44 protein-coding genes, 2 tRNA genes and 1 rRNA gene (1 of these 47 running past the window's edge) are annotated in these 57,671 nt (G+C 36.6%); 5 read left to right on the top strand and 42 right to left on the bottom strand.

Annotated features, from left to right (window positions below; all coding sequences use genetic code 11):
* The 7 genes from BLQ56_RS19690 to BLQ56_RS19660 form a co-directional block, all read right to left on the bottom strand.
* A protein-coding gene (locus tag BLQ56_RS19690; RefSeq protein WP_090858586.1) for a calcium-translocating P-type ATPase, PMCA-type crosses the window boundary here: on the bottom strand, positions 1-567 show its 5' portion. It extends 2,037 nt beyond the left edge of the window; 567 of the gene's 2,604 nt are visible here — the first part of the coding sequence; it begins with the start codon at positions 565-567; the stop codon falls past the left edge of the window.
* Positions 568-851: 284 nt separating this feature from the next.
* Positions 852-2,291 carry a glycoside hydrolase family 1 protein gene (locus BLQ56_RS19685; protein ID WP_090858583.1) on the bottom strand — a complete coding sequence of 480 codons (1,440 nt, stop codon included), beginning with the start codon at positions 2,289-2,291 and terminating at the stop codon, positions 852-854.
* Between the two features lie 287 nt (positions 2,292-2,578).
* The gene (locus tag BLQ56_RS19680; protein WP_175490395.1) at positions 2,579-3,547 is read right to left on the bottom strand and encodes a Gfo/Idh/MocA family protein; all 969 of its coding nucleotides are present in this window, start codon (positions 3,545-3,547) and stop codon (positions 2,579-2,581) included.
* A gap of 125 nt (positions 3,548-3,672) precedes the next feature.
* A complete protein-coding gene (locus BLQ56_RS19675) occupies positions 3,673-4,713 on the bottom strand; it encodes a FecCD family ABC transporter permease (protein ID WP_090858577.1) in 1,041 nt (346 codons plus the stop codon).
* Positions 4,706-5,722, bottom strand: coding sequence for a FecCD family ABC transporter permease (locus tag BLQ56_RS19670; protein WP_090858574.1), 1,017 nt, complete (start codon positions 5,720-5,722; stop codon positions 4,706-4,708). Before BLQ56_RS19670 ends, BLQ56_RS19675 begins: the two co-directional genes overlap by 8 nt.
* A gap of 103 nt (positions 5,723-5,825) precedes the next feature.
* Positions 5,826-6,842, bottom strand: coding sequence for an ABC transporter substrate-binding protein (locus BLQ56_RS19665; RefSeq protein WP_090858572.1), 1,017 nt, complete (start codon positions 6,840-6,842; stop codon positions 5,826-5,828).
* Positions 6,843-7,053: 211 nt separating this feature from the next.
* Positions 7,054-7,806, bottom strand: a complete 753-nt coding sequence (locus BLQ56_RS19660) for an AraC family transcriptional regulator (protein ID WP_238457330.1) — start codon at positions 7,804-7,806, stop codon at positions 7,054-7,056.
* A 281-nt stretch (positions 7,807-8,087) separates the two neighbouring features.
* On the opposite strand from BLQ56_RS19660, the gene BLQ56_RS19655 reads away from it, so the two are divergent.
* The gene (locus BLQ56_RS19655) at positions 8,088-10,055 is read left to right on the top strand and encodes a right-handed parallel beta-helix repeat-containing protein (protein WP_090858566.1); all 1,968 of its coding nucleotides are present in this window, start codon (positions 8,088-8,090) and stop codon (positions 10,053-10,055) included.
* Positions 10,056-10,162: 107 nt separating this feature from the next.
* Here the strand turns inward: BLQ56_RS19655 and BLQ56_RS19650 are convergent, their stop codons facing one another.
* The 10 genes from BLQ56_RS19650 to BLQ56_RS19605 all read right to left on the bottom strand — a co-directional run bounded on the left by BLQ56_RS19650 (position 10,163) and on the right by BLQ56_RS19605 (position 22,197).
* Positions 10,163-10,732, bottom strand: a complete 570-nt coding sequence (locus tag BLQ56_RS19650) for an SF0329 family protein (protein WP_090858564.1) — start codon at positions 10,730-10,732, stop codon at positions 10,163-10,165.
* A gap of 35 nt (positions 10,733-10,767) precedes the next feature.
* Positions 10,768-11,334, bottom strand: coding sequence for a Uma2 family endonuclease (locus BLQ56_RS19645; RefSeq protein ID WP_090858561.1), 567 nt, complete (start codon positions 11,332-11,334; stop codon positions 10,768-10,770).
* 367 nt (positions 11,335-11,701) lie between these two features.
* Positions 11,702-12,985, bottom strand: coding sequence for an SLC13 family permease (locus BLQ56_RS19640; RefSeq protein WP_090858558.1), 1,284 nt, complete (start codon positions 12,983-12,985; stop codon positions 11,702-11,704).
* A gap of 104 nt (positions 12,986-13,089) precedes the next feature.
* A complete protein-coding gene (locus BLQ56_RS19635) occupies positions 13,090-14,262 on the bottom strand; it encodes a sialidase family protein (RefSeq protein ID WP_090858555.1) in 1,173 nt (390 codons plus the stop codon).
* 300 nt (positions 14,263-14,562) lie between these two features.
* Entirely contained in the window at positions 14,563-15,567 is a 1,005-nt protein-coding gene (gene pdxA, locus BLQ56_RS19630; protein ID WP_090858553.1) for a 4-hydroxythreonine-4-phosphate dehydrogenase PdxA, read from the bottom strand.
* On the bottom strand, positions 15,515-16,849 hold the full coding sequence (locus BLQ56_RS19625; RefSeq protein ID WP_090858550.1) for a four-carbon acid sugar kinase family protein: 1,335 nt from the start codon (positions 16,847-16,849) through the stop codon (positions 15,515-15,517). The genes pdxA and BLQ56_RS19625 overlap by 53 nt, the downstream gene beginning before the upstream one ends.
* 10 nt (positions 16,850-16,859) lie before the next feature.
* Positions 16,860-18,023: an iron-containing alcohol dehydrogenase gene (locus BLQ56_RS19620; RefSeq protein WP_090858547.1), complete on the bottom strand. Its 1,164-nt coding sequence runs from the start codon at positions 18,021-18,023 to the stop codon at positions 16,860-16,862.
* 46 nt (positions 18,024-18,069) lie between these two features.
* Positions 18,070-18,969, bottom strand: coding sequence for a 4-hydroxy-tetrahydrodipicolinate synthase (gene dapA / locus BLQ56_RS19615; RefSeq protein WP_090858543.1), 900 nt, complete (start codon positions 18,967-18,969; stop codon positions 18,070-18,072).
* Positions 18,970-19,132: 163 nt separating this feature from the next.
* Positions 19,133-20,893, bottom strand: a complete 1,761-nt coding sequence (locus tag BLQ56_RS19610) for a sigma-54-dependent Fis family transcriptional regulator (RefSeq protein WP_090858539.1) — start codon at positions 20,891-20,893, stop codon at positions 19,133-19,135.
* Positions 20,894-21,387: 494 nt separating this feature from the next.
* Complete coding sequence (locus tag BLQ56_RS19605; RefSeq protein WP_090858534.1) at positions 21,388-22,197, bottom strand: ion transporter; 810 nt, start codon at positions 22,195-22,197, stop codon at positions 21,388-21,390.
* A gap of 730 nt (positions 22,198-22,927) precedes the next feature.
* Between BLQ56_RS19605 and BLQ56_RS19600 the strand changes: the two genes are divergently transcribed.
* A complete protein-coding gene (locus BLQ56_RS19600; protein WP_090858531.1) occupies positions 22,928-23,482 on the top strand; it encodes a class I SAM-dependent methyltransferase in 555 nt (184 codons plus the stop codon).
* 376 nt (positions 23,483-23,858) lie between these two features.
* Here BLQ56_RS19600 and BLQ56_RS19595 read toward each other — a convergent pair whose 3' ends face one another.
* The 13 genes from BLQ56_RS19595 to groES form a co-directional block, all read right to left on the bottom strand.
* The gene (locus BLQ56_RS19595; RefSeq protein ID WP_090858528.1) at positions 23,859-25,415 is read right to left on the bottom strand and encodes an ABC-F family ATP-binding cassette domain-containing protein; all 1,557 of its coding nucleotides are present in this window, start codon (positions 25,413-25,415) and stop codon (positions 23,859-23,861) included.
* 1,892 nt (positions 25,416-27,307) lie between these two features.
* Entirely contained in the window at positions 27,308-28,318 is a 1,011-nt protein-coding gene (locus tag BLQ56_RS24160; protein ID WP_090858522.1) for a glycoside hydrolase family 32 protein, read from the bottom strand.
* Entirely contained in the window at positions 28,318-29,688 is a 1,371-nt protein-coding gene (locus BLQ56_RS24155; protein WP_139163125.1) for a glycoside hydrolase family protein, read from the bottom strand. The genes BLQ56_RS24160 and BLQ56_RS24155 overlap by 1 nt, the downstream gene beginning before the upstream one ends.
* Entirely contained in the window at positions 29,685-33,299 is a 3,615-nt protein-coding gene (locus BLQ56_RS19575; protein WP_090858519.1) for a GH32 C-terminal domain-containing protein, read from the bottom strand. Before BLQ56_RS19575 ends, BLQ56_RS24155 begins: the two co-directional genes overlap by 4 nt.
* A gap of 159 nt (positions 33,300-33,458) precedes the next feature.
* Positions 33,459-34,907 carry a glycoside hydrolase family 32 protein gene (locus BLQ56_RS19570; protein ID WP_090858516.1) on the bottom strand — a complete coding sequence of 483 codons (1,449 nt, stop codon included), beginning with the start codon at positions 34,905-34,907 and terminating at the stop codon, positions 33,459-33,461.
* Between the two features lie 3 nt (positions 34,908-34,910).
* Positions 34,911-35,888 carry a PfkB family carbohydrate kinase gene (locus BLQ56_RS19565; protein ID WP_090858513.1) on the bottom strand — a complete coding sequence of 326 codons (978 nt, stop codon included), beginning with the start codon at positions 35,886-35,888 and terminating at the stop codon, positions 34,911-34,913.
* A gap of 93 nt (positions 35,889-35,981) precedes the next feature.
* Positions 35,982-38,213, bottom strand: coding sequence for a LamG-like jellyroll fold domain-containing protein (locus BLQ56_RS19560; protein WP_090858511.1), 2,232 nt, complete (start codon positions 38,211-38,213; stop codon positions 35,982-35,984).
* A 74-nt stretch (positions 38,214-38,287) separates the two neighbouring features.
* Positions 38,288-39,910 carry an ABC transporter substrate-binding protein gene (locus BLQ56_RS19555; RefSeq protein WP_238457327.1) on the bottom strand — a complete coding sequence of 541 codons (1,623 nt, stop codon included), beginning with the start codon at positions 39,908-39,910 and terminating at the stop codon, positions 38,288-38,290.
* A gap of 102 nt (positions 39,911-40,012) precedes the next feature.
* Positions 40,013-40,930: a carbohydrate ABC transporter permease gene (locus tag BLQ56_RS19550; RefSeq protein ID WP_090858509.1), complete on the bottom strand. Its 918-nt coding sequence runs from the start codon at positions 40,928-40,930 to the stop codon at positions 40,013-40,015.
* Between the two features lie 20 nt (positions 40,931-40,950).
* Positions 40,951-41,913, bottom strand: a complete 963-nt coding sequence (locus tag BLQ56_RS19545) for an ABC transporter permease (protein ID WP_090858507.1) — start codon at positions 41,911-41,913, stop codon at positions 40,951-40,953.
* A gap of 206 nt (positions 41,914-42,119) precedes the next feature.
* Positions 42,120-43,103: a LacI family DNA-binding transcriptional regulator gene (locus BLQ56_RS19540; protein ID WP_090858505.1), complete on the bottom strand. Its 984-nt coding sequence runs from the start codon at positions 43,101-43,103 to the stop codon at positions 42,120-42,122.
* Between the two features lie 997 nt (positions 43,104-44,100).
* Entirely contained in the window at positions 44,101-45,732 is a 1,632-nt protein-coding gene (groL, locus tag BLQ56_RS19530; RefSeq protein WP_090858499.1) for a chaperonin GroEL, read from the bottom strand.
* 55 nt (positions 45,733-45,787) lie between these two features.
* Positions 45,788-46,069, bottom strand: coding sequence for a co-chaperone GroES (groES, locus tag BLQ56_RS19525; RefSeq protein ID WP_090858496.1), 282 nt, complete (start codon positions 46,067-46,069; stop codon positions 45,788-45,790).
* Between the two features lie 407 nt (positions 46,070-46,476).
* Between groES and BLQ56_RS19520 the strand changes: the two genes are divergently transcribed.
* Together BLQ56_RS19520 and BLQ56_RS19515 are read left to right on the top strand one after the other, a co-directional pair.
* On the top strand, positions 46,477-47,214 hold the full coding sequence (locus BLQ56_RS19520; protein WP_090858493.1) for a CPBP family intramembrane glutamic endopeptidase: 738 nt from the start codon (positions 46,477-46,479) through the stop codon (positions 47,212-47,214).
* A gap of 18 nt (positions 47,215-47,232) precedes the next feature.
* The gene (locus BLQ56_RS19515; RefSeq protein WP_090858490.1) at positions 47,233-47,436 is read left to right on the top strand and encodes a YdiK family protein; all 204 of its coding nucleotides are present in this window, start codon (positions 47,233-47,235) and stop codon (positions 47,434-47,436) included.
* A gap of 875 nt (positions 47,437-48,311) precedes the next feature.
* On the opposite strand, the gene tatC is transcribed toward BLQ56_RS19515, so the two are convergent.
* The 4 genes from tatC to moaC all read right to left on the bottom strand — a co-directional run bounded on the left by tatC (position 48,312) and on the right by moaC (position 50,534).
* Positions 48,312-49,067, bottom strand: coding sequence for a twin-arginine translocase subunit TatC (gene tatC, locus BLQ56_RS19510; RefSeq protein ID WP_090858487.1), 756 nt, complete (start codon positions 49,065-49,067; stop codon positions 48,312-48,314).
* An 18-nt stretch (positions 49,068-49,085) separates the two neighbouring features.
* The gene (locus tag BLQ56_RS19505) at positions 49,086-49,265 is read right to left on the bottom strand and encodes a twin-arginine translocase TatA/TatE family subunit (protein ID WP_090858484.1); all 180 of its coding nucleotides are present in this window, start codon (positions 49,263-49,265) and stop codon (positions 49,086-49,088) included.
* 112 nt (positions 49,266-49,377) lie between these two features.
* A complete protein-coding gene (locus BLQ56_RS19500; RefSeq protein WP_090858481.1) occupies positions 49,378-50,016 on the bottom strand; it encodes a redox-sensing transcriptional repressor Rex in 639 nt (212 codons plus the stop codon).
* A 32-nt stretch (positions 50,017-50,048) separates the two neighbouring features.
* Positions 50,049-50,534 carry a cyclic pyranopterin monophosphate synthase MoaC gene (moaC, locus tag BLQ56_RS19495; RefSeq protein WP_090858479.1) on the bottom strand — a complete coding sequence of 162 codons (486 nt, stop codon included), beginning with the start codon at positions 50,532-50,534 and terminating at the stop codon, positions 50,049-50,051.
* A 135-nt stretch (positions 50,535-50,669) separates the two neighbouring features.
* On the opposite strand from moaC, the gene BLQ56_RS19490 reads away from it, so the two are divergent.
* The gene (locus BLQ56_RS19490; RefSeq protein WP_090858476.1) at positions 50,670-52,607 is read left to right on the top strand and encodes an ABC-F family ATP-binding cassette domain-containing protein; all 1,938 of its coding nucleotides are present in this window, start codon (positions 50,670-50,672) and stop codon (positions 52,605-52,607) included.
* A gap of 760 nt (positions 52,608-53,367) precedes the next feature.
* Here the strand turns inward: BLQ56_RS19490 and tsaD are convergent.
* The 8 genes from tsaD to rrf form a co-directional block, all read right to left on the bottom strand.
* The gene (gene tsaD / locus BLQ56_RS19485) at positions 53,368-54,378 is read right to left on the bottom strand and encodes a tRNA (adenosine(37)-N6)-threonylcarbamoyltransferase complex transferase subunit TsaD (RefSeq protein WP_090858473.1); all 1,011 of its coding nucleotides are present in this window, start codon (positions 54,376-54,378) and stop codon (positions 53,368-53,370) included.
* Positions 54,368-54,826: a ribosomal protein S18-alanine N-acetyltransferase gene (gene rimI, locus BLQ56_RS19480; protein WP_090858470.1), complete on the bottom strand. Its 459-nt coding sequence runs from the start codon at positions 54,824-54,826 to the stop codon at positions 54,368-54,370. Before rimI ends, tsaD begins: the two co-directional genes overlap by 11 nt.
* Positions 54,827-54,838: 12 nt before the next feature.
* Positions 54,839-55,531 carry a tRNA (adenosine(37)-N6)-threonylcarbamoyltransferase complex dimerization subunit type 1 TsaB gene (gene tsaB, locus BLQ56_RS19475; RefSeq protein ID WP_090858467.1) on the bottom strand — a complete coding sequence of 231 codons (693 nt, stop codon included), beginning with the start codon at positions 55,529-55,531 and terminating at the stop codon, positions 54,839-54,841.
* Positions 55,531-55,986: a tRNA (adenosine(37)-N6)-threonylcarbamoyltransferase complex ATPase subunit type 1 TsaE gene (gene tsaE, locus BLQ56_RS19470; RefSeq protein ID WP_090858464.1), complete on the bottom strand. Its 456-nt coding sequence runs from the start codon at positions 55,984-55,986 to the stop codon at positions 55,531-55,533. Before tsaE ends, tsaB begins: the two co-directional genes overlap by 1 nt.
* 13 nt (positions 55,987-55,999) lie before the next feature.
* Positions 56,000-56,986 carry a thiamine-phosphate kinase gene (thiL, locus tag BLQ56_RS19465; protein ID WP_090858461.1) on the bottom strand — a complete coding sequence of 329 codons (987 nt, stop codon included), beginning with the start codon at positions 56,984-56,986 and terminating at the stop codon, positions 56,000-56,002.
* 132 nt (positions 56,987-57,118) lie between these two features.
* Positions 57,119-57,194: transfer RNA gene (locus BLQ56_RS19460), tRNA-Asp, on the bottom strand.
* A 39-nt stretch (positions 57,195-57,233) separates the two neighbouring features.
* Positions 57,234-57,310 (bottom strand) — tRNA-Met (locus BLQ56_RS19455).
* 17 nt (positions 57,311-57,327) lie between these two features.
* A 5S ribosomal RNA gene (rrf, locus tag BLQ56_RS19450) occupies positions 57,328-57,443 on the bottom strand.
* Between the last annotated feature and the right edge of the window lie 228 nt (positions 57,444-57,671).

The raw sequence follows: 57,671 nt of genomic DNA, 5'->3' as shown, positions 1-57,671 counted from the left end.
CTTATCACCAATTGAGACATCCTTCTCAGCTATTGGATCAACACTTTTCTCGACACTTAATGACTCACCCGTTAATGAGCTTTCATTTATTTGCAAACTATGGTTTTCAATAATTCTCCCATCCGCACTTATAAAATCTCCTGCATCAAGAAAAAGAATATCACCAACTAGTACTTCCCTAGAAGGAATTTCAACCTTTTGTCCATTTCTTAGAACCTTAGCGGTTGGCGAGGAAAGAGCCTTTAAACTATTTAAACTTTGCTCTGCCTTTAGATGCTGAACCGTTCCTAAGATGGCATTTATGATAACCACTACCAAGATCACAATTGTACTTTCAAATTTCCCTAAAAAAGCTGAAATGACCGCAGCAGCAATTAAAATAATGACTAAGAAGTCCTTAAATTGTTCAAAGAAAACTTCTGTTGCGGTTTTTCTTTTCCCTTCAGCCAATTCATTATATCCATATTGTTCACGGCGTTTTTCAACCTCTTCGGATACCAGACCCTTTTCATTAACATTAAGTTCATCTAACACTTCTTTTGATGTTTTCATAAAAAAGTCGCTCATTAGGTAATCCCTCCTTTAGAAATATGCTTACACACAATAAATGGTAAATTTAACTAATTATATCACTGTATTACATGAATAAATGTGTCATTCCTTTGTGATTTTTAGCATCCTCTTTTGTTATACCCGTTATAGCAGTGTAATATCCTTCATAGATATGCGTTAATCCCTAGAGTAGCTCACTTTAAAGTATAGTTTTAGAATCAATTTGATTTATAATAAATAGGAAACACAAAAACCTCTCGGAGATTCCGAGAGGCTACCCTAAAACAGTGTTTTATCGATTAGAGATTATCTCCATTAGAGCTGATTACATCTTTGTACCAATAAAAAGATTTCTTTCTCTTTCTTTCTAACGTTCCACTTCCATCATCATGCTTATCAACATAGATGAAGCCATATCGCTTTGAATATTCTCCTGTTGAGGCACTCACTAAGTCAATACAACCCCATGATGTATATCCGATTAGGTTAACACCATCTTCAATTGCTTCACCCATCGCTTTAATATGGTCACGCAAATAGTCAATACGATAATCATCGTTAATACTTCCATCTTCTTCAACCTTATCGTAAGCACCTAGACCATTTTCAACAACCATTAGAGGTTTTTGATATCGACCGTGCAACTCATTTAGTCCAATGCGAAGACCTGTTGGATCAATCTCCCAACCCCAATCACTTGCTTTAAGAAATGGGTTTTTCACACCGCCAATAAGATTTCCTGCACCAGCTTCTTCTGGTGTTTTTTCTTTCTTTTCTGTTCTCGACATATAGTAACTAATTGAAATAAAATCAACTGTTCCTTCTTTGATTGTTTCTAAATCACCTTGTTGTATATCAATTTCAATGTTATTTTCTTTAAAGTATCTGTTAATGAAGGTTGGATACTCTCCTCTAACCTGCACATCTCCACAGAAGAAATTAAATAAATTTCCTTCCTCTAAAGCGTACATCACGTTTTCTGGATTTGCGTCATAGGAATATGTCGGTGCGTAAAGTAACATACACCCGATTTGGGATTCAGGAATGATTTTATGTCCAAGCTTTACAGCAATTGCACTTGCCACAAACTGATGGTGAAGTCCTTGGAAGCTTTCCTGTAATCGTGTTTCTTCACTTGTTGCTGAAAACCCAAGCCCAAACAGCGGGAAGTGTGTAGCACCATTAATTTCATTAAACGTTAACCAGTATTTTACTTTGTCTTTATAACGATCGAAGATCACTGTTACATAACGCTCAAAGAATTCAATCAGCTTTCTGTTTTTCCATCCGCCATATTCTTTAATCAAATGTAATGGTGTTTCATAGTGTGCGATGGTTACTAAAGGCTCAATTCCATATTTATGTAATTCATCAAAAACATTCTCATAAAATGCTAAACCTTCTTCATTCGGTTCAAGTTCATCTCCATTTGGAAAAATACGACTCCAAGCAATACTCATACGATATACTTTGAAGCCCATTTCTGCAAACAAAGCAATATCCTCTTTATAACGATGATAAAAATCAATCGCTTCATGATTTGGATAAGAATATTTATCTGTATCCATTTCAAAATCAAATCCAGGCTGTGATAATACACTTAATCGTACTTTCCCACCAGGTAAAACGTCAGCAAGGTTAAGACCTTTGCCTCCTTCAAGAGATGCTCCCTCTAATTGATTGGCAGCTGTTGCGCCTCCCCACAGAAAATCCTTCGGAAATTTGGTTTCTTTCGTCATATTATTACCTCCACTATATTTGCTTAAGATCTCTCTTTCAGAAATCTGTATTAGTTTGTAGACTTTTTCAAAAATTAATTACAAATCTTATTATATAGATAAAAAGCGCATTCGAGATAATCCAGAGATCGATAGATTTGTGTTTCACTGAAAGACATTTGTTTCTTACATGTTACACTGCGTTTCTCTTTTGTAGTCTACCCTCAGCGCTAGCAAGAAAAGAAAAGAAGCTTCTCATAAGTTTGATTCAACTTATGACAAGCTTCCAAAAATTTTACCAAGATTTCTTAGACTCTATCATTTTCATAATAGACATCAAATTGCTTTCGACACTCGTCCATGATTTCCATGATTTCTAGACTATCTTTATGCTGTACCTCTTCACTTTCTAATTTTCCTTGCCTAATATCCAGGGCTACCTTATTAAATTGATAGGTATAACTACTACGTTCTGTTTTATGAACAAACTTTTTTCCATTTGATGTTATAACTGCTTTGTTACCTGAAAAGAAATTAGGCACCTTGATTTTCCCCTTAGTTCCTATTATATTTGCCTGGATACTTCTATATTTAAAGATGGAAGTTGAGATACTACTTACTGAACCATTTTGATTCATTAGTTTAATTTTATCATCACCATCCACACCAAATTTATTTAATTTCGTTTTGGCATCTATAGCTGATGGCTTTCCTAACAACATATGACTATAGGTTATAGGATAAACTCCTAAATCAAGTAAGGCTCCTCCTCCTAACTCAGGTCTATTAACTCTTTTTCTTATTGGAGACCAAACAGAAAAATCAGCATCCATCTCTAAAATATCACCTATATGACCCTCTTTTACATAATCGTTTATATATTTAGCTAATGGATTGAATTTCGTCCACATAGCTTCCCCTATATACAAGTTGTGTTTTGTTCCATATTCTAATAGCATCTTTAATTCTGTTGCATTTACTGTTATTGTTTTTTCTATTAAGACTGGCTTTTTGCATTTTAATGCTAGCAATGCATTGTTAAAATGCGCAGTGTGTGGTGTCGCTATGTAAACTCCTTCTACCCCTTGAGCTTGTATCGCATCTTCCATCTTTTCAAATGCTAAACAATTATATTTTTTAGCAAATTTATCTGCGTTTTCTTTTCGATTAGACCAGACTGATATGATCTTATGGTCACCTGTGGAAAGTATTTGATTAGCGGTTTTTTGTGCGATACTTCCACTTCCAACATATGCCCATCCAAATCGTTTAGCCAAGTTATATCGCCCCCTTTTTTCCGTAACACACTTTCTTAACTCCTGTGATATAACTAAAGTATAGCCCACCTCCTTGAATACAAGAAGTAGACTATACTTTAGATAGAGATTTTCACATGATCACTTTACATATTTCTATTTCTATATAGTAAGTAAATAAAGAACGGTGCTCCAATCCCAGCAGTAAATACGCCAGCTGGAATATCAAGTGGTAAAAAGACGGTCCGTGCGATAATATCCGCGATTGAAACAATCATTCCTCCAATTAAGGTTGAAAGTAAAACAAGTGCTGCAAAGGAACGGCCAATTAGCATTCTTGCAATGTGTGGGGCTACTAACCCAACGAAGCCGATCCCTCCTGCAAAAGCCACAGCTGAACCTGCTAGAGCTACACTAATTAAAAGTAAAAGAAATCGATAATACTGAACTCTAATTCCTAATCCAATCCCAACGTCGTCCCCTAATTCCTTCGCATTTACCACCCTTGAAAATAATAGAGTCAATGGTATGAAGATCAAAATCCAAGGTAACATGGAATATACATTCTGCCAATTCGCGCCATAGACACTCCCTGTTAACCATAGATACGCCTTTGTAGTAACAGTCGTTTCACTAATAACGAGCATCATAGTTATAAACGCATTCATTGCTGCTGAAATTCCGATTCCAATTAAAACAAGACGAATCGGTGTAACCCCTTTTTTCCAAGACAACAAGTAGATTAAGATGGATACGATGCCAGCTCCTAAAATAGCTGCTAAAGGTAGCCATTGTAAACTCATTGCTCCCATAAAATAGACAATAAAGATAATCGCCCCAACAGATGCACCACCGGTAATCCCAATAATGTCTGGAGAGGCCAAAGGGTTTCGAATGATTCCTTGTAAGATTAGCCCAGAAACTCCAAGTGCAGCTCCTACCATAAAAGCGAGCAATGTTCTCGGTAGTCTCAGCGTATGAAGAATAAATGCATGCTCCTCACTTCCATAGCCAACTAAGTATTTGATCACAGATAGTGGATGGATGAAACTGCTCCCTACCGATAAGCTCAGCAGGACAACGGAAAAGGATAGCAAAAGCAAAAGGGAAAAAACAAACAATGTTTTGTTATAAATTTGAAAGGAAATAGAGCCAGATTTATTTCGTATCGTGATAAATTTACTCATCTTTTGTAAGCCCCTTACGTGCAATATAGATAAAGAAAGGTGTTCCTAAAAGAGCAGTCATTACACCGATTGGCATTTCTTGCGGCATAATTACAAACCTTGCAGCAATATCTGCAAGCAGTAAAAGACTTGCTCCACCTAATGCACTAAAAGGAAGAACCCATCTATAATCTGTTCCAACAATTCCGCGAATCATATGAGGAACAATTAAACCAATAAATCCGATCGACCCTGCAACCGCCACCGCCCCTCCAGCCAAGAAAACAATGGCAATCCCCATCATGAATTTGAGAAGTAAGGTGCGTTGCCCTAAGCTTTTTGCCACATCCTCACCAGACATCAAAATGTTGATTTGCCTTCCTAAGAATAAAGTCATAACAGCAGCACCAATCATAAAGGGAAGCACGGGCAGTAACATATCCATACTTCGTCCTGCAACTGAACCTGCCAACCAAAATAGTACACTTTGAATATTTTGCTCATCTATTACCAACATTCCTTGTGTAAAAGAAACAAATAAAGCGGTAATGGCTGCACCCGCTAATACTATTTTGATTGGCGAGAGCCCGTCCCTCCCAAACGACCCTAAGAAATAGACGAGAACACCTGCAATACTTGCACCTAAAAAAGCAATCCACATATAACTAACTAACGAATCCACATTGAAAAAAGTAGCAGCTGCAACGATAAAAAACAATGCACCCGCATTGATCCCAAAAATATCTGGTGCTGCAAGTGGATTTTTTGTTAAGGCTTGCATTAGTGCACCTGCAATAGCCAAACCCGCACCTATTACAGCAGCAATCACCGCTCTGGATAGTCTTGATGTTGTAATAATCACGTGCTCCGTTACCGCCTCATCATATGAAAAAAATGCATCAATGACAGTTTGAAAGGGGATTGGCGTTTTACCGAGCGAAATACTAAGGATAAAGGATAGTCCTACGATGAAAAAGCCTATTAACAGGCCTGCTATTTTATATGGTGTTCGCCTTAATAGATGATTCATTGAGATTTCCTCTTTCGTATGTATTTCTCTTTAAAAGCTATAATCCTATTGTCGCATAAACAAACAAAATAGGGGAAGATATATCTACCCCTATCATGCTATCTTATTTTTCTAATTCAAATCTATCATAAACATCATCTAGCATTAGGTTTGCTGCGATAATTCCTCCAGCCATGTTCCAAGTGACTTCATCAACCATGTGAACCTGTTCTGCTTTTACCGCATCAAGATTTTTCCATAGTGGATGAGCTGTCCACTCCTCGAACGTTTTTTGTACGGCTGGATCATCTTCATTAAAGATGTAAAACACATCTGCATTCATTTCTGTAATGCTTTCTTTATCCGTTAATTGGACTCCCCACTCTTCACTTTGTTGGTTCTCAGGACGAGTGAATCCAAGCTCTGCTAAAATAGAACCAGCAAACCCAGTAAAGTAAATACGTGCATGATCTGCTCTAAAGTTTAAGATCGACACATTAACAGGCCACTTATCACCAAGCTTATCAGCAACCTTTGTTTGGAAATCAGCAACTCGGTTATCCCAAGCAGCAAGAAGCTCATCAGCTTTTTCTTGTTGATTCATTGCTTCTCCCATTAACTCCACTGTACCTTTGAAATCAAACACAGTCTCATGTGCAACTGTTGGTGCAATCTCACTTAATTGTGCATAAACTTCTTCATGACGAAGCTTTGAAGCAATGATTAAATCTGGTTTTAGCGCTGCAATTTCTTCTAAGTTTGGCTGAGTTTCAAGACCAACAATCTTAACTCCTTCTAAATCAGCACGAAGATATTCATAATTTGGTTGTTGAACCCAAGATTCCACCACACCTACTGGCTTTACTTCAAATGCAACAATTGCATCTGTCGCACCTTGGTATAATGTAACAATTTTTTGTGGTGTTCCTTCTATCTTTGTCGTTCCTAATGCATGTGTAATTTCACGAACATCTGCTTCTGCTTGTTCTTCTTCAGCACCTGTATCCTCTGTTTGTTCTGATTTATTCTCAGTAGCCGGTGCTTCCTCAGCCCCCTGGTTTCCACAAGCTGCTAGAAACATCGTAAAGACCAAGATAATAGCAAGTAAAGAAAATTTTCTATTTAAGAAATATGTATTCATTGTTCCTACTCCCCTTTTTTTCACTTTATTTATCTATTAATGATAATGATAATTGTTATCACTACAATAATGAATTATACACACACAATTTTGAAAAATCAATAGTTTTTTAATAATGATTTTCATTCTCAATGATAAAGTTAGGCTCTAGATTCAACATTCTTTCTACTAACTTCCCCACCAGGCAAACGATCAATTTGTCTAAATAATCCTAAGGTAATTCTCTAAATTCTCTAGGTGAATGACTAGTGATTCTTTTGAAATTACGATGAAATGACCTAAGGTTATTATACCCGCTATTTATAGCTATCTCCCCAATCGGTTGCTGACTATTTTTTAACAGATAACAAGCTTGTGAAATTCTATAGTGATTCAAGTATTCAGTAAATCCCATATTCGTCATTTGGACAAAAAGTTTGGACAGGTAGGGATAATCATATTGTAATTCTTTTGCGATTGCTTTCAGCGTGCAATCCTCTTTATAATTCCTATCCACATACAGTAGAATTTTATGTAATACTTTCGTCTTGGTTGAGTGTTCCACAGGAACAAATTCAGTGTTCTCGACCAATGCACTGCAAATATCATACAGAAAGCTTTTCTGTCTATAAATGGAATCTAGTTTATTCAAATCAGGGATCTTACTTAAGTGAATCACATTATTTTCTGGGACATATCCCCTATAATTCATGAAAAAATGGCCAATGAGTTCAGGTGAAAAGATAACGATGGAAATGTCGGAATGGTCCATGGTTTTAAATTCATGCATTTGGTTATTAAAAATAAATGCGATATCATTTTGATTCATTACATACTCTTTTTGATTAATTTTTACTAGTAATTCCCCTTCATTGACAATGATGAGTTCGTAAGCTCTATGAAAGTGAAGAGGAAAGGTATTATTAACTGGTTTAAAAGATTGAAAGAATTCTTTCTCTTCAATTCCGTGATCTTCAAAAAACACCAAAAGCTTCTCCCCCTAAGAAAAGCGCAAGCGCCTTGCTCAGCCCCGACAGGCATAAGACGAATCACGCAGGAAATCTTGATTTCTGAAGTGATTTGACTTATGACCCCGAGGGGCTAGGCGCTGGAGCTAGACACTAAAACTGAGTGTGAATTTTTATACTTCTTAACATTTAAAATAAACACTAATATTGTCTTAAATTATACTATATTTTGAATAGAAACCTGCATTGCTTTGCTCCTATAATGAGCTTAGGTTTGATATATAAAGGGGGAAGGAAAATGACGTTTGAATATCATGTAGCAAAAAACGGCTCTAATCATGCGGAAGGATCGAAACAAAACCCGTTTTTAACCATTAATAAGGCAGCCTCTGTTGCTCAAGCAGGGGATACTGTTATTGTCCATGAAGGGGAATATCGGGAATGGGTAAAACCGAAGTATGGCGGCTTAAGTGAATATCGAAGAATTACTTATCAAGCAGCTAAAGGTGAGAAAGTTGTCATTAAAGGCTCTGAGCAAATTCAAGATTGGGAACAGGTTGAAGGAACTGTCTGGAAAATTGTTCTACACAATGAATTCTTCGGAGATTATAATCCATACAAAGAAAAGATTTTCGGTGACTGGATTGTGTATGGTTCAGAAAAACACCTTGGTGACGTTTATTTAAATGGCCAATCCTTTTATGAGGTAGAAACTTTTGAACAGTTAAAAGATCCAGAAGTGAAAACAGAAGTGTTAGACCACTGGACAAAGACAGTTGTTCCCGTACATAACCAAGAACAAACAAAATTTGTTTGGTATACAGAAGTTGATGATGACCATACAACAATCTATGCTAATTTCCATGGAGAAAATCCTAATGAAGAATTAGTAGAAATTAATGTGCGCAAAGCTTGTTTCTATCCAGAAGAAATTGGCGTCAATTATATTACCGTGAGAGGTTTTGAAATGGCCCAGGCGGCTACACCATGGACTCCGCCAACAGCTGATCAACCAGGATTAATCGGTCCTCACTGGAGTAAGGGATGGATCATCGAAGATAATGTTATCCATGACGCAAAATGTAGTGCGATTAGTATCGGTAAAGAAATTTCTACAGGTCATAACTATCGTACGATCCGCAAAGATAAATCAGGATATCAATATCAGTTAGAATCAGTCTTTTCTGCGATTAAAATTGGCTGGAATAAAGAAAAAATCGGTTCCCATATCATCCGAAATAACACAATCTATGATTGTGGTCAAAATGGTATAGTAGGTCATTTAGGCTGTGTATTCAGTGAGATTTATAACAATCATATTTACAATATTGCATTAAAGCGCGAGTTTTATGGACATGAAATTGCTGGAATTAAGTTACACGCAGCAATTGACGTTCAAATCCATGACAATCGTATTCACGACTGTTCTTTAGGAACATGGTTAGATTGGCAGACACAAGGTACAAGAGTGAGCAGAAATCTATTTTACAGAAATAACCGCGACTTGTTTGTCGAAGTTAGTAGTGGCCCTTATATTGTTGATCACAATATTTTAACAGCAGATTATGCTTTAGATAACCATGCCCAAGGTGGAGCTTATATTAATAATCTAATTCGCGGGAAAATGGTCCAACGCAAAATGCTTGATCGTCCAACACCATATCATGTACCACATAGTACAGAGGTAGCTGGCTTTGCTCCTGTATATGGTGGAGATGATCGATTCTACAATAATATCATTATTGGTGACAAGTCTCTGAAAGTAGCTGGTACGTATGGAACATCCTCTCCAGAGCTAACAAATGAATATGTTGGTACTGTTCACTATAATGGTTATACAACATCACTTGAGGAATACATCAAGACAGTGGATCAAGAGGGTGGTGACCACCGTACATTCCATAATGTTGCACAACCTGTTTATATTAATCACAATGCATACTATAATGGGGCTGAATCGTTTGAAAACGAGAATGAAAGAGTTGTAGCAGATCAATTTAATCCCTACATTAAAATGATCGAAGATGGAGATGAAGTTTATCTTTCTATAAACCTTCCAGAAGACTTTGAGTCATTCCTTGGAGAAATTCAATCTACCAAAACTCTAGAAAGAACACTTATTGTTGATGCAGAATTTGAAAATCCAGATGGTAGCGAAATAATCGTGGATAAGGATTTATTAGGAAAACAACGTGCAGAAAAGAGTGTATTAGGACCCATTGCAAATTTACAAGCAGGGAAGAATTATATAAAAGTTTGGGGCTAAAGGTTAAGATTTTACTAGTCTTGATAAGATAACAAAATACTAAAAAACGCCATTCATGAGAATGGTGTTTTTTAGTATTTTAACATTTTTTGTTAAAAATTAGAATATCATAACGTTCTAAGCCGTAGTTCATAAAAATACTGCACAACTGGATGCTTTAACTTCATTTCTTCATTCATGTTTAAGATTCGTTTTTTTCCAACCCGTCTATCCACCAAAGCTAGTATATTTAATAGGATATCATCGCTCTTTAAGCTTTCCTCTATAGGAGTGGATAAGAACTTAGTAGCTACAACGGTAAAATTTGATTTACTTAATGATGACTGCGCTGTCACAATCTCCTTTGCATATTGTGATAATTTTCTACTCCTTGCAATAACTTGTAGTCGATCCTCCGGTACTTTCCCCTTGGTTTCTTTTCTTACCACTTCAATTTCCTCATTATTGATAGGGAGTTGGATATCTGAATCATTCTTAATTTCTAACTCTGTCTGATACCATCTGATTAAGGTAGTTCTATCACTCATATTGAATACATTCTTTTTATCAACTGAAATATAACAATTTCCTGCTTTATCCGGTAAATAACGGTAGCTGGTTGCACGATATTCAACCCTTCCATATAGTGCAGGACAGAGAAAACTCTCCAGATTTTGCTTCAATTTGCTCCAGGCCATGTAATTCTCCTTCATTTTTATATATTAAAAATAGGTTAGCTCTTAAAAATATCCTCTATATCAATTCCAAAACCTTCAAACAATCTAGATGTAACTTCACCTTTGCTTTTTTGCATATCATGTTGTTCATACATATTTTCATCATTAAGGGCATATACCGTCACCGCATTCAACATTGGGTTAACAATCCAATACTCTTTGACACCAAAATTCATATAGAGATTTAACTTTGTAATGAGATCATATGACTGATTGGAGGGGCTTAAGATTTCAACGATTAGGCTTGGAACACCAACATATCTAGCATCTGTAAAACCATCTTTATTACATATGATGCTGATATCTGGGATGACAATTTTGGTTCCATTCACTTTTTCATCTTTTAATTCAATGTCATATGGCGCATGAAATAACTCACATGGGTTTCCTTCAATAAAATCCTCAAATTTGTTCTCAAGCTTTCTGGATATACGTTGATGTTTTGTTGATGGTGATGGTGACATATAAACAAATCCATCTATATATTCTAGTAACGCATCAGAGTTTTCACGGATTTGAAAATATTCATCAATTGACATGGTCTCAGTACGGTATTGATTCATTTCACCTGTCCCCTTTTCTCTACTATTACTAGTTTTATTTTACCATGTTTTGTTTACAGCTACTTACCTATAAACAAAGTTGGGAGAGAAAATGATTCTACTGAGGAATCCTATGTTGAGCGTGTGTTGTGCTTTTTCATTGTTCGCTGTTTCTATACAAAGCGAGGGGCATGATTATATCATGCCCCTCGTAAGGTTGTAAAAAGCCACATCCATTCCTACTATATTCTCATGTATTATTCTATTTTTCAGTATTTTCTGTTTATAAAGGTTGTGAAGCTTACCTGTTTAAAATCAAAAACGATTCTCTTAGATGATCATTACTGCAACTCTTCCCACTTAATCCTACGTTCCTTCTTTTCCTTTATCAGTTTACAGGGAATAGAAGCATAGCTCCTACACATAGCGCAAGAATACGGAATAGGTACATAGGTACTGAGAATAACCAGAACTGTGGAAGCTTATATTTACCCATGCCTAAGATCATAGCAGGCATACCATCGACTGGCATGTATCCTCCGTTCCACCCTGATATTACAACTGCAGTGGCTGCAGCAACAGGATTGAGTCCTAAACTCATACTAGTAGCAATAGCGATTGGAGCAAATATGAATACAGAACCCATATTAGAACCAGTAAAAGTAGCACAAGTACTAGTTAGAAGTGCAAAGATGAAGATAAGAATGAATGGGCTTACATTAGTACCTAATGAATTCGCCACAACATCACCAATCATAACTGTAAATCCAGAGTTTGCTAGAGCGTCAGCAACTCCTATAACACCAGCCATCATAATGATTACAGGCGCACCCATATTATCCCGAACTTCCTTAAAGTCAAGTACGTTAATGATTAGCAAGAAGGCACCTGCAAGGCCAGGGATTACAAAGGCAGCATTGCCCAAAACGCTCATGAGCATCATACCAACAACACTGATAATAAAAACAGCGATGGTAGCGTATTCTTTCCATGCAGGCAAAGCCTCAATCTCAATCGTAGCCGCCACCTCATTATATTCAGATGCTTCCGTAATTGGATGATCTGGTAGAAGGCGATAAGCAATCAAACTCCATGCCAAGAAACCTAGAGCAAGGATGAAATTCACTACAGCAAACTTAGACATAGATAGCCCGCCGGTATAACCTGCCGTTTCCAGTACGCTAACAGTAACACCATAGAATAGTGCGACATTGAAAGGAATCAAAGGGTGATTAGTAGCAAACCCCAAAGGCATCATCAGTTTTGACGTAGGCATCTTTTTATTGTAAGGGATAGTAGATATTAAGGATAGAATCAGTACATAATAACCAGTGGACCCGGAACCTACTAAACTAGCACCAAGCATAACTACCACTAGCAATAGAGCATAGCTCTTATAACCGCCCTTATTTACCAAAGCAAGCATAGAGGACTGAACCCTACCAATCAAGGTAGTCTTCATTAGTCCCGCCATAACAACCATAAAGCCAGCGACCATGACAACGCTTGAGTTTACGAAGCCTGCGAAAGCCTCCGGAACAGTTGATAGACCGGTGACTACTAGGAGGAGGCATGCCATAATTGGTGGTGCACCGAAAGCGAATTTATCTGACATGATCATTACAATCATCAAGGTCAAGATACCAAGGGCAAGAATCATTTCGATTGTCATATTTATTTCTCCTCTCTTTACACAACCAAGTTAACTGGAATTTTGTTAACTTGGTTTTATCCCAATTTGACTATCAAAAAAACAATTATGTGATAAATTAATATCTAACTTATTTCTCCAGATGTAGGATTGTAAACCCCTTCATTTTCACGTTTCTCACCATATATATCCTTAACTGAAAAGCTGTTATATTTTACAGAAATTCTATTCTTATATGCGTATACTAAATGTATACGTCCTTCCGCATCTTGATAAATAGTAGGGTATTCAAATTGAGAATTATTCGTTTTATTCTCCGCTCCAATGAAACCTTCTGCGTGTTCAATTATTCGACCGATTGGCCAAGTATTTCCGCCATCTTCAGACACTGAAACCACCACTGGATTTCTTAATCCAGGCCATGCTACCTTACCTTTTTCAGGATTATTAGCAGAGTTTGCATTATATGCAATAGCAATAGCACCATTATCCAGTTTGATTGCACTTATACTTGAATTATTATTTGGCAAGGTTGTTGGCTCAGGCACTGTCCAAGAATCTCCATAATCCGTTGACTCACTTCTATAAATGTAATCTGCAAATCTACTTCTCATAAATGCTACTAAATGACCATCTTCTAATTCTATAACATTGGCATGTACTCGCCCGTTACTTTCAGGCATACGCACTTCTTTCCAAGTTAGTCCTTCATCATCTGATACTTGAAATACTGTAGGATCATTTGTAAGACCAAATTCTGAATCTTCACATACCCATGTGCTAAATATCCATCTACCATTACTTAATACTTGAATAGTTTGTCGCGCAAAAGTACCAGGCTGGCTAAATAATACTTCTGGTTCAGTCCAACTTTCACCATTGTCGTATGTTTTCTGATATTTAATAATTGACGTAAACTGCATATTATCTTTATCTGGTCGTCGACCTTCCTGAGAAGTATATATTACCCATACTGAGTTATCTGGTGCGCGGAAAAATGATGGGTTTTGCTCACTACGTGCATCATCCTGAGAGATAATTTTCGGCTCATTCCATACCCCTGATTCTTTATTAAATTTTGATAATACAATTGAAATATCGGGACTACCTTCAAATGAACCTGCAAACCATGCACATAATAGATCCCCATCATCTAACTTAATAATTGTTGGTGCATGTGCGGTTGGGAAAGGACCAGATGGTATTAAAGCAAAATCAATATTTGTATAAGCATCATAATATAGTTTACCGTTAAGAATTGACTCGTTAACTACTAATTTATTACTACTACTAATCACCCTAATCACCTTATCTTTCCTATTAAATTTCCAGCCTAATTATCGACTTTAATCTATCTATTACATTTGTTCCGATGGGATATGCCCTTAGTACTACTATCCCACAAAGTAAGGGGTTACATTTTCTAAAAGCATATATTGAGATTTTAGATCTGATACCCCTGTTCTTTGTTTTATGGGGGAACTTAAGTTGATTCCTCGCCGTAAATGCCCGAACGATTCCAAATCAATTCACATTATACGAGAAAATTTTTCTTTAAGCCCCCTTAAAACTCTTTTTACATAATGTTATCCTAATTCTTAATTAAAAATTTCCTTTGGAGTCAAATCTGCAGCAGATTGGATGGCTGCAAGCATACTTCTTTCATCAGCTATATTTTTTCCGGCAATATCAAATGCAGTACCATGGTCTACAGAGGTTCGTATAACACCACCATTTAAACCAACCGTGATATTAACCCCCTCTTCCAAACCTAATACCTTTATTGGTACATGTCCTTGATCATGATAACAGGCAACAACTAAATCAAAATCACCACGAACTGCTCGGAAAAATACGGTGTCTGCAGGGTGTGGACCACTTACATCTATCCCTTCAGCAATTGCTTGCTCAATTCCCGGAACTAGTTTTTCTTCCTCTTCCCCTTCTCCAAACAAGCCATTTTCACCCGCATGTGGATTAATTCCACAAACTGCGATTCTTGGATTTGTATAGCCCGCACGAGTTAATGTTTCGTAGGCAAGCTTAACCACTTTATACGTCCGTTCTGGCGTAATAGAATGAACTGCTTTAATCAGACCAACATGTGTGGTCAAATGTATGACCTTTAATTTGGGTGAAGATAACATCATCGAATAATCCACCGTTTCCGTTAATTCTGCAAGGATTTCGGTATGTCCCGGATATAGATGTCCACCCTTGTGAAGCGCTTCTTTATTTAATGGTGCGGTACAGACCGATTGAATCTCTCTGTTCTTCGCAAGTTCAACAGCCGTCTTCAGATATTGAAATGCAGCATCTCCCGCTTGTGGTGATAATTCCCCAAAAGGAAGCTCAGCAGGTAGTAAGTCCAAATCGATACAATCTATTTTACCAAATTCAAATTTGCTTTCAGTGACAGATGCAACCGCCGCAACAGTTAATGCTGATTGAGTGATACGGATCGCTCTTTCTATCATTTTCGCATCACCGATCACAACTGGTCTGCATATTTCGTAAACAGCTGGATGGCCCAAGGCTTTCACGATGATCTCAGGACCCACTCCTGCGGCATCGCCCATGGTAATCCCTATAATTGGCTTCATCATATTCCCTCCCCTGAAGTTTATAAACGGCTTTCAACATGACTTCCTTTGAGCCAAAATTCCCAGCCTTAGTTACAATAAATAACTCTTTGTCAGTGGATACCCGACCAAGTGGAATTCCTGATTCTACTTCGTCAAGTAAAATAAATTCATTCGCATTTAATTGCAGGAAAACCTGTTGAGCGGTATCTCCACCAGTTAAAAATAAATAATGTAAATCATGAACACGACTCATTTTTGCAGCAATTTCACCCAATACCATTGAAATGATATTACTGATTTTAACTGCATCATATCCCAGTTGATCTCCAATTTCACGGGTTTCATTCATATTATTAGAAGAGTATAAAACTACATTTTTCCCTTGTAAAAAGGCCTCTTTAGCCTCAGACAGGAGCCGCAATAATTCCATTCCCTTTAGATCTTCACCCTGTAAAATTTTTGCCGAATTCATTTCTAATCCAACAGTATCTGAAAAGTTTAAAAGATGCTGCAACTGGGACCTCCCTGTTGCACTAACACTCCCAACAACCAGAAGAACAGGTTCATGATGAGTAGGCATAGGAAGGGTTTGTTGGACTTGTTTAATCCCGTAAATCTCCGGTAAATAATTCATTAAACCGGCAGAACCGACCCAAACGACAGAGAAATCGGTTTGCTGAATCAACTCCACTAACTTTTCCAAATCGGACTCTTGAACTGAATCAACCGTAATATATGAAATCTGGTTGCTCTTACAGGAAACCAGTTTATCCATGATTGTTTCATATCCTTGATGAATTTCTTGGAATGTAATATGTTCTACCTTCCGCTTGGATTGATTCTCTATAAGTCTTTTAATCTCTGATTCCCTAACAGGTGTTTTTGGATCCCTTGCCACCTCGGTATTCTCCAATTTAACAGAATTCAGATAATGAATCCCATTAATGACTTTACGCCCATTTACCGGAAAGGCAGGGGCAATTATCACGAAATCCGGGGAAAAGGAATCAAAGATGGCATTGATTTCTTCTCCAATATTCCCTCTCATGGTCGAATCAATCTTTTTATAGATCAAGTCAACAGGTCCTGATTTTATCGTGCCACAAATCTTTCTCACTCTTTCGTAAGCCTCAGCTCCGGTAACAGAGCGACTGTCTGTATTGTAAATAACTGCGTCATAGTCATAATTTCTTTCAGAATGTTCCTGTACTACAACGGACACATTTAAACCAAAACGGACTAGTTGCCCTCCACAATCACTTGCCCCCGTTAAATCATCCGAAATGACTGATATTCTCATAATCTAGGCATTATAGCAGCTGGCGATAAATCGCTTCAATATCTGCTAAACTTAATTTTTTCGGATTATTATTTAATAAACGGGTGACTTGTGAGGCTGACACAGAAATTTCCGGCAATTCTTCTTCTTTAACACCATAGTTTTTAAGATCTTGAGGGATTTCTAATACATTGGTCCACTCAATGATTTTTCCTACAACTTTTTCTGCCAATTGACTGTTGGAAAGACCTTGAACGCTGATCCCCATAGGTTCAGCCACTAAAGCCAATCGGTCTGTTATCGCATCCATATTGTATTTCATGACATGTGGAAGTAGCATAGAATTTGCTACACCATGAGGAATTTTATATTTTCCTCCCAAAGGATATGCCAGTGCGTGTACGGCTGCTGTTCCGGCACTTGTTAATGCCATCCCACCATACATAGACCCTACCAACATTTTTTCTCTAGCTTCAATCGATTCTCCATTTTGATATGCTTCCACAATGCTCGAGGAGATTAACCGGATCGACTCTAAGGCAAACATATCACTGATTGGATTTGCCTTTGTTGAAATAAAGGATTCTAGAGAATGAGTAAAAGCATCCATCCCTGTTGCAGCCGTGATTGGCTTAGGTAATTTTAAAGTAAGCACAGGGTCAAGAAACACAAGAGTTGGAAGTAAATACTTACTTACAATACCAACCTTTAATTCTTGGTCAGGCAGGGTCACAATCGCATTGGGAGTAACCTCTGCACCGGTTCCGGAAGTGGTTGGAATCAAAATCGTAGGGACTCCCGGATTAGCCACAAGGTCCGTTCCCAAAAGCTGCTCCACCGAGGAATCGTTTGTTTTTAACACTGAGAGAATTTTTGTCGTATCAAGAACACTTCCCCCACCAATACCAATTAATACATCATAGTTCTGACCTGCCGTTGCTTCAAATACTTGTTCAATATTCTCTAATGTTGGTTCTGGCAAAATGTTCGTATTAGTATCAACCGAAATTCCGTTTGCCTCCAATTGACTAACTATTTGTTCGACAAAGCCCAAGTCCACCATCGGCGGCTGTGTAATGACCAGTGCTGATGCTACCTCCACTCCTAGTAAATTCAATTTTTCACCAAGTAACTGCAGTGAGTTTGGTCCTGCTACAATATTCTGTGCTGTTTGAAATTGATAAATTGTTTGCATTTCCATCCACCTTTCTTATCCATTTATTTATGTTGATTAAATATCGTTATTTAACAATCGTTACTTTTTGTTGTTTATACAATTCCACCATTTCTGCGACTTTCACTAGCGCATCTCCAGATACCTCAGATACAGGCATTTTTGGTGGCCCTACTGGAACACTATAAAGTTCTACGGCTTTCTTTAATACAGAAGGCAAGGTACCATATTTAAAGGTGTCACGAAGTGGCTGTAATTTCCCTTGATTTTCCTCTGCTGCTTCAATATTTCCTTCTAACCAGTTGTTGTAAATTGCAATCACAACATCCGGAATCATATTGGCTGTTGCAGCAACCGCCCCTTTTCCACCTGCCTGTAAGGTTTGGAGAATTAAAGAATCTGTACCGGCAAAAACGGAGAAGTCCTCATCCTTTGTTGCATATATGTAATTCTCGATGTTAGCAAAGCTGCCGCTACTATCTTTAATTCCTACAATATTTGATACTTTAGCCAGTCGTGCAACAGTTTCAGGTTCAAGATTAACCCCTGTTCTAGCGGGGATATTGTATAAAAGGACTGGAAGAGAAGTACTTTCAGCTACTCTTTCGAAATGAACTGCCATTTCCTCCTGTGTTGGTGATATAAAGAAAGGAGTAATCAAGGATAAAGCATCCGCACCCAGCTGTTCCATTTTTTGTGATAGATCAATTGTTTCTTCTGTACTATTTCCTCCAGTACCAACGATGACAGGTACTCTTCCATTAGTTTCCTCGATGACAATCCTTGCAACCTTTATTTTTTCCTCGTTATTCAATAGGTGAAATTCGCCATTTGTTCCAAGAATGAAAAGTCCATGTACACCTGAATCAAGCAAATGGTTCGTTAATTGTCTCGTAACAGATTCGTTAACTTTTTGTTCCATTGTTAATGGAGTCAACATAGCTGGAATGATTCCTTTTAGTTCCATATGATAACACCTTTCTAATTTAATTGTTTATTTTTTAAACACTTATAACAACGCTTACAAATAGAATTATAGAATAATATGTTTATTATTACAACCATTATCTTTTTTAAAAATTAAAAAACACCAAAACTGTTTAATTTTGAAACAGTTTTGGTGTTTTTAATTATATTTCCTTTAATTTTCTCCATAAAGTGGTCCGATTAATCCCCAGTCTTTCAGCAGTTTTAGTTTGATTCATACCTTCTTCCAACCAAACTTGCTTGATGATTCTCTGTTCGATTTCCTCTAGAGTACCCGTAAGATCCATATGAGCCATTTCCGTTTCCTTTACCTTTGTATTTAAGATATATTTGATATCTTCTTTTTCAATAAAAGGTCCGATTGCTAAAAGGACAGTTTCATTTATAACTTGTTTCAATTGAGTGATGTTTCCCGGCCAGTTATAGTCCTCTAACTCCGCAATGGCTTCTTTCCGAATACCAGCTATTTGTTTTCCATATTTTGTATTTGATTCATTAATAAAAATACGAGAGATATGATCAATATCTTCTTTTCGCTTTGATAACGGCGGAAGACTTAAGGGCAATTCGGCCAGTAGATAATACAAATCATATAAAAAGGTACCGCTTTCAATCAACGTTAAAATATTCTCACTTGATGATACAATTATGCGGGACTTTGGTTTATTCTTCATAAGATAGGACATCAGTTCTTTCTGATTGGATAAAGAAATGGAATCGATATTTTTGAGAAAAACAGTTCCATTATCGTTAGAGGCTAACAGGTCTTCTTCACCCAACAACAAGTTCCACTGTTCTACAGTTAAAAGTGAACAATTAACTGTCATTAGGGGAGCGGAGCCTTTAAAACTGTGAAAATGAATATAATGAGCTAATTTTTCCTTCCCTGTTCCTTTTTCACCACTAATCCAAATTGATTCTTTCTTTTTACTATATCTTTCGGCTGATTGTAAAACCATTTTCATCTGGTCACTTTTTATAAAAGAGGATTTGATCGGGCTGGAATTCATCAGTGAAGCAATAATGTTTACACCTTCAGAAAGCCTACTTTGATTGGATTCCACTCTTTGTAACCGAAACAAAACTAGTGATATTTCATATCCTTGTAATTTAGTCCCCTTTACCTTCCAAAAGATGTTGTTGTTTTCAATTATAGAAGTATATTTACCTTTTGAAATAATTTCTGTCACTACGTCTTCAATTATGATTGAATCCTTAAAGGTTTTATTCAATTGTTCAGTGAAGAATGTATTGGAGTAGACAATATTGAATCTTGTATCAAACACTACAAAACCTTCTTCTTCTTCTTGAAGAATTTGTTGTGCAATCGATAACTTTCTTCTAAGCCTGGAAAAATAATTGTGTATTTTCTTAGCATTTTGAAAAGCCTTTAGGATGCTTTCTTTTCCAGAAGTAACTAATACTCCATTTAATCCAAGGTTTTCCGCTTCCTTCACTGTAATTACATCACCAATAATGAATTCATATCCCGCTTCAAGCAACTGTTTTAAAGTAGGTTTTACTTCCTCCTCCTTTGAAATAACATAGGTGGAAATATCAATTTCAAGTAATTGACAAACGGTTGCTGCTCCTTCTGATATTGGTGGAAAACCAACAATAGCGGCCTTACCAGGATAATCTCTTACAAGGGTTAACACTCGGAGCATATCATATCCGGAAACTTCAATTTCAATAACAGGAATGGATATTTTCTTTTGGATGAGTTCTGCAGTTCCTCCACGGCTAATAATAATATCGAACCCCTGATCTGCTGCGCGACTGGCGAGTTCAACTCCTTTTTCTAAATCACCAACCTCCACTTGTATCTCGAAATCTTGACTACGTCCTAATTCTATAATTAATTCCTTTAACCCCTCATAGGGGGCAATCGCTAATGCCCTCACTTAACATCACCTTCTGTTGCATTATTAAACAAGCTTTATCTATACTATACCAAAAATAAGTCAAACTGTTTATTTATTAAATCATTTTAGCTCAGATCCAGTAAATTTAAAAGCTAGGCCCGATGCCTATATTTATACACATATGACCTTAAATATGGAAGAAAAGGCCTTCCAACAGTTCAGGAAACTGATGAAAGACCTTCTCTTATAGTTAACTATTCTTGCTTGGTTTTCCTTGTTTATAGCAACTAGAAAATGCCGAAGTCAAAAATGCATATTATCACTATAGACGTTGATATATTTAGTTTTTAAAGTGTTAATTCATCTGCCACCCCTATGGTGAGAGTGTTTAATATCTTTCATTTCGCGTGTGGAAAGTGCAATTTATCAAGGTTTTTCCAAACTTTGTATGTAACATCTTAAACGGGGTCTTATTTTTTTCATAGGGGTGTGTTAGCTAAATGTCAACTATAGACGTGCAAGTAACTATTTATTTATTCACCTTTTAGTACATGCTGTTTTAACAAGTCCTTTAATTCCTTCACTTCTTTTCTTAACTCTTTGATTTCAACCGTATCATCTTTTATTTCACTTGTATCTTTTTCAACTTCTTCTGAAATCTTCTGTGCGTTATTTACAATTTCCCCAACTATTAAATTAATCATAATAAATGTTGCAATAATTATAAAAGATACGAAATAGAGCCAGGACCACTGAATTTCAGCGAAAATCGGGCGAAATACCCCACTTGCCCATGATTCAAGTGTGAAGATTTGAAACAAAGTTATAAAAGTAAGCTCCAAACTCCCGAAATATTCAGGTTCAATTTCCGAAAAGAAAGCAGTACCAATGACAGCATAAACATAAAAAATAATGAACATTAACAAAATAACACTTCCAATTGTTGGAATCGCCATGAACAAAGCACTTACAATCCTTCTTAAAGAAGGGACTGATGTGATTGTCCGTAATGCTCTTAGAACTCGGAAAATACGTAATACACCAACAAATGGTGTGTTATATAATATGATACTTCCAGCAATTATAGAGAAGTCAAAAATATTCCATCCATTTTTAAAAAAATGCTTTCCATCAACAAAAATTTTCAAGATAATCTCGATCGTAAAAATAAATAAAATAATAAGATCGAGAATAAAGAAAACATTCTTATTCGGAAGGTAAATTGATGGATAAGTTTCTAATCCGATTAAGATTGAATTGAAAATAATAAGTGCTGTTATAAAGTGGTTAAACCTCTGACTGTTTACAGCAGCTGATATTACAGTTTTAGTCTGATTTGACATATAACTTCTATTCCTTTCTGTCACAGTACATTTATTTTATCGTTTACAGATGCGACTGTCACTTGATATACAATCTTTTAGCGAAGCTAAGTCACAGTGATGTCTGGGAAATTGTTGGAAAAAAAGTTTTGAAATTAGGATCCCCACAGAAATACAAAAGAGGCTTCCCACAAGTTTAGTCAACTTATGAGAAGCCTCTATTATCAATCAAATCTCCTTATATATCAAGGGTTTGGGGCATGTCTATCCTTAACTCCTAAAAACTCCGGGCTCTTCACACCCTCTTACGTGGCAAAGGCGCACTGCTAGCCCCTCGAGAGAGAGTGTGTAATTCCCTTAACTCTGTATGCTAAAAGTGCGATATATCAAGTATTGTTAATTTCTGTCTGTAACATCTTTAACATGGTCTTATTGTTTTTCACTGGATTAAAATGTTAGCAACTTCAAACAGATATAATTTGAAATGTTGTTTTCATACTCAACTTGTCCAGAGCGCATTTGACAACACATGGGATGTTAGTTGGTTTTACACAATCAAAAAAAAAGTAACCCTACTGAGTTTTTAAATAGGTTAATGTTTCTTTTATAGATATTGGTTAGGACCAGGCAATTTTCATAAACTTTGGATAGTCCTCTTCGACACTATATAATGCTAAAATTTTGGGGGATTTTTGATTGTTATACTTTTCCATGACCATTTGGTACAATGAGAGAAAAACTAGGGGTTATCATGTTTATACTTTCTATCATTGTTTTTTCTATAGTGTTTTTTGCATTTCTTTCCATTGTATATTCGACCATAAAAAATGGGATTTCACCTATGCCGACGTCTCCAAAAGTTAAGAAGGTTTTGGTTGTTAATCTCCCTTCTCATTCTGTAACTCAAATTGCCGAGCTTGGTGCAGGATGGGGAACATTAGCTTTTCAACTTACAAATAAATATCCTAATGCAACGATTACAGCTTTTGAAAATTCACTCATACCATACACATTTATGGTCATTAAAAAATTTTTATTCTCTCAAAACAATCTGATTGTTTCACGAAAAAATTTTTATGAAATCGATTTGTCAAATTATTACTTAATCGTTTGTTACTTGTATCCTGATGCCATGACTCGTTTAGAAAAACAATTTCATGAGCAGCTAACCAAAGAATCTATTGTCATTTCACATACATTTGCCATACCAAACCGCAAACCTAACAAAACAATTATAGCTAGTGATCTATATCAAACGAGGATTTACTTTTACTACTATTTTAAAAAGCATTCTTGGCTTAATTGATCCTTTTTCAGGTAAAGTTGAACGCAGTAAGTACAACACATTGGCTACTTCGAGCAGGAAGTTAATCAATCCAACTGCAACACTTGTATTGAAGAGATTTGGATTGTTCACACACTCCACATGGCTTGGGTGGTGATCGCAAACACAATGATATAATAGTGTACTATTTAAATTATAATTTAATAATATTTGATTTATGTCATTTAAATAAGTAAGAGGAGTTTCAGAAGTTGTTGAGAAAATAATACACTTATACTCTTGATGAGAAGATTTATAAAAATATAAGAAAAAAAGGAGAGTAATCATGATCGGCTCTCCTTTTTTACTATTCATATGGATAGTCAGAAATGGCGACTCCTACTCGGATCGTTCAAGTTTAGATGGCTTTCGTTGTCCATGATTCTACGTCCCAAATATCTGTTACCACGTCTTGGTAAAAATCAGGTTCATGAGAGATAAGGACCATGCTTCCCTTATACGATTTCAAAGCTCGTTTTAGCTCAGCTTTTGCATCTTTATCCAAATGGTTGGTTGGCTCATCAAAAACAAGGATATTGCTTTCTTCGTTAAGGAGCTTACATAACCGGACTTTCGCTTGCTCTCCACCACTTAATACGGATATTTTACTTTCAATATGTTTTCTAGTTAACCCACATCTCGCAAGAGCAGCGCGTACCTGTCCTTGGCTTAACTGAGGAAACGTATTCGATATTTCTTCTATGCACGTGTTTTGATTTTCCGTTTTAACTTCTTGTTCAAAATACCCAATATTCTGATGTTCACCGCGTTCAATTGAACCAGAAAGAGATCTTATTTCTCCGAGGATGCTTCGAAGGAGTGTAGTCTTACCAATCCCATTCGCTCCAACTAATGCCACTTTTTGTCCACGCTCTATATAAAGATTTAACGGCTTTGATAGTGGCTCATCGTACCCAATGACCAATTCTTTCGTCTCAACAATTAATTTACCTGAGGTTCTTGCTTCTTTAAAGTTGAAATCAGGTTTTGGTCGTTCCTGTGCTATTTCAATAATATCCATTTTATCGAGTTTTTTCTGTCTCGACATAGCAAGGCTGCTGGTAGATGCCCTTGCCTTATTACGGGCTACAAAATCTTTTAAACTAGCAATTTCTGATTGTTGTCTCTTAAAGGCAGCTTCAACTTGTATTTTTTTAGCTTCATAGGCAATAAGGAAATGGTTGTAATCACCCACATAGCGATTTAATTTCTGATTTTCTAAATGGTAGATCACATTTGCAACGCTATTAAGAAATGGAATATCATGAGAAATTAATAAAAAAGCATTATCGTATTCTTGCAGGTATCGTCTTAACCACTCAATGTGTTGTTCGTCTAAATAGTTTGTGGGTTCATCTAAAAGAAGAATATCTGGTTTCTCAAGTAAAAGCTTGGCTAATAAAACCTTCGTTCGTTGCCCACCGCTTAAATCATGAACATCTTTTTCTAATCCTATACCATCAAGTCCAAGACCACGTGCCACTTCTTCTACCTTAGAATCAATAATATAGAAATCATTATTTGTTAATATGTCTTGTAATGTACCAACTTCCTCTAACAACTTTTCCATTTCTTCAGGTGTAACGTTTGAGATCTTTTCATAAATGGTATTAATATTCGTTTCAACGTCAAAGAGATATTGAAAAGCGGTTTTTAATACGTCACGGATTGATATTCCCTTTTGTAAAACCGTATGTTGATCAAGATAACCGACTCGTTGATGCTTTGACCACTCTATTTTTCCCTCGTCAGGCTGAAGTTGCCCTGTAATGATATTCATAAACGTAGATTTACCTTCGCCGTTTGCCCCAATTAAAGCTATATGTTCACCTTTTAACAAGCGGAAGGAAACATTATCAAAGATTGTACGATCGCCAAATCCGTGGTTTAGGTCTGTAACCGTTAATACACTCATATATTTAACCTCATTTAAATTTCATTTTATTTTGTTTAGTTTAGGAAATAATTATAAAATCGTTCATCTGATTGTTATAGTTCAATATTGAACTATAACACAGAAAATGGAATAGTTGAATGGGGTAAATTGGGAAACAAAGAGCCGGTTCGAGACCAGTGAAAAACCCTGCTTTTTTCATGCCCTTTTTATGAGATTCTTGAAAATCTCATTCCGAATTAGAGAAATATCTTATTTATTTCAAAAAGTCTACTAAAAGAGAGGATCCTATTGTTGATATCCTTTCTTTACTAGGATACTAATGCTGCTATCCTCTTTATATTATTGCAGCCAGTTTGGATTGTATCGACACACTTAATACACCGTATCCCCTTCCGATTAGTGCCTTAGTGTATAGAATTGATGAAATTCAGTTTTCCTATAACAAAGATTCCGACGAATGGACTTGTAGCCAAGGGAACACAACAGTTGAAAAGAAGCGCTACGTATTAAGAAAGGAAGGTGGAAAAAGAGAAGGATAATCGTTTGATAATTTCTTATATTGTCCTCAGTCGTGTTTTTAAAACGCCTATCGTCTAAGAAATCTTGAAATGCAAATTTCAACAACAAAAAGACTACCTCCTAAAAATTAGGAAGTAGTCTATACTTTGGAAATAAATCATACGTAACTAGTTCTCAGGAATGGGCGAAAAATAGCTTTAACTATTTTTCAGATACTTGGCTTAAAAGCCTTACATCATGCCGCCCCTAAGGCGAGAGTGTGTAATATCTTTAACATGGTGTGCTTAGAATGCTAAAAATTAAGGTTTTGTTAAATTTTGTATGTAACATCTTAACGTGAATTTACGATTTTTCACTGGATTGCGTTAGCAAAATGTTAGCATTTACTATCATGATTACAGGCCACAAAAAACGCATCCTATCCTCCGTTTTTCACCAGCAGTTGTCGAGTAATTTACAACTTGATGTTAACGGATTGCTAAATATAGAATTCAGGGATTGGAAATGAAACAGACTATTCCTCCTTATTTTTACCGTAGGCTTATGGTCTTCTGTAATATTGTACTCGGTTATAGAAATTTATTTTATATTGATTGGTATCCTTGTACAGCAAAAGAAAATTAAATCATGCCACTGTAAGGCTAGAGTGTGTAATATATTTAACAAGATTTTACCTTTCTTTATTCAATTGCGTAAGGACATAATGTTTTTACATTCCTTTTAGATAATGAACTTAAATCATATTCTTTTTTTACTCTTCAAAATGAGTATGTACATAAATCTTAGAACCATCTAATATCACTTTTACATAATTAAACCTGTCACTATCAAAATGGTTGAGCGTAAAACTGTTGTTGAAAAAACTAATCCTTCAACTGATCTACAATTCTTTAAACTCCGGATAAATTACCTTTCCCTAAAGTAGACTAATAGTCTATATGTTCCTGTACTGCATCCAAAACACTTATAAAAGCATCATCACCAAAATCTGTTCTAATAATTTCGAGAAAAATTTTATTCGTATCATTATTAAACGCTCTTTTATACCCTTCTCCATACATCATAGACAAAAATATAGTGATAAAAGACTGTGCAGAACCGTGGTAGCTAACTTCTAAAGTTAATTCTGCTATAAAGTTAAATAAAAATAACTTCTTCCTAATGTTTCGTGAAGAAGTTATTTTGATATAAAATATTTGTTTTAGTTTAATTTATTAAATTTTGTTTAATAGATAGATTACGTGTTTCAATTACTACTCTTAATAACTTCACAAATTCTTTGTCTATGTCTTTAATGCTTTGGTAATTTCCCAAATTTCCAATAGAGTATCATCGCTTATGCGTTCAAATCCATTCAACTTGACACCACTTCTTAATCAAAATCTAATATTCTAATTACTTGTTATTGTTGCACTATTTAATTGATGAATATCTAATTTATTTACAGTTACATCTCCATCAACAGAATATATTTCAAGCCCATTACTTTGTAAGAGTGGGAAGATTTGATCTGTAATGACCACTTTTCCGTTATTTCCAAATACCTCTACACTAGAACGATCAACTAAAATACGAAGTGTGACCGTATTGTTTTCTGGAGACATATTCGCTTCATGTCTTGCTGCAAAAGTAGAATTAAAGTTAGATTGTCCTGAATCAGTACGATCCACAAATATCTTTGAATTAACCATATCATAACCAATAGTAGTTTTATCACCACTACCGGTACGCACCTTAAATCCAAATTCTTTTGCAGTTGCTGTATCAGTTTTGAACTCTGCAACGATTTCCAGTGTATCGCCAGTAACATTAGAAAGTAAACTATTTCCTGGAGATACTGTTTCGTTTGTCCAGCTATCGGCAGTATTACGTAAGCTTTCGAACTCACTTACAGGATTTTGAACTAAGCGTACTCCTTCTCCTTCAACATTTTTTAATGTCAATTCTCTTGGGATTGACATCTTACTTTTCCATATTGAAGTTGGAATACTTTGCCCATAACTCCAATTGTTCATCCACCCCATAGCAATCCTACGACCATCAGTAGACGGGATGTTATCAAATGTTATTGGTGCGTAGTAATCTGCTCCGTAATCAGCGTAAAGAATAGTACTAGCTGGGTTATCATTCGTGAAAGTTGTACCATCAAAACTACCGATAAAGTACTGTACTCCAGAACCTCCTGCCGTTGATCCATTACTTAAGCTCACCTGCATGACCCACTTCGTATTATTTACGTCTCCATCAATAGGTAACTCGAACAGATCAGGTACTTCCCATACTCCATCGTGATTTCCTTCTCCTTTTCCAAAATCACTCGCGAACGACCATTTTTTCAGATCAGTTGAAGTATAAATTCTTACAAATTTTTCTTGAACGCTATTTTCTACTGTGATTACCATCACCCATTTATTGGTTTCTGCATGCCATAATACCTTCGGACTCTAAATACCGGTAAATTACCTGCATTGGAAATAACTGGATTTCCCGCATACTTCGTCCAAGTTCGTCCTTTATCATTACTATAAGCAAGACTTTGTATTTGGTTTCCACCTTTTTCATGAGTAAACATGGCTACCATTGCATTTGTTCCAAAGCCAGCAGTATTATTCTTGTCAATAACCACACTTCCTGACCAGATAAATCCGTTCTCATCATCCTCAATTGCAATTGGTAGTCGCTCCCAATTCACTAAATCATTACTGACAGCATGACCCCAATTCATCGGTCCCCAAGTTGTACCGGTTGGATTGTGCTGATAGAAAAGGTGATATTCTCCATCAAAGTACACTAATCCATTTGGATCATTCATCCAATTTATTTCAGGTGTAAAATGGTATTGTGAACGATATTGTTGATAACGGTCACTTGTTTGAATGTCGGTCTCTGTATTATAGACATTAAAATCATCTACATTAATATGTCCCCAGCTTCCAGTATTATTGTCTACTACTTTTAAATACACTTCTTCACCAACATAAGAGGAAGCATCCCAATATACTCTTGTATATTCTTCGTTTTCCGATCCTGTTGCCTTAAATAGCTCTGCTCCGTCAGATCCTCTAACTAGTGAAACATATATATTATCTAAATTGTTTCCACCACTAATTAAAAAGTCAATCCAGCCACTACCATAATGTGTAAAGTTTTCAGAGTGAATTTCACCAACTTGACTATCTCCACCATCCTTAAAATTCCATAGATGATATGTGCCTTGATGATTAAAGTCTCCACCCCAGCCCCAATTCGTATCAGTAGTAACATCTAAGTTGCTAAATGCAGTTCCATTTGCAATTGTCCATCCTGTTAGGTCCCCATTTTCAAATCCTGGATTCGAGATTGTTACTTTCGTTGGTGGTTGTACAGGTGCATTCACATCATCTATACTAATATGACCCCAGCCACCGTTATCTTTGTCAATTACTTTTATATAGACTTTTTCACCAATATATTCAGATGCATCCCAGTAAACACGGGTATAGCCTTCTTTGTCTCCGCCACTTACCTTCATTAACTCTTTACCATCTGAATCTCTTACTAATGCGACATATAGATTATAAATGTCATTTCCACCAGAAACTAAGAAGTCAATCTGACCGTTACCGCCAAGAATAAACTTTTGAGAACGGATTGAACCAACTTGTGAATCGTCACCATTATCTATACCATACAAGTGGTAGTTACCATTATGATTAAATGGACCACCCCAGCCCCAATCATGAGCTGATGTCACATCTAAATCAGTAAACGCATCTCCACTTAGTATTGTCAACCATCTAAGTTAGGTTCTTCAAAGTCATGATTCACTAACTCATCATGCGCAGGTTCTTGGATAACCGTAACCGTACTACTACCAGTAAATCCTCCATCTCTTGTAGTGCCTGTTATTGTAGCCGTTCCTACCGATTTAGCAGTCACTTTGCCATTAACAACTGTTGCAACAGAAGGATTGCTAGATGTCCAAATAACTTCTTTATTTGTTGCATTCGATGGAGAAACAGTTGGTGTCAGACGTTCTGTATCTCCCTCAATTAATTCCATTGTTCCTGGAGTTAATGAAACTCCCGTTGCATTAACTTGTGTATAAGCTGAATTCATTTCCCACACTTTTAGTGATTTAACTGTAACTGTTTGACTATTATCATTAGCCCAAAGCTGTATTCCAGTTGAATCATTACGTGTAGGATACGCTCTAGTTGTTAAACTTTTCAATTCATTTAAATAGGCATTAATTTCAGATCGGTCAACATACACATTTAACTTTATATCTTCTGACCCAATATCTACAGTTCCACCTTGGTACCATTTTTCCACATCAGGATCTAATGTTGATTTTGTTCGATTTACCCATAATTCTTTGCTACTTTCTTTATAATACAAAATCGTTTCTTCTTCACCATTTGGTGAACGTCTTACACTAATTCCTGTTTCATTAGCTGAGCCATTGTCTAATACTAATTCAATTTCTAACATATCACCATTAACTGATGATAGAATTTGGTTAACATCTGCAAAAGAAGTATCTTGTGTAATATTTACTAACTGCTGTCCACGTAATTGATCAAGTTCTTGAATTGGTTCGATTCCAAGCCTTCCGTCTGCTCTGTAATATACCTCTACTGGTAATCCGTAATTGTGGGCATAACCAGCATTATAGTCATCGTTAGCTGGGCGTCTTCCTTGTGTAATACTATGAATGACTGTTCTACCGTCTGGTGTTACCATTCCAGCAGGCCCAGTAAAGTAATCACCAACATCTAATAGCGTAGGTGTTGCATCATCAGGAGTAAAGGAAGCCGTTGCAGGATCCCACTTACCAATCCAATAATACGTATACCTTGATTGATATTCATCTCTTGAAGTTTTTGCTGGGTTGATTAAGAAAATATGTTTTCCACTATCTCCTAATGGAAGTAAAATAGGTAACTCCCAAACTCTACCTGTTGTAGGAAATTGATTATAATCTCCCACAAATAGATCACCTTCAAACGTCCAGTTTTCAAAACTAGCATCCTGTGTAGAATACACTAGCGCAGTTCCACCTATTGAGTCTCCATTTGCATCCTGTTTTCCAGAAGTAACAAGCATAAACCATGTATTACCATCCTTAAAGACAAACGGATCTCGGAACTCTCCCATAATCCCTTCACCCTCTTTTTGGTCTAATATTACTTCCGAATTTTTTTCCCAATGATTTAAATCATTGTCTCCATCCTCTAGATACGTACTTCTAGCAATATTGATTCTCTGATTTGGAAAATCTCTATCATCTCCTGCCGTATAAAAGATTACTGGAACTCCTGCATCATCTATTACAGCACCTCCAGCCCAGGCTCCTTCAGGATCGACATCATATCTCCCAGGAATAATAGCATCATCAACATCACGCCAATGCACCATATCATCACTTACTAAATGACCCCAACGGATGTGATTCCAGAAAGGTCCTCTAGGATTACTCTGATAAAACACATGATATTGACCATTAAAATAAATTGGGCCACCAGGTTCATTTCCCCAACTAGTCGGTGGTGACATGTGGAATTGAGGACGATTTACATCATCAGCTAAAATACTTCTATCTATCTTTACATCAGCTGTAGGTAAGTTTCCACCTAACGCATTTAAATACGAATCATAAGAATTTTTAACGTCAGTTGGACTTAGTGCTTGATTATACACTTTTACTTCATCTAATAGCCCACTAAACATATTCATATTAAATCCATATAGCCACATACCATCATTGTTCTTACCTATTAATAAATCTTTTACACTTGGCTTGATTTTTTCTCCAGCAGGAAAGTTACTTGAAGCTACTTTTTTTCCGTTTTGATATAAAACAGCTTCCCCCGAAGCGCTATCATAAGTAGCCACAACATATGTCCATTCATTCAAAGGAAGTAAAGTATCTGACATTACTTCTCGCCATTCTTTTCCAGTCCCAAAGTTCAAACCCCATGTCCCATGGCGGTAATTCCCAAAAATAAAACCTTCTTTTTCTTCTCTATCATGCTGATTCACAATCGCAGACAATCTTCCCTCATCACCATGTTCAAAATTACGAGGAGCCACCCATGCTTCTACCGTAATAGCATCCGTTGGTGCTGGTATTTCATTTGATGTACGTGTAATCCATGTAGAATATCCATCAAATAACAATGCACTATTCGAAACTCCATCACTCTTCCAAAGAGGATCTTGAGCAGATTGATAGATTCCTTCAGTTAAATGGTAGTATACTGGATCTGAATCACCTGTTATTTGATCTATTGTAGATGTTCCTGTTCCTTCATCTAAATTCCAGTGTCCTATTAATCCTCCTGCATAAACTGAATTATAGACTATAAAGTCATCAACATTAATATGCCCCCAACCACCTGTTGCATTGTCTACAATTTTAATATATACCTGTTCACCAATATGTGCAGACGCATCCCAGAAGGCTCTTTGATATTTCTCTGTATTACGCCCTGTTTCTTTAAATAACTCTACTCCATCTGAAGCTCTTACAAGACTTACATATAAGTGATCAATATCTTCTCCTCCCCCAATGAGGAAATCAATACCACCATTTCCTTGAAGGGTAAATATTTCTGATTGCAATTCACCTACCTGTGAATCTCCGCCGTCTTTAAAGTTCCACAAATGATAATTTCCAACATGATGGAATTTATCTCCTTGACTAAAGTTGTTTTCATGAACTAGACTATTCGGACTAAACGCATCTCCACTAACAATCTCCCAACCTATGATTTGATACGGAATTAATGCTGTGTACTCAAAATCATGATTAAAAATGGATGGTTCAACATGCTCATGTAACGATGGCATTGGTGGAACATTAACATCATCCAAATTAATATGTCCAGTAGTAGTAGTGTCTACAATTTTAATTCTGACTACAGTACCGATATGTTCTGATGCATCCCAATTTACTTTGGTATATTTGTCAGTACCAGTTCCCGTTGCTTTCATTAATTCAGATCCATCTGAATCTCTTACCAACGCAACGTACAAGTTATTAATGTCATTGTCTCCTCCTGTAAGGAAGTCAATCTGTCCGTCACCACCGAGGGTAAATGTTTCTGATTGCATGACACCTACTTTTCCGTTATCCCCTCGACCGCCCCAAATATGCCAAAAATTTCGTTGGTTAAAGGTTTGTTTATTCCAATAATCAGTTTCAGAACTAACATCCCCTTCACTAAAAGCAGTTCCACTCACTGTCCAGCCGCTTAAATCACCTGTTTCAAAACCAGGGTTTGAAATCGTATTAGCAGCTTGTACCACAGTTTGTGGGTACATTGTGAAAACAGTACTTAATACTAATAAAAATGTTGATATTATCACGGTTATCTTTTTTATAGACCTCATACCCATATTGAAATTTAACTCTCCCCTCTAAAATATATATAATCGTTGTTCCGCCAAAAATAACACGCTTACATTTCCACTCTAAAGAAGAGGGAATCAATTCCAGACACCCTCTTTCTCTTCTTTTAAAACTAAAAAGTTAGTTTAATAGATTGGCACAAATCATTATGCTTTAAGCTCCCAAATATCTAATGATGTAAACGTTACTTGACCTTCACTTACAAATAGCTCGACACCTAAGCTATCTTCCTTCGGGTATATACGGTCTGATAGTACTGTACGTCCTTCATCAGTAAATACTTCTACAGAAGAGCAATCTAAGAAGATATGCAATGATACCGTTCCATCATAATTTACTTCTGCTCTACTAATTCCTGTTACTTCATTGCCCGAACGGTCCCGATCTACATACACTGTTTTGGTTTCTGCATTTATACCAATTACCGTCTCCTCGGTTCCATCTTCACTACAACGAAGCTTAACACCAAAGGTACTTGCAGTAGTTTTTTCTAAGTCAAATATTACTTTTAATTCCAACTTGTCATTTCTTACTTCATTAAGCAACTGATTCTCCTTCACTACCAAATCACTGTAGTTCCAGTGTGCACCTCTTAAGGTTTTTAATTCTTCCACTGGCAAGAATGCTACTTTTCCATCCTCAAGTAATTTACATTCTCTTGGGATTGTCATAGCACCAGCCCAACCTTTTTCTTGAGTTGGCATTTTAGCTCCCCATATATCCATCCAACCAATCACTATTCGACGTCCCTTATCATCTAAAAGAGATTGTGGTGCATAGAAATCATGACCAAAATCCATCTTTTGGTAATATCCTTGTGTAAACTTACCAGTTTCATAGTTCATATCACCGACAACATACATGGTTCTACCCACCTTAGCCTCCATTGGTGAAGCAATTAACACATGTTTTTCACCAAGAGGAAAAATATCAGGACACTCCCACATGTTACCTTGATCCTGATCACTCTCTGCAAGAACATTAACATACTCCCATTCTCGTAAATCATCTGAACGATATAATAGCGCCTTACCTTTATTTTCTTTTGCCGAACCAACTACCATATACCATTTATCTTCATTCTTCCAAACCTTTGGATCTCTAAAATCAGGAGAGCCGTCTACCGGCGGATGTGGAATTACCGGATTACCTTCATATTTTTGAAATGTAATACCATCTGTACTTGTTGCTATACACTGAACCTCTTTCGGATTTTTATTATCATTATGTCCCGTAAAAATGAGGGTTAGTTCTCCATTGTTATCAACAGCACTCCCTGAAAAACATCCACCATTTTCTTCATAATCTTCTGTTGGAGCTAACGCAACCGGTAAGTGTTCCCAGCGAACTAGATCTTTACTTTTCACATGACCCCAATGCATCGGTCCCCATGATGATTTAAAAGGATAGTATTGGAAGAAAACATGGTATTCTCCTTTATATTGAATCAAACCGTTTGGATCATTTATCCAACCAGTCGGTCCCATCACATGATACTCTAAACGATGATGGTCCTTTGCTACCTCAGGTGACTTGATATTAATTTCGTCCATCGCTCGTTCAATAGAGTATTTCTCTTTCTGTTCTTGTTTCATTTTTTACCCAACCTTCTTTTTTAATATCAACTCTTTTACTTCCTCTTGTGATGGCAACGCTAAAATTGCTCCTCTTTTCATCGTAGTTAAAGCACCACACGCATTAGCAAACACAAGAATTTCCTTTATTATTTCTTCATTGTCAATGATTGTCTCAAACGTTTGATTCTGTTGACTTAATCCAAATAATAATCCACCAACAAAAGCATCTCCAGCTCCTGTAGTATCAACTGGTTTAACCTGAATACTAGGTACATGAATAGAACTACTTTTTGTGTGAAGTGTACTTCCCTTTTCACCTTTGGTGATGAGCAAGGCCTTTACATTTCCAGCAATTAGTTGCCTTACAGCTTTATTCTCATCTTGTTCACCTGTTAGAAAGAAACACTCTTCTTCACTTATTTTGATTAAGTGTGCGTACGGAATTGTATTTAAAATCGTTTCCTTAGCCTCAGCTGCTGAAGACCATAATTGAAGTCGAACATTTGGATCATAGCTAACTATCATTCCACCCGCTAAAGCTAATTCAACTGCTCTACTAGTCGCACTTTTACAAGGTTCCATGGTTTGTGAGACTGACCCAAAGTGAAACAATCCTTCCCCTTCAAACCAAGCATTCTGTAATTCTTCCGAGTTAAGTAATTGGTCTGCTGCTGGGTCTCGATAAAATGAGAAATCTCGTTCTCCATCCTCTTTCAGTGAAACAAATGCTAGGGAAGTTAGAGCATCGTTAGTAGTAAACACTTTATCTGTCTTTACACCCGCTTGATCTAACGTCTCTATTAAGAATTTACCAAATCCATCATTCCCTACCTTTCCAATAAAAGAGACATTTCCACCTAACTTAGCAACTGCCGCAGCTACATTTGCAGGTGCACCACCAGGAGCCTTAACAAATGAATGAACATCCTTTAATGCCTTTCCATTTTCTTCTGGAACAAAATCAATTAATGCTTCACCAAGTGATAAAATTGACTTCATATTTCTTCTCCTTTTTTATTGAAAACTACTTAATTTTCATAAATTATGAGTTTATCATTTTAGAAATAACAAGCAAATTAACAATGACTATTATTAACTCTTATGGATTGATTTCATCTCCCATGCATCCATTGATACTACGGTAAAGTTTCCATTCCCCCATATTTCTAATCCTTTTGCATCAAGGCTAGAAGAATAAACACGAGTAGTCAGGCTTTTCAATTCGTTCGCATAACATTCCACCATCGAACAATCTAGATAAATATGGAGCTTCATATTTTCTCCATTAATTCTAAGTGATCCACCTTGTGTTTCTATCGGAGAATGTTCTTTTTGTTTGACAACATTTAGTTTTTCAACTTCCTTATCATAGAAAATCAAAGTTTCCTCTTTTCCTTTAGGAGACTTTAAAACCTTAATACCAAATTGAGTTGCCGATTCCGCTTGAATTTCCAATCTGATTTCTAGCATATTACTCTTTACGCCTTGAATTATTTCATTTACTTCATCCTTGGATTTACCTTGTATTGAAACAACCTTATCACCACGTAATGCTTCTAATTCCTCAATTGGCTTTAATCCTAATCTTCCATCTTGTCTTAGCCATAATTCCACAGGTAATCCACCATTATGAGCCCATCCTGCTTCATACTCTTCCTTTAAAGACCTTTGGCCTTGTGCGATTGTAAATAGAATTAACCTTCCTGTTTTTTGGTCAATCATAGCGCTCGGTCCTGTAAAATTAAAATCACCTAAGTCCATTAATTGCGGCTCTTCACAGTCAGGAATAAATCTAAATTGGTCCTTATCCCACTTTCCAATCCAGTAAAACACTTCTACGTCAGCTCCAATGCCAACAGGACTAATGATAAAAATATGCTTACCTTCACCTATTGGAAATAAGATTGGTAATTCCCAAACCTCACCTAAATAAGGATAATTTTGCTCTAGATCATCATATAGTAATCCACGATAATCCCAATCTACTAAGTTGGTTGATGTAAATACTATAGCCGTTCCGCATTTACCCTCAATTCCTGAACCTACAATCTGATACCAAGTATCCCCTTCCTTCCAAACAAAAGGATCACGAAAACCATCATAGTGTAATCCTAATCCTTGAGGCTGTACAATAATTGGAGTAGGATGCTTTACCCAATTTGTTAAGTTAAGATCACCATCATCTTCGTATACACATCTTGCAAGCCCGACCATTTGGTTTGGAGTTTTTTCTAAATTTCCTGCTGTAAAAAACAATACAGGGAGCCCTTCTTCATCATAGGCTGCATTCCCAGACCAAATGCCATCTGGTGCGAGACCATCATCTTCAGTTTCTAAAGCAATCGGTAAATCACGCCAATGGACAAGATCTTCACTTACCCAATGTCCCCATTGAATATTCCCCCAATATGGTCCATGAGGATTATGTTGATAAAACAGATGATATTTTCCTTTAAAATATAGCGGTGAATGTGGCTCATTCATCCAAAGTCCTGGTGCTGTTAGATGATATTTAGGTCGGTGATAATCACTGTCATAGATGTTTCGTTCTATACATATTTCATGATAAGGAATATAAGGAATTTCTCCATTAAAAGGGGATAAATAAGACTTATAGTTTGCATACACTTCAATTGATGAAAGCTCTCTGTTATGAACCTTTACATCATCTATTAGTCCACTGAACATATTCAATGAAAAAACATCCTCTATCCAAATCGGATGATTATTCTTTCCAATCAATAAGTTCTCTTCACATTTTGATACGGTAGAATTAGCTTCAATCTGACCTTCAGCCACTTTCTCTCCATTTAAATACAAACGAATAATTCCAATTACCCCATTAAATGTAGCTGTAATGTAAGACCATTTATTTTTAGGTAATGGATACCCATCGGCCCATACCTGAATCCAGTTTTGATTAGTACCTATTTGTAATGACCATTTACCATGTCGGTGAATACCTAAGATAAAACCTTGCTTTTTTTCGAGATTATGCTGGTTGATAACTGCAGTTAGGCGTTCATCTTCATTTCCACCAAATGAACGTGGAGCAACCCAAGCCTCTACTGTAAATTCTTTTTCAATCTCTGAGATTATTCCACCTTTTCTTTCAATCCAGGTTGAATACCCATCAAACAGTAGGGAGCTTCCTTTTATCCCATTTCTCCACTGTGGATCTTGATATAGATGAGTGTGATTGTCCTTAAAAACATAATGGATAGGATACTGTTTCCCCTGAATCTCATCTGTTACTTCAGAACCCTTCCCCTCATCAAAAGACCAATGGGCAATTAGCCCTTTACCTTTCTCCTCAATACTCACAGCTTCAACTCCTCTTTTTTAAAAAAAGCCAGAACATATTTACTTGTTCTAGCTCTCTATTAGCAAATACTTTTTTATTTATTTTCGTTGAATCGATCCAAGCCATTTTGATAAATTTCCATTAAACGATTTAATCCCATTTGTTCAAGCGTATCTACGTAGCTGTCCCACTCTTTATTAACTCCGCCTTCCATCATCCAATAAGCTTTTCTTTGATTAACAAACTCTTTAATATCTACTTCAAGCTGATTAATTTCTTCAAGCTCTTCTGGACTGAAGAAGATTTGTGGGTAATTTTCCTCTTCCAAATATGGTCCATATACCTCATGTAAATCAGCCAGACGTTGTTTTGCTCTTGGCTCCATTTCAACCACATTTTCAAAATCTTCCTTCAATACAGCAAGTGGACCGTTAGGAGCTACCTTCTGTCTTAATTCACCCATTACTACATCTTCAGGTTGTTCTTTTATTTTTAGCATTCCATTTTCTTCTTCAAAGATTGTACCAATTGGTCCCCAGTTAATTTGTGCTGACATTTTTGGTGCATAAAGCTGGTCTACCCAACGCATTGTAACTTCAGGATGCTCGTTAGCAGATGTGATAGCGAATTCTGCACGAGAATAATCAGAATAATTTGATCTACCTACAATTGTATGTCCATTTGGACCTTCAACTGGAGAAAGTAAAACATAATCATCTGCAAGTTCTGCCCCAACGACTTCTTGTGATTCCCACCAGATATAAGATCCATATCTTTCGCTTTTACCTTTTGCAAAGTATTGTGATACATCTTGAGTAAACGCTTCCGGATCAATCAAACCTTCCTTAACCCACTGATGGAAATAGTCAATTGCTTCTTTATACTCAGGTTGAACAGCTGTATAAATCACTTGCCCATTACGTACTATACGATGGTCGATATTATCCGGCATATTAAATGCTGCAAACATATCACCAAAGTTACCAGTCCAGAAATTAAACATAAAGCCTAATGGAATTTCGTCTTGCTTTCCATTTCCATTTGGATCTTGTTCTTTAAATGCAACTAATACATCATGCAACTCATCCATAGTAGTCGGCATTTCTAAACCTAATTTATCTAACCATGCTTTATTAATCGAAGTAAAGTTAGGAACCGCTCCAAGTCCAGCTTCCTCAGCACGTGGTAATGTATAGATATGACCATCTGGTGCTGTCACCATACTCTTTAATTCAGGTCTCTTTTCAAATAATGCTTTAATATTTGGTGCATATTGATCAATTAAATCTTCTAAAGGAACAAGTGTTCCGTTTTCTCCGTACTTTACAATATCAAGGTCTGTAAATTTAGCAGAATAAAATGCATCTGGTAAATCACCACTTGCAAGCATTAAATTTTTCTTTTCCTCATATCCTTGGTCAGGGATGTTGTTCCACTCAATTTCTACATTTGTCATATCTTGTAACGACTTGAAAATTTCCATTTCACTATAATTTGGTGAAAGAGGTGCTTTAGGAGAAACAAAAGTTAATTTCATTTTTTCATCAACGATTGGTAGTCCCTCTTCATTAAAGCCTGCTGTTTCTTTTGGTTCTCCCCCCTTAGAATTGCCTTCAATTTTACTACTCTCATCTGATGAACAAGCACTTAAAAATAAAACTAAACTTACCATCAAAAATAGTAATGAACTAACCCATTTCTTCTTATTTTCAAACATTCTTCTTCCCCCTTTGAATTTTTCCATAGAATAAAAGTAGTACAAAATTATGTTACAACAGCAATTCTCACCTCCATAAAAGGGTGTATCATATAAAGAGCATTAGCCCTTAATACTTCCAATCATTGCACCTTTAACAAAGTACTTTTGAATAAATGGGTAGAGAATCAGAAGTGGTATAGCTGCTACAATAATCACTCCATATTTTATCAATTCAGAAATACGTTGCTGTGCTGCAAATGACTCAACATCACCAACCATATTCGCAGAAGCTTCATTTTGAATAAGAATAGATCTTAAGATCAGCTGTAAAGGATACTTTCCTTCATCATTTAAATAGATTAGTGCATCAAAGAAAGCATTCCAATGACCAACCGCATAAAACAATACCATAACAGCAATAATAGGCTTAGATAATGGTAGTACAACCTTTAGAAAAAACTTTGTATTTGAACAGCCATCCATTTGAGCTGATTCTAATAATTCAGTCGGAATTGTAGCTTGAAAGAACGTTCGAGCTACGATAAGATTCCATACTGCAACAGCTTTTGGGATAATTAAAGCCCACATTGAATTAACCATTCCAAGGTCTTTAACAACTAAGTATGTTGGAATTAATCCACCTGAAAAGAACATTGTAAAAACGAAGAAAATCATAAAGAAGTTTCTACCTATTAAATCTTTTCGTGATAAGGCATATGCAGCCATTAACGTTAATGTAACATTCACAAGTGTTCCCACGAATGAATAGACAATCGTGTTTTTATATCCAATCCATATTCGATCGTCCTGAAAAATCCGTTGATATCCTTCAAATGTAATATCTTGTGGCCATAACCATACTTCGCCATTAAAGACCTTATCCGGATTACTAATTGAAGCAATAACAACAAAATATAAAGGATATAAGACAAGTAGCATTACAGTTGTTAATAATAGTAGATTCAAAATATCGAAGATTTTATCTTCTCTTGATTTTCTTGACCATAATTTTGTACGATTAATTACAAAAGAACTCATTATATTCTCACCTCACCCTTTTACCATAATCCAGTACCAGCTAATTTATTTGCAGCCTTATTTACAGCCCATAATAAGATGAAATTTATGACTGCATTGAATAATCCAACTGCTGCTGCAAAACTATATTGTGCGTTCTGCAACCCTACCTTGTATACGTAAGTCGGAATGATTTCTCCTGCTGTCACATTTAAAGGAGTTTGCATTAAATACGCTTTTTCGAATCCAATGTTCATAAAGTTACCTACAGATAAAACTAGTAGAATCATAGCTGTAGGTAAGATTGCTGGTATATCCACATTAATTATTCGTTGAAATTTACTAGCTCCATCCATAATAGCTGCTTCATGTATTTCCGGGTTAACCCCTGCTAATGCTGCTAAATAAACAACGGCGGCCCAACCAGTTTCCTGCCAAATGCCTGAAGAGATATAAAGTGGCTTAAACCATTCAGCTTTCGCCATAAAGTTAATAGGGTCTCCACCAAAAATCATAATTACATTATTGATTAGTCCTGTATTAGAGAAGAAAACATAAACCATACCTACAAGGACGACTACCGAAATAAAATGAGGTGCATAGATAACCGTTTGTACAAACTTTTTATACTTTTGATTTCTAAGTTGATTTAACAAAAGCGCCATGATAATCGGTAATGGAAAACCAAATAGTAGTTGAAGAAAACTTAGCGCTAGCGTATTTTTAATCAGATTCCAGAATTGAAAGGAATTAAAAAAGCGTTCGAAATGCTCAAAGCCTACCCAAGGACTCCCCCACACTCCTAATGTCGGAATGAAATCTTTAAAAGCGATCAAAACCCCGTACATTGGAACATAGTGAAAAATAATAAAATAAAGGAGTGTTGGTGCAAGAAAAAGATATAATTCATAATTACTTAAAATTTTCTTAAATCTAGTAGCTCTCAAACTTTTATAATTAGCAGGAGCTGAAATTATTGAATTCTTCCTAACTGCCGTCTTCATCTCCTTCCTCCTTTCCTCTCCTTTTCGAGAATTAAAATTATAATTTTGTAACCCTTTACACTTATGATTGTATGTCATCCGGTTTCACATGTCAACCGGATGACATAATACTTTTTAAAATTTTATTTTATATTTACGTTAACTGAAGTTTGCTTCATTCACACCTATAAATAAAAAGTTAGCGAGACAAATCTCGAACTAACTTTCTATGTGGTTTCACTATCTATAATGGTGACAGGCAAAATGCTTTCTAACTGAATTTCATCATGTTGATCATTTATTTGTTGGATTAATATTTCAACTGCTTTCTCTGCAATCTCCTTAATAGGCTGCTGAACAGTACTTAACTCTGGCAAAAGACTTCTAGTTGTATCAGTACCATCATAACCAATCACTTTTAAGTCTTGTGGAATCTTAATCTTTCTAATTTTGGCTTCTCTTAAAACTTTGGATGCAATTAAGTCATCACTAGCAAAGATACCATCAACATCCGGTATTTCATCAAACAATGTCTTTATAATCTCTTGAACGGTTTCATGTGTTGCTTTATATGGAAATTCATAGGTGATAGGCACTAAGTGGTTTTCTCTCATAACATCCTCGTATGCTCTCCTTCTTAAATTAGCAGGCGTCTCTAAAAAATCAGGTCCATTTATATGAATAATTTTCTTACAACCCTTATTTAACAACAGTTGAGTAGCTTGTTTTCCTCCACCATAATTATCACTAGAAACGACTGGGATTTTATTAGATAAATTACGATCAATCCCAACTATAGGCAGTTTAGGTATGTCATATTCCTCAATCCCCCTATTATGAGCCCCAGCAATTATTCCATCTACTTGATTTCTTTGAAGCATTGTCAAATAGTTTTTTTCCTTATCTTCACGATTTTGACTATTACACAGTAAAACTTTATATCCTAAAGAAGCAGAAATATTTTCTAAGTGGAAAATAAGCTGACCATAAAAGGGGTTATTAGTAGTTGGAAAAACAAGTCCAATTAAGAATGTCCTTTTTATAAATAGTGATCTAGCAACTTCATTAGGGTAATAATTTAACTCTTTCATTGATTCTTGCACTTTTTTTCTCGTTTGTTCACTTATATAGCCCCTGTTATTTAACACTCTAGAGACTGTTGTAGGTGAGACACCAGCATGTTTAGCCACGTCTTCTATTTTTGGTTTCAATTCATACTTCCTCCTATGATCTATATATAAATGAACTATCCTATAATAAAAATATGAATATTAATAAAACGATTACATTATTAAAATATCTTACCACATTTCTCAAAAGAGTGGAAAGAACTTACAGGCTTCGATCAAATCAACCATCCTTTTTAAAACAGTACGGTTCCTAAAATAACTATTGGAAAATGTTAACCTAATCCCTTTGATAGTTCTACAATTTTTCTTATATTTCATATTCTGTTTGATCAAGAATAACTATCTCTTTATTAATTGCCAATAGACTTTGTCTCTACATTTAGGAATTCTTTGTATCAGTTGCTGTAAACTTGCCATTTTCACAAATTCCCCTTTATCCCGCAACTTCGATACAATATTAGATCTTAAGGACCAAGGGTATTCTGATAGCATTAAAGAGGGAATTAATAGAACATGATGATATTCCTAAAAGCATTAGCACTGGAACTGATTAAAAAAACCCCACCCAATTCGCCTATGTAAAAAATGAAAATAATAATGAACAACTGGAGAAGAAAAAGTTCCAAAATACCATAAAAAAGAAGAGCTTACCCTGTTTTTAAAAAACAGCCAAGGATCACGGTTTGGAGCATTTGATGAACACACAATTCACTTCTTGCCAAGGCCGGTGTCTCACTTGAACAAATCATGGATCGGATTGGCTTGGTCATAATGATGATCAAATTACGAAAAATGTGTACCTCCACTAACACAAAATGAAAAAAAGAAGCTTCCCAAAAGTTCAGCGAACTCATGAGAAGCCTCCGTTATTATCCTCAATGTTAGCAAAATGTTAGCATTTCACTCTCACCTTACTAACAAACCTAGTCAGAACAAGGTTTCAAGGGCATTGTGTCTAGCTCCCGCGGCTAGCCCCTCGAGGTCATAAGCCACTCTAGGAATGAAGGCAAAGAGCACCTTCTTTCCTAGAGCGTCTTATGCTTGTCGGGGCTGAGCAAGCCGCTTCCACTTTTCGTTATTACATCATGCCGCCCATTCCACCCATGCCGCCCATATCAGGCATTCCGCCACCAGCGTTTTCTTCTGGGATGTCAGCAACTACTGCTTCAGTCGTTAATAACATAGCAGATACAGATGCTGCGTTTTGAAGTGCTGAACGAGTAACCTTAGTTGGGTCAACGATACCCGCTTCGATCATGTTTACCCAAACGCCAGTTGCAGCGTTGAAACCAATTCCAACAGCTTCATGCTTTAAGCGTTCTACAACTACTGATCCTTCAAGACCTGCGTTGTGAGCGATTTGACGAACTGGCTCTTCAAGTGCACGTAGTACGATCTTGATTCCAGTTGCCACATCACCTTCAGCTTCGATTGAAGCTACTTTATTGTATACGTTAACTAGGGCTGTACCACCACCAGCAACGATTCCTTCTTCAACAGCTGCACGAGTTGAGTTAAGTGCATCTTCAATACGAAGCTTACGCTCTTTTAACTCAGTTTCAGTTGCAGCACCAACTTTAATTACTGCTACACCACCAGCTAATTTAGCAAGGCGCTCTTGTAATTTTTCTTTGTCAAATTCAGAAGTAGTTTCTTCTACTTGTGCACGAATTTGATTTACACGTGAAGCGATAGCTGCAGTGTCTCCAGCACCTTCAACGATTGTTGTGTTTTCTTTTGTAACAACAATTTTAGATGCACGACCTAGTTGAGTAATGTTTGCAGATTTAAGGTCAAGACCTAGATCTTCAGTGATTACTTCTGCACCAGTTAATGTAGCGATATCTTCTAGCATTGCTTTACGACGGTCACCAAATCCTGGAGCTTTAACAGCTACAGCATTGAATGTTCCACGAAGCTTGTTTACTACTAGAGTTGCAAGAGCTTCACCTTCAACATCTTCAGCAACTAGTAATAGTGGCTTACCTTGTTGTACGACTTGCTCAAGAACTGGAAGAATTTCTTGAATGCTCGTGATTTTCTTGTCAGTAATTAATATATAAGGATTTTCTAATACAGCTTCCATTTTATCTGAATCAGTTACCATGTAAGGTGAAGCATATCCACGGTCGAATTGCATACCTTCTACAACTTCTAATTCAGTTGAGAAACCTTTAGATTCTTCAATTGTGATAACACCGTCGTTACCAACGCGCTCCATTGCTTCAGCGATTAATTGACCAACTTCTTCGTCAGCAGCAGAAATTGAAGCAACTTGAGCGATTGAAGCTTTGCCTTCAATTGGCTTAGAAATTGCTTGTAACTCTTGAACAGCTACAAGAGTTGCTTTTTCAATTCCTTTACGAATTCCCATTGGGTTGGCACCAGCAGTTACGTTCTTTAATCCTTCACGGATCATTGCTTGAGCTAATACAGTAGCAGTTGTCGTTCCATCACCAGCAACATCATTTGTTTTACTAGCAACTTCAGCAACAAGCTTAGCACCCATGTTTTCGAATGCATCTTCTAATTCAATTTCTTTCGCGATTGTTACACCATCATTTGTAATTAATGGAGAACCATATTTTTTCTCAAGAACCACGTTACGACCTTTTGGTCCAAGAGTTACTTTAACAGCATTTGCAAGAGCGTCTACACCACGAAGCATAGAACGACGAGCTTCTTCACTAAATCTAATTTCTTTTGCCATCTTTCAAGACCTCCTCAAGTATTTATAAATTTCTTCTATGATATGTGCTGTTCAATTAGATAACAGCTAAAATGTCGCTTTCGCGTAAAATTAAGTATTCAGTACCTTCATATTTCACTTCAGTACCAGCGTATTTTGAGAAGATAATACGATCGCCTTCAGACACCTCAAGAGCAACACGCTCACCATTGTCCAATACACGACCTGTACCAACAGCTATCACTTTTCCTTCTTGCGGCTTTTCTTTTGCAGAATCCGGTAAAACAATACCGCTTGCAGTTTTCTCTTCTGATTGAACTAGTTCAATTACTACACGATCACCTAATGGCTTTAACAAGTGAAACAACCTCCTCAATATCTTTTCGTAAATTTTCCTTTTTATTAGCACTCATCACCTTTGAGTGCTAACACAATTATTATATTAATGAATCTCTATTTCTTTTGCAAGTATTTACTATTAAAAATTTAAAAAAATAAGTGTATAGATTCTCGAATGAAACATAATAGGTGACATATGTATTTTGGGAGAGCCCATTTAACTCACCCTCCTAGATTATGTCACAACTTGAAAAATATAAACCTATTCAACATCTTTTTTTCTTTTTATTTCTCTTCACTCATTTTTCATTACGAATGCACCCGAGTCAAATAGTGATAGAATCATTTTCATCTATGGTAAAATACATAAGTAAAGTCAAAAAACAATAGAACTTAAATACATTGCTAGGAAAAGGAGCTATTACTTTGGAAAAACGCTACTGGTATGTCATCTTGACCTATATTCTTATGCAGTTGTCTAGTATAGTTGGTGTCCCAATTTTGTTATACCTAAATGTAGTAACAGGTGAGAACACTCGTGATACCATTACAGCCGCATCAACCATATGGTTAATTATTAGTTTTATTATCGGCTTATTAATAACCTTACTTCTATTAAGAAAAGACCTAGTTGCGAACGACCGGTCGATTAAGAAATCTTCTCTCGGTGAAACGATTGCTTGGTCTTTGGGCGGGGTTTTTCTCGCAATGCTAGCTCAAGGAATTGCTGCTAACATTGAAATTCAAGTATTCGGAATTGAACCTGGTTCTGAAAATACACAACAAATCATGGAGCTTGTTAGAATGACTCCACTTCTGATTATCGTTGTTTCAATTATTGGTCCGATTTTAGAAGAGATCATCTTTAGAAAAATCATTTTTGGAACACTCTATAAACGATTCAACTTTTTCATCTCAGGTTTATTAAGCTCAGTTTTATTCGCTGCCGTTCACATGGAATTTGAACATATATTATTGTACTCAGCGATGGGCTTTACCTTTGCATTCTTGTATGTCAAAACAAAACGAATTATCGTTCCAATCTTCGCTCATGTCGCTATGAATACATTGGTTGTTGTCATGCAAACTGTTTTCGCTGAAGATATTGAGAGGATATTAAAAGAAGCGGAGCAAATGCAAGGATTTATAGGATGGTTACTTTAGTTATTGGAGGATTAATATATGGGTCGTATTTCTCCCTTTGTAATGGGAATTATTTATTTATTAATGGGATTACTATTTACCTACCTTGCAATTGGTAGTGTAGAAGAAACTGTGTGGAATTTTACAACGATTATCTTTGTGTTAGTTGCTACATTTGATTTTGGAGTATCAATTCGGATGTTTCTTCTGCATAGAAAAATTAAAAAAATGTTAGACAAATAAGAAAAGCGTAAGCGCCTTGTTCAGCCCCGACAGGTATAAGGTGAATCACGTAGGAAATCTTGTTTTCCGTAGTGATTTGACTTATGCCCCCGAGGGGCTAGGCGCTGGAGTTAGACACTAAAACCAAGTTCGAAATTTATATACTTTATTATCTTGTAAGAAAAGCGCAAGACGCCTGAGTATCGGTCACAGTCATTTGACGAGCACTGATAGAAGGCGTTTTTCGTTTTCCCTTCTTTTGATCTTCGATGAGGAATTGGATTGGTTTTGAACCACCTTTGCTTATTCTGACTGAAATTGCATCTGGTTCGAACTCTTCCGTGTTCTTGTTGCCTTCTTCTGTCTGAAGTAGCTTCTATTTCAGACTCTCTCCTACCTCTTTTATCTTCTTTTGTCTGAAGTCGCTTCCTCTTCAGACTCTTCCTTGCTCCTTTTACCTTCTTCTGTCCGAAGTCACTTCTGCTTCAGACTCTCCCTTACTTCTTTTACCTTCTTCTGTCTGAAGTCAATTCAAGTTCGGACTCTGCTCGACCCCCTTCTGCCTTCCTCTGTCCGAAGTCAGTTCAAGTTCGGACTCTCCCTTACCTCTTTTACCTTCTTCTGTCTGAAGTCAGTTCAAGTTCGGACTCTCCTTGACCCTCTTCTACCTTCCTCTGTCCGAAGTCAGTTCAAGTTCAGACTCTTTCTTGCTCCTTTTACCCTCTTCTGTCTGAAGTCGCCTCTGGTTCGTCTCTCCCTGACCCTCTTCTGCCTTCCTCTGTCCGAAGCAATATTCAATGCTCTTTGCTCTTTTACCGCCCGACTATAAAATATTAAAACAAACCAAAAAAAACAGGTAACTGAAGTTATTTCAGGATACCCGGTTTTTAAATTAATTATTTTAACTTATTTTCATTTTCATGCAAAAGTTCAGCTTGCTTTGCTTTACGGTATGCACCTCTTGATACGATAATACTTATTTCATATAAGCCTAATAACGGGATTGTTACCATTAAATGAGATAATAACTCAGGAGGTGTAATTAATCCACCAATGACCAATAGCACGAAATAAGCATATTTTCTTACCTCTACCAAAAACATCGGAGTGACAATTCCTAATCTAGTTAAAAACATGATCACAACAGGTAATTGAAATAGAAATCCAAAAGGTAGCGTCAATTGTAATAAAAATTGAAAGTACTCATTGATCCCAATAACCTGCTGAATATCCAGTCTTTCCGCTAATCGCCCCATAAAGTTAACCACAAACGGAAATAAGATAAAATATGAAAAAGACAGCCCAGTTAAAAATAAGCCAACAGAGATTGGAATATAACTTAAGGTTACCTTCCGCTCTCTTTCATATAACCCCGGGCTAATGAATGCCCATAATTGAAACAAAATTAGGGGAGAAGTAATAATAAAGGCAATGATAAAGGCAAACTGCATATAGATCTTAATTGGATCTGTTAGACGAAACGCATTCATGGTCAGTTCTTTAGCTTCATCTGCTTGCTGTAAAAAAATAATTGTAGGTTCTGCAAGAAAGAAGCTCCCTACCATGGCAAAGAAGAAGAAAACGACCACAAAGATCAGTCGTTTTCTTAATTCTCCTATATGATCATAAATCGACATTTCTTTTTCAGTCATGTTGTTCATCCTAACCTACTACTTTGTCTCTTTCTTTTTTTCATCTTCATCATCATCTGTTAACCCTTTTGTAGCATTTTTAAATTCACGAAGGGTATTTCCTGCTGCTTTCCCAAGCTCAGGTAATTTTTTTGGACCAAAAATAAGTAAAGCAACAAACACGATCAATAAGAGGCTTCCCATTCCAAGACTTCCCATGTCCATTCACCTCCTTAAAATTAATTTCTTTATGGTTATAAAACTTCTAATAGTATATTCCAGCCTGGTCTTGTACCTAGCAAATTTTACTTTTCTCTATCATACCACCATTTTATTCACTTGGATAATGTTTAAGAAAATAAACCAAGGATTGAAGTTCAACCGCCAGATCAATGTGATGAACACGTATATTCTCTGGTACATTTAGTCTTGCCGGTGTAAAGTTTAGAATTCCTGTGATCCCACACTTCACCAATCGATCTGTCACTGGTTGAGCTACCGACGCAGGAATCGTTAAGATCGCAACCGAAACTCCCTCTGGTAATTCTTCTTCTAACTTGTCTAAATGACGAACAGGTACTCCACCGATGTCTTTACCAATCTTTGCTTCATCAACATCAAATGAAATTTCAATCTTTGTATTATTATTTTTAGAAAAGTTATAGTGTAAAAAAGCGGTTCCTAGGTTCCCAACACCAATTAAGGCAACCTTCGTCACCTCGTCTTGATCTAATGTTTTTCGGAAAAATGATAGCAAATAATTTACATTATATCCATAGCCTTTTTTCCCCAACGCTCCAAAGTAAGAAAAATCACGTCTGATTGTTGCGGAATCAACTTTTACTGCATCACTTAACTCAGCTGATGAGACCCTTTGTTTACCTGAAGCATGTAGGTTCTTTAAAAAGCGATAATACAAAGGTAATCTCTTTGCAGTTGCCTGTGGTATTTTGGATTGATTTACGTTCAAGGTACTTCCCCCACATTCTCATCATCAAATATCTAATTTATTCTTTGATAGTCACCGTTTTTGCCCCCTGTTTTAACCTGGAGGTATGTCGGTCCAATGACCATCCCTTTATCGACTGCTTTACACATATCATATATTGTTAATGAACATACTGAAGCGGCCGTTAACGCTTCCATCTCGACTCCAGTACTTCCTTTTGTCTTTACCTCAACTACGATTTCCAATTTATATTCATTATTTATGGTTGTCCAAGCAAATGAAATATCAACACCATTTAGTGATAATGGATGACACATTGGAATAATGTCAGACGTTTTTTTAGCAGCCATAATACCCGCCACTTGTGCAACTGCTAACACATCGCCTTTTTTTATTTGTTGTTCTGTAATTTGATTATAAATCGTTTCATTCACGGTGATACTTGAGTGTGCAATTGCCGTACGAACCGTTTCTGCTTTGTCGGATATGTCGACCATTTTTGCTCTACCTTGCTTATTAAAATGAGTAAAATCTGACATAAATTCTTTTCACCCCTAATTATGACTATACACTATTTTAAAGTATATGTCCTATGTAGTTCTGTGAACAATTACTTAGTTGCTCACTCTAGACATAATAAGATACACTGATAGTAGAAACAAGAGGTGAACTACATGATTTTATTACAAGTAAATCAGTTGAAAAAATATTATGGTGCTGAACTTATTTTATCTAATATAAAACTAGAAGTACAATCTAAAGACCGGATTGCCATAGTTGGAAGAAACGGTGCAGGAAAATCTACTTTATTAAAAATGATCGCAGGTCAATTATCCATTGATGGCGGCGATATTATCAAACCCAAAACAGTAACGATTGACTACCTTGCACAAAATACCGGTCTGGAATCTTCCCTAAGCATCTGGGAAGAGATGCTCACAGTCTTCGAACCATTGAGACGATTAGAGGAGGAGTTACGAACACTTGAAATTAATATGGGTGATCCCAACGCGTACTCGAGTGAAGCAGATTATCAAAAGCTTTTGTCTGAATACGATAAATTGCAGGTAGAGTACAAAGATCGGGGAGGGTATCAATATGAAGCAGATATCCGCTCAATCCTTCATGGCTTCAATTTTTCCGATTTTGATTACAATACTCAGATTTCTACGCTGAGTGGTGGTCAAAAAACTAGATTAGCTCTATGTAAGCTATTATTAACAAAGCCTGACCTGCTTATTTTAGACGAGCCTACCAACCATTTAGACATTAATACGCTAAGTTGGCTTGAACAATATCTGCAAGGATATCCTGGAGCCATTTTAATCGTTTCTCATGACCGCTATTTTCTTGATAAAGTTGTTACACAAGTGTATGAAATTTCAAGAACAACGGCATCAAGGTTTGTAGGAAATTACAGCAATTATTTAAAATTAAAAGCAGAGAACTATGTACTCGAATTAAAAAAGTTTGAAAAACAACAAGATGAAGTTGAGAAACTAAAGGAATTTGTTGCGCGAAATCTTGCAAGAGCATCTACAACAAAAAGAGCACAAAGTCGACGTAAACAGCTGGATCGAATGGAATTGTTAACGAGACCCCAAGGGGACGAAAAATCAGCTTCTTTTCATTTTGATATCGAGAGACAAAGTGGAAATGATGTTCTGAAGGCCAAGGATCTTACAGTATCCTATAAGAATGAGGAGCCAATTATTAAAGATATTCAATTCTCTATCACACGTGGTGATAGTATTGCACTTGTTGGACCAAACGGAATTGGTAAATCAACCTTATTAAAAGCCATCACCAAGAAGCTAGATTTGGTTAAAGGCGAATTTCACTTTGGCTCACATGTAACGATTGGCTACTATGATCAAGAGCAATCAGATTTAAAATCAAATAAGCGTGTATTGAATGAACTTTGGGATGAGTATCCATTAAAACCCGAAAAAGAAATAAGAACCGTCCTCGGAAACTTTTTATTTTCAGGTGATGATGTCCTAAAAGTTGTATCTACCCTAAGTGGTGGAGAAAAAGCAAGACTTGCACTTGCCAAACTCATGCTACAACAAGCAAATCTTTTAATTCTAGATGAGCCTACTAACCACCTTGATCTGGATAGCAAAGAGGTTCTAGAAAATGCACTAATCGATTATCCTGGCACCATTTTATTTGTGTCCCATGATCGGTATTTTATTAACCGCCTAGCAACAAAAGTTTTCGAATTATCCAAAGAAGGTCTTAAAGAGTTTTTAGGTGATTATGATTATTATGTTGAAAAACTGTTAGAAATAGAAGAGTTAAAACAGCTTGCACAAAACGAAGCTGCTTCTACTCAAAAATTAGAACAATCTAACGACAAATCAAATTATGAAAATGAAAAAGAAGCAAAAAAGCTTGAAAGACAACGTAAAAGAAGAATAGAAGAAATTGAGGTTGAAATTTCAAGTATTGAAGAAAAGCTTGAAGCTAATGAACAATTACTCTGCAAACCAGAGATCTACCAAGATCATCAAAAGGTTCAGGAAATTAATTTAGAGAATCAATCCTATTCTTCGACACTTGAGCAATTAATGGAAGAATGGGAACAACTTCAAGAAAACAGTGGATAACTAATTATCTGCTGTTTTTTTTCGCCTTTTTTCAAAAAGATATATATGGGGTTATACACATTTATTAAGTTATCAACGGTTTTATCCACATTATCCACAGACAAATGTTAACTTACCCACAAAATTATCACTTTTACACAATCAGACATACCATAGGTTGAATAAAGTTATCCACAATCAGTCTGGGAAATAATCTTCATTTATTCACAATTTATTCGATTCTTTATTCCTACTTTCGACTATTTCATTTCATAGATCCCTCGATAATTGTCGAAATATTCATATGTTGTCCACTTTCCTTGGTGGGGACCCTAGACTGGGCACACTTATCTCGAGTTTGGTGACCTTCCATCTTCCTGATGAACATAGTAGGGCACTTATCTCGAGTTAGATGCCGCTCTCCTTGTTAGGGACCCTAGAACGGGCACTTATCCCGAGTTAGATGACCGCTCTCCTTACTAATGAGCCCCGAACGGGCACTTATCTCGAGTTAGATGACCGCTCTCCTTGCTAGGACCCCCGAACGGGCACTTATCCCGAGTTAGATGACCCTCACCTTCCTAGAGACCCTAGAACGGGCACTTATCTCGAGTTAGATGACCACTCGCCTTCCCGGAGACCCAGAACGGGCACTTATATCTCGACTATGCTTAGACCACCGACAATGACTCCCGAAATCCCCTACATAATTAATCCAACACAAAAAGAGCTATCCCTATATAAATGCTAAAGCACTTATGGAATAGCCCTCTTCCTCTGCCTATTTCAACTCTAATCCTGGATTAGCATTTAACCTGGAATCAGAAGTCTTCCCTTTTTCAAACATCACACTACCAACTGCTGCAATCATAACGGCATTATCAGTACATAACTCTAACGGAGGAATAATTAACTCGACTTCACTCTCTGAAAAGCTCTCTTCTAAAGCCTTACGAAGCCCTCTGTTAGCAGCAACTCCACCAGCTAGCAGAACTTGTCTTACTTGAAATTCTTCAGCAGCACGTTTAGTCTTACTCACGAGAACTTCAATGACACTTTCTTGGAAACTTGCTGCAAGGTCTTTTGGTTCAATATCCTCTCCACGCTGATCAGCATTATGAAGGGTATTTAAAACCGCAGACTTTAAGCCACTGAAACTAAAATCATATGACCCTTCTTCCAGCCAGGCTCTCGGTAACTTAATGGATGCCTCACCTTCATGAGCAAGCCGATCAATATGTGGTCCACCTGGGTAAGGTAATTTTAACGATCTGGCGACCTTATCATACGCTTCTCCAACCGCATCATCTCTCGTCTCACCAATTACCTTATAAACACCATGCTCTTCCATTAAAACTAACTCTGTATGTCCTCCTGAGACAACAAGAGATAATAATGGAAACGTAAACTCGGTAATAATACGGTTTGCATAAATATGTCCAGCTATATGATGGACTCCTACTAGAGGGATATTGTGGGCAAAACTAACTGCCTTTGCAGCATTTACCCCAACTAATAATGCCCCAACAAGACCTGGTCCTTCCGTCACAGCAATTGCATCTATATCTGCAAAAGTTATATCTGCTCGCTTAAGTGCTTCTTCAATGACAATTGTTATTTCCTCAACATGATGTCTCGAAGCAATTTCAGGAACAACTCCGCCAAACCTTTTATGACTTTCTATTTGTGAAGCAATGACATTACTTAGCACTTCTCTTCCATTTTTGACAATGGCAACGGCTGTTTCATCACAGCTTGTTTCAATTCCCATAATAATTTGATTAGTTAACATCTAAATTCACCCACATCACAATTGCGTCTTCTTGATTATCTGTATAATATTTCTTTCTAATACCACCTGCAGTAAATCCGTGTTTTCTATAGAGGGATTGTGCAACAGAATTTGATACTCTTACTTCGAGCGTCATTCGATTAGCGCCTTGACTCATTGCGCTTTTTTTCACCTGAACCATTAGAGCTTCTCCCAATTTCCTGCCACGATACTCAGGTAGGATCGCAATATTGGTAATATGAGCTTCGTCCATAACTAACCACATTCCACAATAACCTATCACTTTATCCTGTTCTAGCATTACAATATAGTGTGCAAAGTGATTATTCATTATTTCATTATAAAAGGCTTCTCTGCTCCATGGTGTTGCAAAAGAAGCATTCTCAATAAGCAAAACATCATCAATATCTTCTAGTGTCATTAACCGAAATGTAACGATCGCTTCCATAACTTCACCTTCTCACTGCTTGTTCGCAGCAAGCCAATTCGCTTCTGCTTCTACTAGACGAATATAATTGGGGACAAAAGTATGCACATCTTCTTCCTCTTTTAACATACCTAGAAATGCTAATTCACTAGGTCTCGGGTTATTTGCTGTAATAGCTGAATAGCTCGCTAGCTCACCCAAGTATTCATATATAACCTCTTTATGTAAATGAAGATCATTACCTATAAAAAGAATAGGAACATTGTTCTGTTTTAAAACTGTAAGCCAATCTGTTAGCAATGTAATCCGATCTTCCTTGTGAGTGAGTAATTCATTTTCTGAATATGAAAATAAACCAGTATACACTTGACCTCTTCTAGCATCAAAAATCGGTGAAATCATCCCTTTAAAATACCGACCATTTGTAGCCAATCCTTCTAAGCTAGATACACCTACCAAAGGAATTTTTAAAGTCCATGCTAAAGTTTTAGCAATTGTTACACCAATTCTTACTCCTGTATAAGAGCCTGGTCCTTTTGCAACTACTATTTTCTCAAGTTCACTAGGTTTCACATCACATTCTTGCAAAAGCTGCTCTATTGCAGGCATAACCCTAACTGAATGATTCTTCTTCAGATTAGTAATTATTTCTCCAATCACCTTATCTTCTTCAACCAGAGCAATACCCATCACTAAATTTGATGTATCAATTGATAAAACCTTCATTATTCAAATAGCTCCTTACATAATTGTATGTATCTTTGCCCGATTGGTCTAAGGACAATTTGACGTTTCGTTTCCCCTTGATAATGAATGTGAATGGCTAATCTAGACTCCGGTAATTGATCCTGAATTAGCGTCGCCCATTCAACTACCGTTACGCCATCGCCTTCGAAGTATTCATCAAAACCTAAATCCTCTTCACTAACAGCTAAACGGTATACATCCATATGATATAAAGGGAGTCGGCCATGATATTCTTTTATAATTGTGAATGTTGGACTATTTACATTTCTTGTAATTCCAAGGCCCTGGGCCAAACCTTTTGTAAAAGTTGTTTTACCTGCCCCTAAATCTCCTTCTAGAGTGATAACATCTTGAGGCTTAAGCAATTCTCCGAGCCTAGTAGCAAATGCGGATGTATCTTCTGAGGAGTCAGACATTATTTCAAATTTCTCCATTTAATCACCTTGTTTACTTTTTAAAATGATTATACCCTTTTTTCTCTAATGTGATAAGTTCGTTTTCTAGTTGCAACAGCACTTCAGGCTTTCCAGAAGACACCGTCCCAATTTTTATTAAATTCTGTAATCGTCCATCCTGTTGGATTGATTCCCACTCATCCATTGACATTGTCCCAACAAGTTCAAAATCTTCTCCACCAAATAGAGCTTTCTCTATGGCTCCTTCAGAATCACAGGATACTAATTCCTTACTCAAAGGAATCAAATTTGCGTTCAGTGTAATCGTAACCTGACTAGCCTCTGCTAATTCATTTGATTCACTGGCGAGCCCATCACTAATGTCGTTTAATGAAACGCGTTTTAGTTTCGAAAGAAATCTCCCAATCTTAACTTGTGGGTTAGGATATTGATGACGTTTGATAAGAAAGTCTTCATTAGAATTGAATGTTCCATGCCTTCCTTTAGAAAGTAGCAATTCTAATCCTGCGCTTGAGTCACCAATGGTGCCAGTTACAAAAACAACATCTCCAGACTTTGCATGACTTCTTAATAATTGCCTTCCCTCTTCAGTCTCTCCTATAACAGTAACAGTAATCATTAAAGAATCCTTTGATGAAACAGTATCACCACCTATTAAATCAACTCGGTGGCTATTTGCTAATTCACTCATCCCAGCATAGATTTCTATAAGGTCCTGTTCGCTCCAGCTACTTGGAATGGCAATTGAGACTAAGTAATAAAGTGGATTTCCTCCCATTGCAGCTATATCACTAATATTGACCGCTAATGCTTTATATCCAATTTGGAAGGGAGACATTGTCTGACTAGTAAAATGGATCTCCTCGACCAACGTATCAGTACAAATGATTTGTGACTGGTTAGGAGATGGTATGTATACTGCAGCATCATCACCAATTCCAGTGATTAAAGTCTTTTCATGATGAACGGTTGTTGGCTTAATTTGGTTAATAAACGAAAATTCATCTTGTATTGACATTTTTATAACCCCTACTATTAATTATCATTCAGATACTTTCTAGTGTACCGTATTTTAATAATTACATCAAAGATTCTAAAAAAGTGCATAAAAAAAACGAAACATCTGTTTCGTATCGTTGAAAAATATATATGGCGGTCCCGACCGGGATCGAACCGGCGATCTCCTGCGTGACAGGCAGGCATGTTAACCGCTACACCACGGGACCAAGTTTTTAGGTTTATTTAGAAATAACTAATTATTAAATTGGTTGCGGGGACAGGATTTGAACCTGCGACCTTCGGGTTATGAGCCCGACGAGCTACCAGACTGCTCCACCCCGCGATAATAGAAATATAAAAGCCTAGCGATGTCCTACTCTTGCAGGGGGAGTCCCCCAACTACCATCGGCGCTGAAGAGCTTAACTTCCGTGTTCGGTATGGGAACGGGTGTGACCTCTTCGCCAAAATCACTAGACTTATTTTTGAAGAACATTACCTATCTTACTCTTTTCTATGAAAGAGTTCAAGAGGAAATTCATTCCTTCAAAACTAGATAACGCTTAGACATTCATGTTTGAATCTAGCTCTAGAAGCCACATCCTATGGATGTTAGTTGGCTTCTTGCGCTTTTTTTGGTTAAGTCCTCGATCGATTAGTATCAGTCAGCTACACACGTCACCGCGCTTCCACCTCTGACCTATCA

The sequence above is a fragment of the Litchfieldia salsa genome (assembly GCF_900104555.1).
Classification (GTDB): domain Bacteria; phylum Bacillota; class Bacilli; order Bacillales; family Bacillaceae_L; genus Litchfieldia; species Litchfieldia salsa.
This window is presented reverse-complemented; position numbering and strand designations above follow the sequence as displayed.

What these genes read in the sequence shown, in the direction of transcription:
- BLQ56_RS19685 (WP_090858583.1), bottom strand. Translation starts at nt 2,291, where the DNA reads ATGACGAAAGAAACCAAATTTCCGAAGGATTTTCTGTGGGGAGGCGCA.
- BLQ56_RS19675 (WP_090858577.1), bottom strand. Translation starts at nt 4,713, where the DNA reads ATGAGTAAATTTATCACGATACGAAATAAATCTGGCTCTATTTCCTTT.
- BLQ56_RS19670 (WP_090858574.1), bottom strand. Translation starts at nt 5,722, where the DNA reads ATGAATCATCTATTAAGGCGAACACCATATAAAATAGCAGGCCTGTTA.
- BLQ56_RS19665 (WP_090858572.1), bottom strand. Translation starts at nt 6,842, where the DNA reads ATGAATACATATTTCTTAAATAGAAAATTTTCTTTACTTGCTATTATC.
- BLQ56_RS19655 (WP_090858566.1), top strand. Translation starts at nt 8,088, where the DNA reads ATGACGTTTGAATATCATGTAGCAAAAAACGGCTCTAATCATGCGGAA.
- BLQ56_RS19650 (WP_090858564.1), bottom strand. Translation starts at nt 10,732, where the DNA reads ATGGCCTGGAGCAAATTGAAGCAAAATCTGGAGAGTTTTCTCTGTCCT.
- BLQ56_RS19645 (WP_090858561.1), bottom strand. Translation starts at nt 11,334, where the DNA reads ATGAATCAATACCGTACTGAGACCATGTCAATTGATGAATATTTTCAA.
- BLQ56_RS19640 (WP_090858558.1), bottom strand. Translation starts at nt 12,985, where the DNA reads ATGACAATCGAAATGATTCTTGCCCTTGGTATCTTGACCTTGATGATT.
- pdxA (WP_090858553.1), bottom strand. Translation starts at nt 15,567, where the DNA reads ATGAAGCCAATTATAGGGATTACCATGGGCGATGCCGCAGGAGTGGGT.
- BLQ56_RS19625 (WP_090858550.1), bottom strand. Translation starts at nt 16,849, where the DNA reads ATGAGAATATCAGTCATTTCGGATGATTTAACGGGGGCAAGTGATTGT.
- BLQ56_RS19620 (WP_090858547.1), bottom strand. Translation starts at nt 18,023, where the DNA reads ATGCAAACAATTTATCAATTTCAAACAGCACAGAATATTGTAGCAGGA.
- dapA (WP_090858543.1), bottom strand. Translation starts at nt 18,969, where the DNA reads ATGGAACTAAAAGGAATCATTCCAGCTATGTTGACTCCATTAACAATG.
- BLQ56_RS19605 (WP_090858534.1), bottom strand. Translation starts at nt 22,197, where the DNA reads ATGTCAAATCAGACTAAAACTGTAATATCAGCTGCTGTAAACAGTCAG.
- BLQ56_RS19600 (WP_090858531.1), top strand. Translation starts at nt 22,928, where the DNA reads ATGTTTATACTTTCTATCATTGTTTTTTCTATAGTGTTTTTTGCATTT.
- BLQ56_RS19595 (WP_090858528.1), bottom strand. Translation starts at nt 25,415, where the DNA reads ATGAGTGTATTAACGGTTACAGACCTAAACCACGGATTTGGCGATCGT.
- BLQ56_RS24160 (WP_090858522.1), bottom strand. Translation starts at nt 28,318, where the DNA reads ATGGTAATCACAGTAGAAAATAGCGTTCAAGAAAAATTTGTAAGAATT.
- BLQ56_RS19575 (WP_090858519.1), bottom strand. Translation starts at nt 33,299, where the DNA reads ATGGGTATGAGGTCTATAAAAAAGATAACCGTGATAATATCAACATTT.
- BLQ56_RS19570 (WP_090858516.1), bottom strand. Translation starts at nt 34,907, where the DNA reads ATGAAACAAGAACAGAAAGAGAAATACTCTATTGAACGAGCGATGGAC.
- BLQ56_RS19565 (WP_090858513.1), bottom strand. Translation starts at nt 35,888, where the DNA reads ATGAAGTCAATTTTATCACTTGGTGAAGCATTAATTGATTTTGTTCCA.
- BLQ56_RS19555 (WP_238457327.1), bottom strand. Translation starts at nt 39,910, where the DNA reads ATGTTTGAAAATAAGAAGAAATGGGTTAGTTCATTACTATTTTTGATG.
- BLQ56_RS19550 (WP_090858509.1), bottom strand. Translation starts at nt 40,930, where the DNA reads ATGAGTTCTTTTGTAATTAATCGTACAAAATTATGGTCAAGAAAATCA.
- BLQ56_RS19545 (WP_090858507.1), bottom strand. Translation starts at nt 41,913, where the DNA reads ATGAAGACGGCAGTTAGGAAGAATTCAATAATTTCAGCTCCTGCTAAT.
- groL (WP_090858499.1), bottom strand. Translation starts at nt 45,732, where the DNA reads ATGGCAAAAGAAATTAGATTTAGTGAAGAAGCTCGTCGTTCTATGCTT.
- BLQ56_RS19515 (WP_090858490.1), top strand. Translation starts at nt 47,233, where the DNA reads ATGGGTCGTATTTCTCCCTTTGTAATGGGAATTATTTATTTATTAATG.
- tatC (WP_090858487.1), bottom strand. Translation starts at nt 49,067, where the DNA reads ATGACTGAAAAAGAAATGTCGATTTATGATCATATAGGAGAATTAAGA.
- BLQ56_RS19505 (WP_090858484.1), bottom strand. Translation starts at nt 49,265, where the DNA reads ATGGGAAGTCTTGGAATGGGAAGCCTCTTATTGATCGTGTTTGTTGCT.
- moaC (WP_090858479.1), bottom strand. Translation starts at nt 50,534, where the DNA reads ATGTCAGATTTTACTCATTTTAATAAGCAAGGTAGAGCAAAAATGGTC.
- BLQ56_RS19490 (WP_090858476.1), top strand. Translation starts at nt 50,670, where the DNA reads ATGATTTTATTACAAGTAAATCAGTTGAAAAAATATTATGGTGCTGAA.
- tsaD (WP_090858473.1), bottom strand. Translation starts at nt 54,378, where the DNA reads ATGTTAACTAATCAAATTATTATGGGAATTGAAACAAGCTGTGATGAA.
- rimI (WP_090858470.1), bottom strand. Translation starts at nt 54,826, where the DNA reads ATGGAAGCGATCGTTACATTTCGGTTAATGACACTAGAAGATATTGAT.
- tsaB (WP_090858467.1), bottom strand. Translation starts at nt 55,531, where the DNA reads ATGAAGGTTTTATCAATTGATACATCAAATTTAGTGATGGGTATTGCT.
- tsaE (WP_090858464.1), bottom strand. Translation starts at nt 55,986, where the DNA reads ATGGAGAAATTTGAAATAATGTCTGACTCCTCAGAAGATACATCCGCA.
- thiL (WP_090858461.1), bottom strand. Translation starts at nt 56,986, where the DNA reads ATGTCAATACAAGATGAATTTTCGTTTATTAACCAAATTAAGCCAACA.